The organism is Maricaulis sp., from assembly GCF_048270265.1.
GTDB lineage: Bacteria > Pseudomonadota > Alphaproteobacteria > Caulobacterales > Maricaulaceae > Maricaulis.
This window is the reverse complement of record NZ_JBLWTD010000011.1, coordinates 1-57,671: the sequence shown is the minus strand read 5'-3', so window position 1 is coordinate 57,671 and position 57,671 is coordinate 1. Positions and strand designations below refer to the sequence as shown.

At 64.0% G+C, this 57,671-nt stretch carries 46 protein-coding genes (1 of these 46 running past the window's edge); 16 read left to right on the top strand and 30 right to left on the bottom strand.

The genetic code is table 11. From position 1 onward, the window contains the following. Positions 1-579, top strand: partial view of a hypothetical protein gene (locus ACN0YF_RS07940; protein WP_417493972.1) — the 3' portion only. The gene continues 405 nt to the left of window position 1, outside the view; only the last 579 of its 984 coding nucleotides appear in the window; its start codon lies beyond the left edge, outside the window; its stop codon occupies positions 577-579. Positions 580-610: 31 nt separating this feature from the next. Here the strand turns inward: ACN0YF_RS07940 and ACN0YF_RS07935 are convergent, their stop codons facing one another. From ACN0YF_RS07935 to ACN0YF_RS07920, 4 genes are all read right to left on the bottom strand, one after another. After that, a complete protein-coding gene (locus ACN0YF_RS07935) occupies positions 611-1,315 on the bottom strand; it encodes a nitroreductase family protein (RefSeq protein ID WP_417493971.1) in 705 nt (234 codons plus the stop codon). Beyond that, positions 1,312-2,346, bottom strand: coding sequence for an L-threonine 3-dehydrogenase (gene tdh / locus ACN0YF_RS07930; protein WP_417481634.1), 1,035 nt, complete (start codon positions 2,344-2,346; stop codon positions 1,312-1,314). The genes ACN0YF_RS07935 and tdh overlap by 4 nt, the downstream gene beginning before the upstream one ends. Before the next feature lie 24 nt (positions 2,347-2,370). After that, entirely contained in the window at positions 2,371-3,081 is a 711-nt protein-coding gene (locus ACN0YF_RS07925; RefSeq protein WP_417493970.1) for a hypothetical protein, read from the bottom strand. A 361-nt stretch (positions 3,082-3,442) separates the two neighbouring features. Next, positions 3,443-4,552 (bottom strand): NAD(P)/FAD-dependent oxidoreductase, encoded by a 1,110-nt coding sequence (locus ACN0YF_RS07920; protein ID WP_417493969.1) that lies wholly within the window; start codon positions 4,550-4,552, stop codon positions 3,443-3,445. Between the two features lie 114 nt (positions 4,553-4,666). On the opposite strand from ACN0YF_RS07920, the gene ACN0YF_RS07915 reads away from it, so the two are divergent. Then, on the top strand, positions 4,667-5,839 hold the full coding sequence (locus ACN0YF_RS07915; RefSeq protein WP_417493968.1) for a phage tail sheath family protein: 1,173 nt from the start codon (positions 4,667-4,669) through the stop codon (positions 5,837-5,839). Here ACN0YF_RS07915 and ACN0YF_RS07910 read toward each other — a convergent pair whose 3' ends face one another. From ACN0YF_RS07910 to hutI, 8 genes are all read right to left on the bottom strand, one after another. Further along, positions 5,840-6,289, bottom strand: a complete 450-nt coding sequence (locus ACN0YF_RS07910) for a DUF1330 domain-containing protein (protein WP_417493967.1) — start codon at positions 6,287-6,289, stop codon at positions 5,840-5,842. A gap of 29 nt (positions 6,290-6,318) precedes the next feature. Then, positions 6,319-8,088 (bottom strand): hypothetical protein, encoded by a 1,770-nt coding sequence (locus tag ACN0YF_RS07905; protein WP_417493966.1) that lies wholly within the window; start codon positions 8,086-8,088, stop codon positions 6,319-6,321. 117 nt (positions 8,089-8,205) lie between these two features. Then, a complete protein-coding gene (gene kbl, locus ACN0YF_RS07900; protein WP_417493965.1) occupies positions 8,206-9,411 on the bottom strand; it encodes a glycine C-acetyltransferase in 1,206 nt (401 codons plus the stop codon). Positions 9,412-10,238: 827 nt separating this feature from the next. Then, complete coding sequence (locus tag ACN0YF_RS07895; protein WP_417493964.1) at positions 10,239-10,478, bottom strand: hypothetical protein; 240 nt, start codon at positions 10,476-10,478, stop codon at positions 10,239-10,241. 16 nt (positions 10,479-10,494) lie between these two features. Further along, positions 10,495-12,165 (bottom strand): urocanate hydratase, encoded by a 1,671-nt coding sequence (gene hutU, locus ACN0YF_RS07890; protein WP_417493963.1) that lies wholly within the window; start codon positions 12,163-12,165, stop codon positions 10,495-10,497. Beyond that, entirely contained in the window at positions 12,162-12,971 is an 810-nt protein-coding gene (hutG, locus tag ACN0YF_RS07885; protein WP_417493962.1) for an N-formylglutamate deformylase, read from the bottom strand. Before hutG ends, hutU begins: the two co-directional genes overlap by 4 nt. Further along, on the bottom strand, positions 12,971-14,500 hold the full coding sequence (hutH, locus tag ACN0YF_RS07880; protein WP_417493961.1) for a histidine ammonia-lyase: 1,530 nt from the start codon (positions 14,498-14,500) through the stop codon (positions 12,971-12,973). Before hutH ends, hutG begins: the two co-directional genes overlap by 1 nt. Next, positions 14,491-15,699, bottom strand: coding sequence for an imidazolonepropionase (gene hutI, locus ACN0YF_RS07875; RefSeq protein ID WP_417493960.1), 1,209 nt, complete (start codon positions 15,697-15,699; stop codon positions 14,491-14,493). The genes hutH and hutI overlap by 10 nt, the downstream gene beginning before the upstream one ends. Positions 15,700-15,778: 79 nt before the next feature. Here hutI and ACN0YF_RS07870 point away from each other — a divergent pair, with 79 nt between their 5' ends. Both ACN0YF_RS07870 and hutC read left to right on the top strand, forming a co-directional pair. Further along, positions 15,779-17,149 carry a formimidoylglutamate deiminase gene (locus tag ACN0YF_RS07870; RefSeq protein WP_417493959.1) on the top strand — a complete coding sequence of 457 codons (1,371 nt, stop codon included), beginning with the start codon at positions 15,779-15,781 and terminating at the stop codon, positions 17,147-17,149. Continuing rightward, the gene (gene hutC / locus ACN0YF_RS07865) at positions 17,146-17,886 is read left to right on the top strand and encodes a histidine utilization repressor (protein ID WP_417493958.1); all 741 of its coding nucleotides are present in this window, start codon (positions 17,146-17,148) and stop codon (positions 17,884-17,886) included. The genes ACN0YF_RS07870 and hutC overlap by 4 nt, the downstream gene beginning before the upstream one ends. Here the strand turns inward: hutC and ACN0YF_RS07860 are convergent. Both ACN0YF_RS07860 and ACN0YF_RS07855 read right to left on the bottom strand, forming a co-directional pair. After that, positions 17,816-18,838 carry a hypothetical protein gene (locus ACN0YF_RS07860; RefSeq protein WP_417493957.1) on the bottom strand — a complete coding sequence of 341 codons (1,023 nt, stop codon included), beginning with the start codon at positions 18,836-18,838 and terminating at the stop codon, positions 17,816-17,818. The genes hutC and ACN0YF_RS07860 overlap by 71 nt on opposite strands. Continuing rightward, complete coding sequence (locus ACN0YF_RS07855; RefSeq protein ID WP_417493956.1) at positions 18,831-19,457, bottom strand: hypothetical protein; 627 nt, start codon at positions 19,455-19,457, stop codon at positions 18,831-18,833. The genes ACN0YF_RS07860 and ACN0YF_RS07855 overlap by 8 nt, the downstream gene beginning before the upstream one ends. A 140-nt stretch (positions 19,458-19,597) precedes the next feature. Here ACN0YF_RS07855 and ACN0YF_RS07850 point away from each other — a divergent pair, with 140 nt between their 5' ends. Continuing rightward, the gene (locus ACN0YF_RS07850; RefSeq protein WP_417493955.1) at positions 19,598-21,112 is read left to right on the top strand and encodes an MFS transporter; all 1,515 of its coding nucleotides are present in this window, start codon (positions 19,598-19,600) and stop codon (positions 21,110-21,112) included. A 7-nt stretch (positions 21,113-21,119) separates the two neighbouring features. Here ACN0YF_RS07850 and ACN0YF_RS07845 read toward each other — a convergent pair whose 3' ends face one another. The 9 genes from ACN0YF_RS07845 to ACN0YF_RS07805 all read right to left on the bottom strand — a co-directional run bounded on the left by ACN0YF_RS07845 (position 21,120) and on the right by ACN0YF_RS07805 (position 29,848). Next, positions 21,120-22,322 carry a serine hydrolase domain-containing protein gene (locus ACN0YF_RS07845; protein ID WP_417493954.1) on the bottom strand — a complete coding sequence of 401 codons (1,203 nt, stop codon included), beginning with the start codon at positions 22,320-22,322 and terminating at the stop codon, positions 21,120-21,122. Between the two features lie 105 nt (positions 22,323-22,427). Then, the gene (gene hisIE / locus ACN0YF_RS07840) at positions 22,428-23,048 is read right to left on the bottom strand and encodes a bifunctional phosphoribosyl-AMP cyclohydrolase/phosphoribosyl-ATP diphosphatase HisIE (protein WP_417493953.1); all 621 of its coding nucleotides are present in this window, start codon (positions 23,046-23,048) and stop codon (positions 22,428-22,430) included. After that, positions 23,045-23,812: an imidazole glycerol phosphate synthase subunit HisF gene (gene hisF / locus ACN0YF_RS07835; protein ID WP_417493952.1), complete on the bottom strand. Its 768-nt coding sequence runs from the start codon at positions 23,810-23,812 to the stop codon at positions 23,045-23,047. Before hisF ends, hisIE begins: the two co-directional genes overlap by 4 nt. Then, entirely contained in the window at positions 23,794-24,528 is a 735-nt protein-coding gene (hisA, locus tag ACN0YF_RS07830; RefSeq protein WP_417493951.1) for a 1-(5-phosphoribosyl)-5-[(5-phosphoribosylamino)methylideneamino]imidazole-4-carboxamide isomerase, read from the bottom strand. Before hisA ends, hisF begins: the two co-directional genes overlap by 19 nt. Continuing rightward, the gene (gene hisH / locus ACN0YF_RS07825; protein WP_417493950.1) at positions 24,525-25,124 is read right to left on the bottom strand and encodes an imidazole glycerol phosphate synthase subunit HisH; all 600 of its coding nucleotides are present in this window, start codon (positions 25,122-25,124) and stop codon (positions 24,525-24,527) included. The genes hisA and hisH overlap by 4 nt, the downstream gene beginning before the upstream one ends. Continuing rightward, positions 25,121-27,019: a histidinol dehydrogenase gene (hisD, locus tag ACN0YF_RS07820; protein ID WP_417493949.1), complete on the bottom strand. Its 1,899-nt coding sequence runs from the start codon at positions 27,017-27,019 to the stop codon at positions 25,121-25,123. The genes hisH and hisD overlap by 4 nt, the downstream gene beginning before the upstream one ends. 4 nt (positions 27,020-27,023) lie before the next feature. Continuing rightward, positions 27,024-27,908 (bottom strand): ATP phosphoribosyltransferase, encoded by an 885-nt coding sequence (gene hisG, locus ACN0YF_RS07815; protein ID WP_417494007.1) that lies wholly within the window; start codon positions 27,906-27,908, stop codon positions 27,024-27,026. Next, entirely contained in the window at positions 27,902-28,222 is a 321-nt protein-coding gene (locus tag ACN0YF_RS07810) for a YerC/YecD family TrpR-related protein (RefSeq protein ID WP_417493948.1), read from the bottom strand. Before ACN0YF_RS07810 ends, hisG begins: the two co-directional genes overlap by 7 nt. A gap of 699 nt (positions 28,223-28,921) precedes the next feature. Beyond that, the gene (locus ACN0YF_RS07805; protein ID WP_417493947.1) at positions 28,922-29,848 is read right to left on the bottom strand and encodes a DUF5655 domain-containing protein; all 927 of its coding nucleotides are present in this window, start codon (positions 29,846-29,848) and stop codon (positions 28,922-28,924) included. A 323-nt stretch (positions 29,849-30,171) separates the two neighbouring features. On the opposite strand from ACN0YF_RS07805, the gene ACN0YF_RS07800 reads away from it, so the two are divergent. The 3 genes from ACN0YF_RS07800 (at position 30,172) to ACN0YF_RS07790 (ending at position 33,200) form a co-directional block, all read left to right on the top strand. After that, positions 30,172-30,477 (top strand): ArsR/SmtB family transcription factor, encoded by a 306-nt coding sequence (locus ACN0YF_RS07800; RefSeq protein WP_417493946.1) that lies wholly within the window; start codon positions 30,172-30,174, stop codon positions 30,475-30,477. Positions 30,478-30,580: 103 nt separating this feature from the next. Next, complete coding sequence (locus ACN0YF_RS07795; protein ID WP_417493945.1) at positions 30,581-31,450, top strand: MBL fold metallo-hydrolase; 870 nt, start codon at positions 30,581-30,583, stop codon at positions 31,448-31,450. Further along, on the top strand, positions 31,440-33,200 hold the full coding sequence (locus ACN0YF_RS07790; RefSeq protein ID WP_417493944.1) for a SulP family inorganic anion transporter: 1,761 nt from the start codon (positions 31,440-31,442) through the stop codon (positions 33,198-33,200). The genes ACN0YF_RS07795 and ACN0YF_RS07790 overlap by 11 nt, the downstream gene beginning before the upstream one ends. Here the strand turns inward: ACN0YF_RS07790 and ACN0YF_RS07785 are convergent, their stop codons facing one another. Next, a complete protein-coding gene (locus tag ACN0YF_RS07785) occupies positions 33,201-38,636 on the bottom strand; it encodes a hypothetical protein (RefSeq protein ID WP_417493943.1) in 5,436 nt (1,811 codons plus the stop codon). A gap of 178 nt (positions 38,637-38,814) precedes the next feature. Here ACN0YF_RS07785 and acs point away from each other — a divergent pair, with 178 nt between their 5' ends. Together acs and ACN0YF_RS07775 are read left to right on the top strand one after the other, a co-directional pair. Continuing rightward, the gene (gene acs, locus ACN0YF_RS07780; protein ID WP_417493942.1) at positions 38,815-40,767 is read left to right on the top strand and encodes an acetate--CoA ligase; all 1,953 of its coding nucleotides are present in this window, start codon (positions 38,815-38,817) and stop codon (positions 40,765-40,767) included. Then, positions 40,764-41,285 (top strand): hypothetical protein, encoded by a 522-nt coding sequence (locus tag ACN0YF_RS07775; protein WP_417480813.1) that lies wholly within the window; start codon positions 40,764-40,766, stop codon positions 41,283-41,285. Before acs ends, ACN0YF_RS07775 begins: the two co-directional genes overlap by 4 nt. 82 nt (positions 41,286-41,367) lie before the next feature. Here the strand turns inward: ACN0YF_RS07775 and aceB are convergent, their stop codons facing one another. Then, a complete protein-coding gene (aceB, locus tag ACN0YF_RS07770; RefSeq protein ID WP_417493941.1) occupies positions 41,368-43,008 on the bottom strand; it encodes a malate synthase A in 1,641 nt (546 codons plus the stop codon). An 80-nt stretch (positions 43,009-43,088) separates the two neighbouring features. Then, positions 43,089-44,375: an isocitrate lyase gene (gene aceA, locus ACN0YF_RS07765; protein WP_417493940.1), complete on the bottom strand. Its 1,287-nt coding sequence runs from the start codon at positions 44,373-44,375 to the stop codon at positions 43,089-43,091. A 145-nt stretch (positions 44,376-44,520) separates the two neighbouring features. Here aceA and ACN0YF_RS07760 point away from each other — a divergent pair, with 145 nt between their 5' ends. Together ACN0YF_RS07760 and ACN0YF_RS07755 are read left to right on the top strand one after the other, a co-directional pair. Then, the gene (locus ACN0YF_RS07760) at positions 44,521-45,951 is read left to right on the top strand and encodes a helix-turn-helix domain-containing protein (protein ID WP_417493939.1); all 1,431 of its coding nucleotides are present in this window, start codon (positions 44,521-44,523) and stop codon (positions 45,949-45,951) included. 123 nt (positions 45,952-46,074) lie between these two features. After that, on the top strand, positions 46,075-47,088 hold the full coding sequence (locus ACN0YF_RS07755; RefSeq protein ID WP_417493938.1) for a CinY protein: 1,014 nt from the start codon (positions 46,075-46,077) through the stop codon (positions 47,086-47,088). A gap of 54 nt (positions 47,089-47,142) precedes the next feature. Here the strand turns inward: ACN0YF_RS07755 and ACN0YF_RS07750 are convergent, their stop codons facing one another. The 4 genes from ACN0YF_RS07750 to ACN0YF_RS07735 form a co-directional block, all read right to left on the bottom strand. Beyond that, on the bottom strand, positions 47,143-48,231 hold the full coding sequence (locus tag ACN0YF_RS07750; RefSeq protein WP_417480818.1) for a ferritin-like domain-containing protein: 1,089 nt from the start codon (positions 48,229-48,231) through the stop codon (positions 47,143-47,145). A 119-nt stretch (positions 48,232-48,350) separates the two neighbouring features. Beyond that, positions 48,351-49,319, bottom strand: a complete 969-nt coding sequence (locus tag ACN0YF_RS07745) for a sterol desaturase family protein (RefSeq protein WP_417493937.1) — start codon at positions 49,317-49,319, stop codon at positions 48,351-48,353. Between the two features lie 3 nt (positions 49,320-49,322). Beyond that, complete coding sequence (locus ACN0YF_RS07740) at positions 49,323-49,739, bottom strand: hypothetical protein (protein WP_417493936.1); 417 nt, start codon at positions 49,737-49,739, stop codon at positions 49,323-49,325. 75 nt (positions 49,740-49,814) lie between these two features. Then, entirely contained in the window at positions 49,815-52,535 is a 2,721-nt protein-coding gene (locus ACN0YF_RS07735; protein WP_417480821.1) for a TonB-dependent receptor, read from the bottom strand. A gap of 283 nt (positions 52,536-52,818) precedes the next feature. Between ACN0YF_RS07735 and ACN0YF_RS07730 the strand changes: the two genes are divergently transcribed. From ACN0YF_RS07730 to ACN0YF_RS07715, 4 genes are all read left to right on the top strand, one after another. Further along, on the top strand, positions 52,819-54,060 hold the full coding sequence (locus ACN0YF_RS07730) for a serine hydrolase domain-containing protein (RefSeq protein ID WP_417493935.1): 1,242 nt from the start codon (positions 52,819-52,821) through the stop codon (positions 54,058-54,060). Then, positions 54,053-55,663: a GMC family oxidoreductase gene (locus ACN0YF_RS07725; RefSeq protein WP_417493934.1), complete on the top strand. Its 1,611-nt coding sequence runs from the start codon at positions 54,053-54,055 to the stop codon at positions 55,661-55,663. The genes ACN0YF_RS07730 and ACN0YF_RS07725 overlap by 8 nt, the downstream gene beginning before the upstream one ends. Positions 55,664-55,704: 41 nt before the next feature. Further along, positions 55,705-57,126, top strand: a complete 1,422-nt coding sequence (locus tag ACN0YF_RS07720; protein ID WP_417493933.1) for a coniferyl aldehyde dehydrogenase — start codon at positions 55,705-55,707, stop codon at positions 57,124-57,126. A gap of 158 nt (positions 57,127-57,284) precedes the next feature. Next, the coding region (locus ACN0YF_RS07715) for an SDR family NAD(P)-dependent oxidoreductase (RefSeq protein WP_417493932.1) at positions 57,285-57,671 on the top strand (387 nt) is incomplete at its 3' end.

Below are 57,671 nucleotides of genomic sequence, written 5' to 3'. Positions count from 1 at the left end.
GATGCCGAGGGTCAATTGCCTCAGGACGACACGGATGCGGGCGCGATCCCCTGGAGGGCCGTTCTGGATACCGCCCTGGGCAATTGGAAGCGCGCGCATTTCAACGAGGTCGTGGATGAGGCTGACCTCGATCCGACCGGGATCGCCATCGTCTGGCGGACCTGGTGCCGCGTGGGAGCCGAGAATGACGCCCTGCTCGGTGACTATCTGACAGCCCACGGCTTCCCGACGGAGAGCTCGACGACACGGCAGATTTCAGCCCAGGCCTTCAATATCTACAAGCACACCACCAATGGCTCGCCGACCCAGCAACGCTATGTCGAATTGGCCGGCAACGCCTTCAGGGAAGGTCAGCTGGGCAGCGCCACCTACGCCTTGATCCTCGACACGGATGCGCAAAAGCATGACCGCCCGCTGCCCTACGGCACCTACACGACATGCGTGGACGGGGAGCCTGCCCTCGCCGGAGAGATCGAGGATGAAGCCCGTCTCGACGAACGCCGCGCCGAAATCGGCCTGTGGTCCGTCGCAGAGCAATTGGCGCAAACAGCCCCGATTTGCGCACGGACGCAGCGATAAGGGCGCCCACTTTCCCGAGGGCACGGCGCCCCTAAAGCCAGCTCGATATCTCGCCAACCGATTTCTTGATCAGCGCGTGCTCGGGCACCGTCGCGTCTTCGGCCGGATAGCCGGCGACGATCAGCATGAAGGGCTTTTCATCGGCCGGGCGTTCGCAGATTTCGGTGAGGAATTTCATCGGATTGGGCGTGTGGGTCAGGGTCACCAGACCGGCCTCGTGCAGGGCCGCCAGCATGAAGCCGCAGGCAATCCCGACACTCTCATTGATGTAGTAGTTTTTCTTCGACTGCCCGACTTTTTCCCCGCCACGCTTTTGCGCGAAGACGGCGATCAGCACCGGCGCGGTTTCCAGGAAGGGCTTGGTGCTGTCGGTGCCCAGCGGTGAGAGGGCCTGCAGCCATTCCTCACCGCCCTTGCCTTCATAGAAGGCTTTCTCTTCCTTTTCCGCCGCCTCGCGCAGGGCCTTGCGCCGGGCGGGGTCCTGGATCACCACGAAGTGCCAGGGCTGGTGATTGGCGCCCGAGGGTGCGGTGCCAGCGGCATCAATCGCGTGCTTCACGATTTCCGGATCGACCGGCCGGTCGGCGAAATCACGCACGGTGCGGCGGCGCTTGAGATTCCTCGCGAAGGCGGCCGCGCGGCTCAGCATTTCGGCCGGGCCGTATTCGATATAGTCGGTCAGCGGCACGCGTCTCGCTTCGTCGGGATGTGCCTCACCGGGGCGCTTGTCCGTCATGGCTGTGTCCAATCCAGAATGACCTTGCCCGATTTTCCCGAGCGCATGGCATCGAAACCCTTCTGGAAATCATCGGCCGCATAGCGATGGGTGATCACCCGGCTGACATCCAGCCCGCTCTCGAGCATGGCGATCATCTTGTACCAGGTCTCGAACATCTCACGTCCATAGACACCCTTCAGCGTGATCGCCTTGAGGACCAGGGAGCCGAAATCGACCGGAATGGGTTTCGATGGCAGGCCGAGCATGGCAATCTTGCCGCCCATCACCATCGCATCCAGCATCGCGCCGATCGCCGTCGGCGCGCCGGACATTTCCAGCCCGACATCAAAGCCTTCGGTCATGCCCAGCTCGGCCATCACATCCTGCAGGCTGGTCTCCGCGACATTGACGGTGTGGACCCGCGGCACGACCTGGCTGGCCAGGTGCAGACGATGGGTGTTGATATCGGTCAAAACGACATGGCGCGCGCCGACATGGCGGGCAATCGCGGCGGCCATGATCCCGATCGGGCCGGCGCCGGTGACCAGCACATCCTCGCCGACGAGGTCGAATTGCAGCGCCGTGTGGACGGCATTGCCAAGCGGGTCGAGAATCGCGCCGAGCTCGTCGGAGACTTCCTCCGGCAGCTTGACGACATTGAAGGCCGGCAGGACGAGGTATTCGGCGAAGGCGCCGGGAATATTGACGCCGACGCCTTGCGTGTCGGGGTCGAGATGGAAGCGTCCGGCGCGCGCGGCGCGCGACAGCGTACCGACGACATGGCCCTCGCCGGAAACGCGCTGGCCGATCTCGACGCGCTTCACATTGGCGCCCTTGTCGACAATCTCGCCGGCATATTCATGCCCCACCACCATCGGGGTCGGCACCGTCTTGGCGGCCCAGTCATCCCAGTTGTAAATGTGGATATCGGTGCCGCAGATCGCCGTCTTGTGGATCTTGATCAGCACATCGTCCGGGCCGACCTTGGGCATCGGGACATCCTGCATCCAGATACCTTCTTCCGGCTTTGCCTTGACCAGCGCTTTCATCACGACTCCCTCGACTTTGTGGTGTTAGGCCGCGCTCTGTTCTGACGGCGCGGAATTGCCGCGAAGATACATCACCGCCGCCAGAGGGAAAGTGAGCATGAAGGGAATGAGCAGCGTGCTCATGATTTCGGCGACCTGCCCATTCGATCCGCTCAGCCAGGTGACCGCAATCGCCAGCGCTGCGACCACGCCGGGGATAGCCAGCAGGCGGCGTTTGTCCTGCCACAGCAGCACGCTGAACAGAGCGGCATAGAGCCCGATCAGCCCCCATTTGATCCAGGTATGTCCGTGCAGCGCCGCCAGCAGATTGGCCCTCGGCTCGGCTCCGGCGCCGAGTTCGGCCAGCAGGCGGTTCATGACCGCATTTTCGGCCCAGTCTGCCCCGACCGTCACCAGGGCGACCGCCAGCGCTGCCCAGGCGAGCCAGCGGCCGGGATTGCGCAAGCCCAATGCCAGGAAGAACATGGCCGCCATGCCCGCATAGGCGAGCGGGAAAAAGCGGTCGAGCGACTGCGTGTGGACGAGGAAACCGCGCAGGGCCTCGGCGCCCTCACCCTGCAGGAAAGCCAGATCGGCGGCTGAGCGGGCAAATTCCAGCGCCAGGATCGGTGTGACGAAGCCATCCGCCATCGGCGCTGCGCCCAGATCGGGCGGCGAGCCGAACAGGATCGGAAAGACCAGCGTCGCGACAGCGCCGGCAATCGCCGTGATGAAGGCCAGTTTCGAAATGCGCATCTTGGTTTATCCCCGCCCGATTTAATGGAGCGGATCAGGCCGCAGCCGGTGCGCAAGGTCAAGGGCGCCAGTGTTCCGCCCCATGCGGCCAATCACCCCGCTCACCAACATCGCCAATTTATCCCCGCCCCTCGGAGCGGACCTATAATATGCCCACGTCCGGAACGCGGCGGTGCTCAGCTTCGGATCGGACGGGTGGCGCTGGAAGCGCAAGGGCTGACGGGCCGGAGCTCTTCCTTAATTGGCTTCACCGGGTTGTGGATGATCCGCCAGGACACAGACACTTCACCATCCCATCTCCCCCTGGCGGATTGTCCGCAATGCCCGGGGCCGCAGGCCCGCCGGGCGCATTCGCCTGCCCTCAATCCACCAGCCGCCGCACCACCTCATCACCAATCGCCAGCGATGAAGTCAGGCCCGGGCTTTCAATCCCGAACAGGGCGATCAGGCCGGCAATCCCGTGCGCATTCGCCCCGTCAATGCGGAAATCGGTCTGCGGCTCGCCCGGCCCGTGCAGCTTGGGGCGGATGCCGGCATAGTCGGGCACCAGGGCGTCGTCCTTCAGGCCGGGCCAGAAGCGGCGGATCGTGTCGTAGAAGCTGGCCGCACGCGCCGGGTCGACCGTGTAGTCCGGCGCCTCGACGAAATCGAGATCGGGGCCGAAACGCGCCTGGCCGCCAAGGTCACGGCGGTAATGCGTACCGAGCGCCCCGGGTATGGGCAGAGGATACACAAGGTGCCTGAAAGGTGCCTTGCCGGCACACGTAAAGTACACGCCCTTGCCATAGTGAAGCGCCGGGATTTTCTCCGCGGGGAAGCTGTCGATCGTCGCCGCGGCATGCTGGGCTCCGAGCCCGGCGGCGATGACCAGATAGCGCGTCGTCACCTCCGTCGCCGCCTCGCCGCCGGTGCGCACGACAAAACCGCCGCCCTCCAGCGGGGTTGCGCCGGCAAAGGGCGTATTGACCACGACCGCACCGCCCAGCGCGGCAATTTCGCCTGCCATGTTCGCCATATAGCCATGGGCATCCATCACGCCGCTGGTGGAGGACAGGATGGCGGCCGTGGCCTGCAGCTCCGGCTCCAGTGCCCGCGCCTGCTCGCCACTGAGCCGCTGCAGCCCTTCGACGCCATTGGCCTCGGCCTGGCGGAAGATCGCCTCCAGCCGCGCCGCCTCGTGCGGCTCGGTCGCCACGATCAGCTTGCCGCAGCGCTCATGGGCGATGTGGTATTTGTCCAGATAGGCATAGAGCAATTGCCGTCCGACGACGCAGAGCCGCGCTTTCAGCGAACCGGTCGGATAATAGAGCCCGGCATGGATCACCTCGGAATTGCGCGAGGAAATCCCCTGCCCGATCGCGCCCTGCGCCTCGAGCACCAGGGTCTCATGCCCGCGCAGGGCAAAGGCCCGGCCCGTCGCCAGACCGACGGCACCGGCCCCGATCACGATCGCGTCTGTCTCGAAACCCATGGCGGCGATCTCCCTGCGGCCGTCCAAACGACTCGCCCCATGATCGTCGCGAGACGACGCGGGGTAAATGCGTCATGCTGAATGCGATGATTTGCACCGGACGGGACCGTGACCATGAACAGACGCGAACTTCTCCTTTCGGCCGGCGCCGGAACCCTGTTGCTGGCCACGCCCCAGGCCGGAGCCATGATCCAGCGTCGCCCCCGCCCGCGAGGTCCCGGCGTCTATGTCCAGGAACTGCCAACGGCCAGCCCCATTGCCGGCCTGCCGACCAGCACCGCGCTGTTTATCGGCGCATTCTCGAGCACGCTGGGCACCGGCGCGATCGGCCGGTGCAGCAATACAAACGCGCCGGCGGGCTTCGACCGTGCCCAGGGGCCGGTCGATGATTTCTTCGCCCAGGGCGGCAGCGATCTCGTCCTGGTCCAGGCCGGAGCCGACAAGGATGGCGTGCCCGATCATGCCGCCGCCCTGGCAGGCCTGGCCCGCGACGGTGTCCCCGATTTCAACCTGCTCCTGCTGGTTGGAGCCGCGGAGCATCTGGCCGGAGATCCGGCCCGGCTCTCCCGCCTCTATGCCGGCGGCGCGCGGCTGGCGCGGCAGCATTTCGCCCAGCTCCTCGTGGAAGCACCCGACAATGCGCCGGACTATGCCGTCTGGCGATCCTTGCTCGGCCTCAATGATCCCGACATCGCCGCCTGGGCGCCCTGGCTGACCGACGCCAATGGCGTGCTCACCCCGCCCGGCGCCGCCATTGCCGGCCTGATCGCCCGCACCGATGCCGCCGAGGGCGTCTGGCAGGCTCCGGCCGGGCTGAACGCGACACTGAACGGTTTCACCGCCCGCGACCTGCCCACCAGCCGGCTCGAGGCCATGAACCAGGCGAACATCAACGCCATCCGCCCGCTGCAGGGCGCCGCCACCGTCTGGGGCGCGCGAACCCTGTCGGACAATACCGAATGGCGCTACCTGCCGGTGCGCCGTCTGGTGCGCTGGACCGAGGCCTCCCTGACGGCCGCAACGGCGAACTATCTGTTTGAAACCAGCAACCAGGCCCTGTGGGAAACAATCGAGCGTGATGTGACCGATTTCCTGACCGGGCTCTGGCGTGAGGGCGCCCTCTCCGGTGCCACGCCGCGGGAGGGTTTCTGGGTCCGGTGCGGGCTGGGGCAGACCATGACGGCGACCGATATCCAGACGAACACGGTGCGAGTCCAGGTCGGGCTGGCCGTGCTACGCCCCGCCGAATTCATCGTCTTCGATCTGGAATTCCAGACCGCCAGCTAGCTAGGCGCCTGCTCCCTTGGCGAGACCCGCCAGCAGGGCCGGCGGCATCACCGTCTCGATATTGAGCTGGCCCTTGAGACCGGCTTCGCGATGCACCGCGATCGCCTGCCAGGCCGGCGAGAGCGACATGCGCAAAAGCGCGCCGCGATCGGGATACATGATGATCGCGACCTCATCCCAGAGTTCCTCGACCTGGCCGAGGGCGAGAAAGGTCGTATTGCCCACGAAGACCAGCTTGCCGCCAAACTCCGGCAGGACCTTCATGATCGCCTTGCCATAGATATTATACGCCTCGCGCCCGGTCAGCGTGGTCTCGCGCCCGTCGGCATATTCGGCCCTGTCCCTGAATTTCAGCAGATTGACCATGAAGACCGGCCCGGCAGGACCGGGCTGCATCATCTCCTCGATCTGTTTGGGGTCGGTGGGCAGGACTTCATTGATGACTTGCATGGCGGGCTCCTGGGGGGGGGTGTGGGCAGTCAAGTTTCAGTACCGGTGAGGATTTCGACCAGCCGCGCACCGTCCCCGGCGTACTGGCCGCGGAGCCGCGCATAGCAGGCCGCCCGTTCCTCCCCGTCCTGATCGCTGCCGGTCAGTTCGACAACGGGGACGCCTGCCGCACGCAGGGCCTGGTCGATCCGCTCAAGGCGCTCAAGATGCGGCGGGTTGAGACGCCGGCGCAAACTGAACCGGCGGCCCTCCGCGAACACGATGACATAATCGGCTCGCGCCTGCGGGCCATTATCCTCGTCCTGGTGCAGGCTGCAGCTGGTTTCAACCCGGCTGGCATCGGCATAGGCGCGATTGTGGACGACGAACTCGAAAGGCCCCGATTGCCGCAGCCCGGCTTCGCCCCAGCTTCGGAACCAAAGGGCGTCGACAATCGTCAGCGCCAGAATGACCGGCAGGGAGACGAGCAGGATCCTGTTGGCCGCATTGACGCTGCGCCTCAGCCATCGGTGCAGGAACGCCTCCGGATCGAAGGGCTCTGTCATTGAATACCAGCCCTTGCGGGCGGCGCTGTCCAACGCGCCCAGTGCCTCCTGCAGCATGAGGGCCGGCTGCAGCTCCGCGCGCTTGCGGTTCATCGACGCCCAATAATCCTTGAGACCGGGCAGCAATTGCGTCCCCGCGATGGCCAAAAGCCCGAACGCAAAAAAGCCGGCAATGCCGCCGGCGGCGATCCCGAAGCCTCCGGGCCGCTCCCGGAAGAATTCAATCTGGGGCGGAAACAAGACCCCGTTCATCCATTCGGCCAGCCACCAGCTCGGCACGCTCAACATCGCGGGGCCCAAGAGGAAAATGACCATCAGGACAGGCACGACGATGAGCCCGCCCCACGGCTTGCGCGGACGCCCGGAGAGCCAGTGCATCATCTCCCGCGCCGAGCTTTCGACCCATGCCCGTTTCGCTTGCGGCAGGGCTTCGCGCTTGCCGTTCACCGCGTTGAAGCCAGCCCCGATGGCGATCGTGACCGGCACAATGGTGACCACCAGCGCGATAAAGCCCGCGACATAGATCAGGGTCGTTTTCGCAATGGGCAGCGCGGCTTGCGTGTAGCGCTGGAGGAAGGCGTCGCGGACCGCGGCCAGCGTCGCGCCCATTTGGCGGGGGGAGATCACCTGGTCATTGAACAGGATTGCGCTCATCACGGCGTAGACCGCAAAGATCAGACCCGCCGCGAGGATGAATAATTGCACCACGCAGATGGCCAGAACCGCCAGCCGGACGCCATAGCCCAGAAGCTTTACCAGCCGTTTGAGGAGCGGCGGGGCAGCAGGTTCGACGGCCTCCGGCTCCGGGTGGAGCGTCGCGTCGATCACGGCCTCAGTATCAATCACCGGTTTGGGATCACCGCTGAGCACGAGCCCGACCCAGCTCAGACAAGCTGCAGGGAGGAACAGGCCGGCCAGCCAGGCCCGGTCCCATCTCTGCTGCTCCACCACCTGCCAGATCAGGGCGAGATCGAGAGCGACGGTCAGCCAGACCGCGACATTGGCGGCAGAAACAATATAGACGCACCACCATGCCGGCCCGGCCTTGAACTGCAGGGCAGCGGCGCAGACACCCAGCACCATCACATTGATCGCGAGCAGGACCGCCACCGGTGCTGCGGCATAGGGATGGATGGAGAGAAGTCCGCTGACGGCCGGCAACAGCAGGAGCACCACACCCGAACCAAGCATGGCGATATAGGTGATGAGATTCAGCACCGCGAGGCGGGCCGGTATTCTGGAACTGGAACTCATGCGCAAGCGCCCCCCGGGACTCGACGCAAACCATTGCCCGGAACCCGGCAGGACTCAATCAGCAAAACAGGCGGCCATTGGGCCGGGGCGCATATCCTGGGAACATGCCCCGCCCCGCTAGATAACCCCCAATTCCTTACCCACCTTGGTAAAGGCCGCCACGGCGCGATCAATCATCTCCGGCGTATGGGCGGCGCTCATCTGGGTGCGGATGCGGGCCTTGCCCTTGGGGACGACGGGGAAGAAGAAGCCGGTGACATAGACGCCCTCGCCCATCAGCTTGCGGGCCATGTCCTGGGCCAGTTTGGCGTCGCCGAGCATGACCGGAATGATCGGGTGTTCGCCCTCCAGCAGGTCGAAACCGGCGGCAGACATGCCGGCGCGGAAACGGCGGGCATTGTCGAACAGGCGGGCGCGCAGATCATCGCCCTCGGCGACCATGTCGAAGGCCTTCAGCGAGGCGCCGACAATGGCCGGAGCCAGGGAATTGGAGAAGAGATAGGGCCGCGAGCGCTGGCGCAGCATGTCGATCACCTCCTGCCGCGCGGCGGTAAATCCGCCCATCGCGCCGCCGAGCGCCTTGCCGAGCGTGCCGGTGATGATGTCGATCTGGCCGAACACACCGCAATGCTCCGGCGTGCCGCGGCCGCGCGCGCCCATGAAGCCGTGGGCATGGCAATCATCGACCATGGTCAGGGCCTTGTATTGCTTCGCCAGGGCGACGATCTCGGCGAGCTTGGCGATATAGCCATCCATCGAGAACACGCCATCGGTGACGATCAGGACATGCCGCGCGCCATCGGCCCGCGCCTGTTTCAGCTGCACCTCGAGATCGGCCATGTCGGAATTGGCATAGCGATAGCGCTTCGCCTTGCACAGGCGCACGCCGTCAATGATCGAGGCATGATTGAGCGCGTCGGAAATGATCGCATCCTCAGGCCCGAGCAGGGGCTCGAACACGCCGCCATTGGCGTCAAACGCCGCCGCATAAAGGATGGCGTCCTCACAGCCGGTGAAGTCGGCGATCTTGGCCTCGAGCTGTTTGTGGATGTCCTGGGTGCCGCAGATGAAGCGAACCGAGGCAAGGCCGAAACCATGGCTGTCGAGCGTATCCTTCGCCGCCTGGATCAGCTCGGGCCGATTGGCCAGGCCGAGATAGTTATTGGCGCAAAAATTGATGACGTGATGACTGGAACCGTCTGAATTCACGTCGATTTCGGAGAATTGCTCCGAGGTGATGATGCGCTCGCGCTTGTACAGCCCGTCGGCCTCGATCTGTTTCAGTTCGGCGGCGAGGTCGGTGTAGAAATCGGGGGATGACATGGGCGGCTCCGGTATGGGGATTCGTTGCGGCCTGTTCTAGTGAGCCGACGCGCGAATGTCATCCCACCAGGGAGCGGCAGGTACCTTTGGTTCCTGTCCTTCAGGAACGGCGCCCTGGCCCGGGCCAATCCATTGATCGCTTGTCAGCCAGTGGGCCACCGGGGTTCCATACCGTCAAGGCCGCCTCCGGCGCCGCGTAGCGGGCATGCGCCTTGACGGTATGGAACCCCGGTGACGGAATCTCGGCAAGCGATGAATGGATTATTCCAGCCTCAAGGGCTGCTTGTCTCAAGGCGCAACGTCTCGCGAGAATACAGGGGCACCACCCGACTTATCCGCCCCCACCCTGGCTGCGCCATAATCGGGCGCGCATCGCTCTTTGACATTGTTGGCCCATGAAGACTGCCCGCGTCAGGATTGCCGCTGACCGGAGCAATGAATGACAGTCGGTGACAGGCTGCCATGCCCCTGCCATCGCGAAATCGCCAGCCTGCAGGCGGCTCCACGCCTCCTCGCGCGACGATGGCAGACTGGCAGACAGTGCTCACCATTTCACATAATTCAGTTCATCGCCGTTGAGGAAAAGCGCCCTTGCAGACACCAGGGCATTGATCGCTTGTCAGCCGGCAGGCCAGCGGAGTTCAGCCTGAAGAGCTGTTTGTACTGAGACACAGCGTCTCGCGAGGGACGTGTACCTCTGGTACGCGTCCCATGGGAAAACTGCCTTCAGGCGAAAGCGCCCGTCGATAGCGGCAACGGGAGTCTGCCCCGGGGACGCGTACCAGAGGTACACGTCCCTCGCCGCCGCATCCAGACGGATACCTACCTCACAGACCGCCGCCCCGTCTGGTGACAACTACCCCGGCCAGCGCGGACACGGCCGCCAGCAAGGCGATCCAGACATAGATGAAACTCGTATCGTGATGGACAACACCGTCAACGAAGCAGCGGCCGTTCTCGTCGAAGCAGGCGCGGTTGCTCCAGTAAACCGTCACGAAGAGCCAGCCGAAAGCGATCGCCAACACGACGGACGTCAGAGTCCATATCCAGGCGAGAAATCGGATCATTGCGGCCCGAACGCCCCTACTCCACGCTCGGCAGATCCAGCCCCTGCACAGCTGCGCATTCCCTGGCGATCTCATAGCCCGCATCGGCATGGCGCATCACGCCCGTCGCCGGATCATTCCACAAGACCCGTCCGACGCGCACCCCGGCCTCGTCCGTGCCGTCGGCGAGGACGACCTGGCCGGAATGGATGGAATAGCCCATGCCGACCCCGCCGCCATGATGCAGCGAGACCCAGGTGGCGCCGGAGGCGGTGTTGAGCATGGCGTTGAGGATCGGCCAGTCGGCGACGGCGTCGGAGCCGTCCTGCATGGCTTCGGTTTCGCGATTGGGACTGGCCACTGAACCGCTGTCGAGATGATCACGGCCGATCACCACGGGGGCACTCAGCTCACCGCTACGCACCATCTCGTTGAAGGCCAGACCCAACCGGTGACGCTCGCCCAGGCCGACCCAGCAGATCCGTGCCGGCAGGCCCTGGAACTGGATGCGCTCGCGGGCCATGTCGAGCCAGCGGTGGAGATGCGGATTGTCGGGGATGAGTTCCTTCACCTTGGCGTCGGTCTTGTAGATATCCTCGGGATCTCCCGACAGGGCGACCCAGCGGAAGGGCCCGACGCCGCGGCAGAAGAGCGGGCGGATATAGGCCGGCACGAAACCGGGGAAATCGAACGCCTTAGTGACGCCCTCGTCGAAGGCCATCTGGCGGATATTATTGCCGTAATCGACCGTGGGAATGCCCGCCTTGTGAAAGGCCAGCATCGCCTCGACCTGGATCGCCATCGATGCCTTGGCGGCTTTCGAGACGGCGTCAGGATCGGAAACCCGCATGGATTCCCACTTGTCCAGACTCCAGCCAAGCGGAAGATATCCATTGACCGGATCATGCGCCGAGGTCTGGTCGGTGACGATATCGGGACGGACGCCGCGCTTGACGAGTTCGGGAAAAATCTCCGCCGCATTGCCAAGCAGCCCGACCGAGACGGCCTCACCCGCCTTGCAGGCTTCGTCAATCATTTCCAGAGCCTGGTCGAGATCGCTGGCCTGTTTGTCGAGATAGCCGGTCTTCAGACGCATCTCGATCCGGCTCGGCTGGCATTCGACCGCCAGCATGGAAGCGCCTGCCATGGTTGCCGCGAGCGGCTGGGCACCGCCCATGCCGCCAAGCCCGCCGGTGAGGATCCATTTGCCGGTCAGATCGCCGCCATAATGCTGGCGGCCCGCCTCGACAAAGGTCTCGTAAGTGCCCTGCACAATGCCCTGGCTGCCGATATAGATCCAGGAACCGGCCGTCATCTGGCCGTACATCATCAGACCCTTTTTATCGAGCTCGCGGAAATGCTCCCAGGTCGCCCAGTGCGGTACCAGATTGGAATTGGCGATCAGCACGCGCGGCGCACTGGAATGGGTCTGGAAGACACCGACCGGCTTGCCGGACTGGACCAGCAGGGTCTCATCATCTTTCAGGCGCTTCAGGGTGGAGACGATGCGGTCAAAGCTCTCCCAGTCGCGGGCAGCACGGCCGATGCCGCCATAGACGACCAGCTCTTCCGGTTTCTCGGCGACTTCAGGGTCGAGATTATTCATCAGCATGCGCAAGGGCGCTTCTGTGGCCCAGCTCAGAGCGTCGAGTTCATTGCCGCGCTTGGCACGGATCACGCGCGCATTGTCGAGCCGGGTCGAGGTCATCTCACTTCTCCTGAATACATGATTTCCGCGGCCCGCAGGGCGGCCGCCATGGTGTCCTTCAACGCCTGGCGCAACACGGCCGCCTTGGTCTCGTCGAAGGCCTTGGTGTCCATGTCGAGATAGGCCGATTGAGCCAGTTCCATCTGTACGGCGTGGACATTCTGGTTGGGTCGGCCATAGGCGCGGGTGATGAAGCCGCCGCGGAAACGGCCATTGACGATCGAGGCGTATTCCTCGTGATCCATCATCGCCTTCAGCGCCGCGCGCTCGATCGTCGGATCGCAGCTTTCGCCGCCCACCGTGCCGAGATTGAGATCCGGCAGAATGCCCTCAAACAGCCGCGGAACCTCATCCGCGATCGAATGCGCATCCCACAGCAGGGCAAAGCCATGCTCCATCCGGGTCTCGACCAGAAGTTCGGTCAGGGCCTTGTGATAAGGGTCGTGATAATCGGTACGCCGCGCTTCCAGCTCGTCCTCGTCGGGCTCCTGGCCCTCGCGATAGACCGGCGATCCGTCAAACAGGGTCAGCGGCACCAGGCCGGTCGTCGCCTGGCCGGGATAGAGCGAGGTATTGTTCGGGGGGCGATTGAGATCAACGACATAGCGCGAATAGTTCGCGCGGATGGTCGCAGCGCCCAACTCATCGAGGAAGTCGTAGAGCTGCGGCACATCCCAGTCCGTATCCGGCAGGCTCGCCGCCTCGGGCGTCAGCCGTTCGGCCAGGCCATCACTCAGGGCGAGCCCGGAATGCGGCATTGAAACCACCAGCGGGCTGGTGCCGGCTGCAAGCGTATACACGTCCATTATACCACCCCGGGCAAATCACCGGCTTCCGCGACCAGATAACCATTGGCGACCAGGTCGCGCGCCGCGGCAATATCTGTCGCAAAATAGCGGTCATCGCCATAGGGAGCCACATGCCGCCGCAAGATCGCCTTGGCCGCCTCCAGCGGGTCCGAGGACAGGTCCGGCGCATGGAAATCGGTCCCCTGCGCGGCGCAGAGCACCTCAATACCGACAATGGCGTGGAGATTTTCCGCCATTTTCAGCGCACGCACCGCCCCATGCGTCGCCATCGAGACATGGTCTTCCTGGTTGGCGCTGGTCGGAATGGAATCGACGCTGGCCGGATAGGCTTTCTGCTTGTTCTCCGAGACCAGGGCGGCCGCCGTGACATGCGCGATCATGAAGCCGGAATTGATGCCCGGATTGGGGGTCAGGAAAGCCGGCAGGCCGCTGACGGCCGGGTCGGTCAAAAGCGCGATGCGGCGCTCGCAGATCGAGCCGATCTCGCAGGCCGCCATGGCCAGCTGGTCGGCGGCAAAGGCGACCGGCTCGGCGTGGAAATTGCCACCGGAGATCGCCTCACCTGTATCGGTGAAGATCAGCGGATTGTCGGTGACCGCATTGGCCTCGATCTCGAGCGTGCGGCCGGCCTGGCGCAGAAGATCGAGCACAGCGCCCATCACCTGCGGCTGGCAACGCAGGCAATACGGGTCCTGGATCTTCTCGCACACCGCATGGCTGGCGAGGATTTCGCTGCCCTCGGCCAGACCGCGCAGCGCGGCGGCGACATCGATCTGGCCCTGATGGCCGCGCAATTCGTGGATCCGTGGATCAAACGGCGCGACCGAGCCCTTGGCCGCGTCCAGGCTCATCGCCCCGGAGACCAGCGCGCCCTTGAAACCGGCCTCGATGCCGAACAGGGCAGCGAGCGCCAGCGCCGTCGAGGTCTGGGTGCCGTTGAGCAGGGCCAGGCCTTCCTTGGGGCCCAGCTTGACCGGTTCGAGCCCGGCGCGTTTGAGCGCCTCGGCAGCGGGCAGACGCTCGCCACGCCAGAAGGCCTCGCCATGACCGATCAGCGCCGCGCTCATATGCGCCAGCGGTGCCAGATCGCCCGAGGCGCCAACAGAGCCCTGGGCCGGGATCACCGGCAGCACGTCATGGGTGAGCAGGTCTTCCAGTGATTTCAGCGTCGACCAGCGCAGACCCGACGCGCCGCGTCCGAGACTGGCAATCTTCAGCGCCAGGATCAGCCGCACGACATTCGCCGGCAACGCCTCGCCTATCCCTGCGGCGTGCGAGAGCACCAGGCGTTCCTGCAACACGGCCAGCTCGTCATTGGCGATACGGGTCTGGGCCAGCTTGCCGAAACCGGTATTGAGACCATAGACGGCGCGGCCCGAGGCGATCAGCGCTTCCACGGTAGTCGCGGCGGCATCGACGCCGGCGCGCGCCGCCGTGTCGATCGTGGCGGCAGCGCCATTATAGATCGCCTGCCAGTCAGCGAGCACCATCCGGCCCGGTTTGATGATGATCGCGCTCACAGCCATTCTCCTCCGAGGATACGGCCATGCAGCGGCCGCAATCCGATCCATTGAATAATCTCTGCCGGACGTTCCACATCCCAGATCGCCAGATCGGCGCGCTTGCCCTGTTCCAGCGTCCCGATTTCAGCCTGCAAACTCAGCGCCCTCGCCCCCTCACGGGTGACGCCGGCCAGCGCCTCCTCGACCGTCAGGCCAAACAGATTGCAGGCCATATTGGCCGCCGTCAGCAGGGACACCATCGGCGAAGTGCCCGGATTGGCATCGGTGGCCACGGCCATCGCCACGCCGGCCTCGCGCAGGGCCGCAATAGGCGGCTTTTGCGTCTCGCCGATGCCGTAAAAGGCGCCCGGCAGGATCACGGCCACCGTGCCGGCCTTCGCCATGGCGGCGATGCCCTCGGCATTGGTGAATTCGAGATGGTCCGCCGACAGGCCGTCAAATTCGGCGACGAGTTTCGCGCCACCCGTGTCGGAAAGCTGGTCGGCATGCAGTTTCACCGGCAGGCCAGCCGCCTTGGCGGCGATAAACAGGCGCCGGATTTCCTCCGGCGAGAAGGCGATGGTCTCGCAATAGGCATCGACCGCATCGGCCAGCCCCTCGCGCGCAGCTTCGCGGATCAAGGGGATGCAGACCTGGTCGATATAGGCACCGGACCGGCCTTCATATTCGACCGGTATCGAATGCGCCGCCAGCAGCGTGGTCGAAACGCGCAGGCCGGACACCAGTCCAAGCGAACGCGCGGCCCTGAGCATGGCCAGCTCGCTCTCGAAGGTGAGGCCATAGCCGGACTTGATCTCGATCGTGCCGACACCTTCCGCCGAGAGCGCATCGAGCCGCGACAGCGCCCCGCCGGCCAGCTCGGCCGCGCCCGCCTTGCGCGTCGCCTCGACCGTCTTGCGGATACCGCCGCCGGAGCGGGAAATCTCGGCATAGCTCTCGCCGGCCAGGCGGCGCTCGAACTCGTCGGACCGGTCACCGGCGAAGACCAGATGCGTGTGGCAATCGACTAGGGCGGGCGTCACCCAGCGGCCTTCGAGATTATCGGTTTCAAGGGCTGTTTCCGGCACCTCGGCCATCGGCCCGATCCAGGCGATACGGCCATCGCGAATCCCGATCGCGGCATCGAGCAAGGCGCCATATGGAACGGCACCGGGCACCATGGTGGCGAGGCGTGCATGGGTCAGCAATCGGTCGAAACGCATTGAATGGCCCTTCAATTCCGCGTATTTGTCTATACAATTAAATCGCGTGCCTGAGTCTGTCCAGCCGGGAGGCCTGCCAATGTCCGAATTTCACTTTGCCGAGATTCTTCTGCCCGATGGCTGGGCGCGCAATGTCGAGATCACGGTCGATGCGAACGGCCGCATCGCCAGTATCAGCCCTGACACACCGCCCGGTCCCGATGCCACCCGCCTCGGTGTCGCGGTCCCCGGCATGGCCAATGTCCACTCCCACGCCTTTCAGCGCGGCATGGCCGGCCTGTCGGAACGGCGCGGTCCGGGTGAGGACAGTTTCTGGTCCTGGCGCCAGATCATGTATGCCTTCAACGACAATCTGACCCCCGACCATGTCGAGGCGATGGCGGCGCTGGTCTATTGCGAAATGCTCGAGACCGGTTTCACCTCGGTCGGGGAGTTCCACTACCTCCACCATGACGAGCACGGCCAGCCCTATGGCGATATCGGCGAGATGGCCGGGCGCATCTGCGCTGCCGCCGGCGCAACGGGGATCGCGCTGACCCTGCTGCCCGTGCTCTATCGCCATTCCAATTTCGGCGAGATGCCGCCCAGCCACGGCCAGCGCCGCTTCATCAACACGCTCGACCATTTCGACGATATCCTCGCCTCCGCCAAGCGCCATATGGCGAAGATCGATAATGCGGTGCTCGGCATCGCACCCCACTCACTGCGCGCCGTCTCGGCCGCCGAGATCGCCGCCATTTTGCCAATGTGCGAGGCGGGCCCGGTGCATATCCACGCCGCCGAACAGCAAAAAGAGGTCGATGACTGCCTCGCCGCGACCGGCCAACGTCCGGTCGAATATCTGTTCGATACGCAGAGCGTCGATGAACGCTGGTGCCTGATCCACGCCACCCACATGACGCCGGCCGAGACCGCCAGGCTCGCCGCCTCCGGCGCGGTCGCAGGGCTTTGCCCGCTGACAGAGGCCAATCTCGGCGATGGTTTATTCAATGCCAGCGCCTACCTGGCCGATCACGGCCGTATCGGCATCGGCTCCGACAGCCATATCCGCATCGATCTGGCCGAGGATATCCGCCTGCTGGAATACGGCCAGCGGCTGCAGGCCCAGCGGCGCAATGTCCTCGCCCGGCCCGGCGGCTCTACCGGCCGGCGCCTGTTCGATGCGGCGCTGGCGGGCAGTAACCAGGCGCTGCAACAGCCCTCGGGGCGGATCGAGCCCGGGCAGCGCGCCGACTTCGTCATCCTCGACGAGCATCACCCGACCCTCGTCGGGCGCGCCGAGGATGCGCGGCTGGACAGCTGGCTGTTCTGCGGCGACAGCCGTCTGGTGCGCGAGGTTTATGTCGGCGGCCAGTGCGTCGTGCGCGAGGGCCGTGCCCTCACCCGTGACCGCATCGAGACCGCCTACCGCACCGCCATGCTCGATATCCGGCAGGCCATCGATCAATGAGTGACTGGGCCGGCGATCTCAGGCTTGACGGCACGGGCCCGGTCTATGACCAGATTCGCCGCGCCATCCTGGCCAATATCCGCTCCGGCATCTGGCCACCGCGCCACCGCATCCCGGCCGAGGCCGATCTCGCCCGGCATTTCGGCACCGCGCGGATGACCGTCAATCGCGCCCTGCGTGAGCTGACCGAAGACGGGTTGATCGTGCGCCGCCGCCGGGCCGGCAGTTTCGTCGCCCTGCCCACCTCGCCTTCGGCAATGCTGGAGATCGTCGACATGTCGGCGGCCATACCGGCGCGCGGCCAGGATTATGGCTATCAATGCCTGACCAATGAGCGGGTCGCCGCCAGCGCCGAGCGGGCCGGTCGCCTGCGCGTCAAACCCGGCACACCGCTGCAGCATCTGGTCTGCCGCCATACCGCCGATGGCGATGTTGTCGAACTGGAGGAGCGCTGGATCAATCTGGCGCTATTGCCCGAAGCGGCCGAACAGGATTTCAACGCGACGGCGCCCGGCGCCTGGCTGCTGGCAGCGACGCCCTGGACTGCGGCGGAACACACCGTCTCGGCGATCAATGCCGATGCGCGGCTGGCCTCCCGGCTCGATATCGATACCGGCGACGCCTGCCTGGTGCTCGAGCGTCGGACCTTCCAGGGCGACGCCGTCGTCACCCTCGCCCGTCTGACCCATCCGGGTGATCGCCATGTGATGACGGAGCGCTTCGCGCCGGCGGGTTAGCGCCTCGCCCTTCGCCGCGTTCGAAACGCCTGAGGCAGTCGAGCACAATCTCCAGCGTCTCCTCCCATTGTGGCCGCCCGCCATGGCGCGCTCCGCCGAAATAGCCGCGCGGACCGTTATGGGTAACGCCCGACAGCCTGATGCGGTTGAGCCGGCCGGAACGGCGCACCATCGCCCATTCCGAACCCGCCGCCAGACCCCATCGCGCCGGAAAGGCGATGGCACCGGCGGCCTCGACCTGGTCGGCACTGCCGGCGAGATGATCGATCCGCGCCAGCCGGTTGAGCCCCGGCGTCGAGGCGATGACACCGCCAATCGAGATCAGCTGGATCGGACCATCGAAGATATCCGCCAGATCCTCCGCCGCGCCGGCCGCCATCTGCGCCCCGCCGCTCAGGCCGATCAACGTCAGCCGGGAATCGCGGTGCGGCCGCCAACCCGCCGCGCGCAGCCGTTCCTGGATCAGGCCGGCCAGGGCGAGATTGAAGACCGGGCCGTAGCGCCGGTCGGCGGAGACCAGCACCTGGAAGAAATTGCGCGCATTGACGAGATTGGCCAGCAAGGGCCGGCGCTGGTCCGGTGGAGCGGCATCAATCGCGCGCCATAGCCAGCTGAACAGGCGCGGCCCGTGCAGGAGCGGAATCCCCGAAGCGGCGTAGGGAAAGACCGTATCGACCAGCACGGCCTCCGGCACGCCTTCGCACAGGGCGTCAAGAAAGCGCTGCTCGCGCCGGGAGTTGGACGTACCGCTGATACGATCAATCCCGCCGAGATAGACAATGAAATGGCGCGGAGCACCAGCGGCCTCCCCCTCCGGCTCGGCAGGCGTCTCACGCTCCAGCGCCGGTTGCCGCGCCCACCAGCGCAGCGTTTCCAGCGGCGCGAGGGTGCTGGCCAGGATGAAGGCGATCAGGCCGCTCAGCAGCAGCCAGGCGAGCGCGTCCTCAAGCATGCCCGCCTCCCGGCGTCACCAGACGCAGACGCCGCAGGAGCGGTTCGGTGAGCCGCCCGCCGTAATGGCGCACTGCGGCGCTCACCAGCCAGCCAGCAGCGGCGCAGGCGATCACCAGGCCCAGCGGCCCGCCAATCACCACCCAGAATCCCCAGCCAATACAGACAAAGGTCCAGCCATCGAGCGCGCGGTCGAGCAATTCGCCGTAATAGGGCGCCAGCGTCAGCACGCTCAGCAGGCGCGGCGCATAACCCAGCGCGATGGTGCCGGCGAGGACGGCCTCGGAGACCGGTTGATCACCGGCGAGGCCCAGCAGGAAATGCGCGCTGATGCCCCAGACCACGACGCCGAGCAGATAGACCAGGCCCGTCAGGGCCAGACTGGCCAGCATGCGCCAGCGCCCGACCTTCTGGGCGGCAAGCACATAGGCCTTGCCCAGCATTTCCGATGCACCGGCAATCAGCGGCACGATCAGGGCGGCCAGCGCGATACGCGGCTCCGCCGCGAGCGTCTCGAACGCGCTGCGCTGCATCAGCGCCGCGTCGAGGGCGAGCGAGAGGGCGTGCGCCATGTCGTTGAAAATCGTCATGATCCGGCTCGGTCCCGCAGCGCGTTCCATGTGATCCAACGACAATTCGGCGGCGCTGGCAATTCGGCAAACCGCCGCGGCGCGCCTGTCAATTCGGGTGCGCGGGGCAGATCTTGGTGATATGCGGCCTTTATCCGCTTGCCGGAATTCACAGCGCCAAGGACCCGCCGATGTTCCCGACATCGCAGCTCACCGATGCAGACCGCGATGCCGGACTGAAATGGTATGTGCGCAACGGCATGTTCTTCAAGATCATGGAGACGCTCTCGATCGGCGTTTTCCTCACCGCCTATGCGCTGAGCCTGGGCGCCTCCAATCTGGTGATCGGGGTCCTCGCGGCCATTCCCTCTCTCACCCAGCTGGCGCAATTGCCGGCCGTCTATCTGGTCGAGCGCATCGCCAGCCGACGCCTCATGGCCGTATCGCTGACCCTGGCGAGCCGGCTCTTCCTGCTCGTCGCCGCCGGGGCCGCCCTGGTCCATCCCGGCCCGCTCGCCCTGCTGCTGCTCGTGGTGGCCTTTGCCATCCGCTATATTTTCGGGGCCATTGCGGGGTGTGCCTGGAACAGCTGGGTACGTGATTTCCTGCCACCGGAACGCCGCGGCGTGTTCTCGGCCCGGCGCCTGACCTGGATGACAATCATGGCGGCGATCGCAGCTCTCGCCGGCGGCGTCTTCGTCGACCACTGGGCCGCGCTGACCGGCCTGCCCGTGCTCTACGCCTATTCGGCCCTGCTGATCCTGGCGACGATCAGCGGTGTGCTGGAAAGCCTCGCCATGGCGCAGATCCCCGAGCCGACGCCCCTGCCCCTGACCGAGACCGCCGACCAGAAGTCCGGCCTGTTCTCGCCGTTGAAGGAAAAGAATTTCCGCCGCCTGGTCGCCTTCCTGTTCTCGTGGAATTTCGCCAGCAATCTCGCCGCCCCCTTCTTTGCGGTGCAGATGCTCCGTCAGCTCGGCCTCGACCTGACAACGGTGATGGTGCTCACCGCACTGAGCCAGGGCGCCAATGCGCTGGTGACCGGCACGTTCGGCTCGCTGGCCGACCGTTATTCCAACAAGCGCGTGCTGCAATTTGCGGCGCCGCTCTTCATCGCCTGCATCTTCGCCTGGACCTTCACCAGCCTGCCGGAGCGGCATTATTTCACCATGCCCCTGCTGGTGGTGATCCATATCCTGACCGGTGTCGCGACCGCCGGCGTCACCCTCGCCTCGGGCAATATGGCCAATGCGCTTTCGCCCTCCACGGGCGCGACACGCCATCTCGCCCTGTGCGCCGCCTTTACCGCGATTGCCGCTGGTACGGCGCCGATCATTGGCGGTCTCTATGCCGACGTGCTGGCCAATTACGAATTCTCGCTGACGGTGAACTGGAGTGCGCCGGGCGGCGATACCGCCATCCACGCCTTCGACGTCACGCGCTGGGACTTCTACTTCCTCGCCGCCACCGTGATCGGCCTGTGGTCATTGACCCGGCTCGACCAGATCGAGGAGCCCTCCCAGGGCGGGCATGTGCGCATGCGCCAGGAACTGATGATGGGCGTCTGGCGCGGCGTCCAGACAGCCTCGAGCATCGCCGGCCTGAAAGCCGTCAGCGATCTGCCTATCGCGCTGATCACCGAACGCCTGTCGCGCCAAAAAAAGCCGCGCCCCGGCAAGGCCAAGGTCGAGCCGCCGGAGGCTTAGCCACTCCCTACTCCGCCACCGCCGCCATCAGCCGCTCGATAAAGCCATTGCGCTCACCGCTATCGATCCAGCGCACCACGGCGACGATATCGTGTTCCGGGTCGATATAGATCATGTTGGTGCCGGCGCCGAGATAGGCGAAGCTGCTGGCCGGCGCTGACGGCACGGCGATTGCGGCGCCTTCGACATCGGGGCGATTGAGGAAGAAGTTCATATAGCCGTAAAACGGCGCGACATCGGTGGGTGTCAGCGAGCGCTCATACCAGGCTTCGGAGAGCAATTGCGTGCCGTCCCAATTGCCGCGATTAAGGCCCAGAAGGCCGAAACGGGCCTGGTCATAGGCGGAGAGCATCATGCCGCCGCCCCAATGGCCACCGCCGGAAACCGACCAGTAAAGCTCCTCGTCTTCCTCCAGCTCGACCCAGCTATTCTTGTAGCCCTGCCACTCCCAGGAGCCGGACGAACCGATCGGCGTCATGATGCGCTCGTCGAGCACTTGCGCCAGCGGTTCATGCCAGACATGCAGGGCCGCCAGGGCCAGCGCATTGACGCGGACATCATTGTATTCCCAGGCCGCACCGGGCACCGGCGGGCCGGCGACCAGGTCGCTGGCGGGATTGTCGCGCGACGGGCGATCGGCCCAGTCCGGCTTGTCCCACAGAGTGCCAGACCAGCCCGAGGTCTGGCGCAGCATCTGGTCCCAGGTGATGGGCGTATTGTGCTCGGTGTGGAAGAGCGGATCCTCGACCAGATCGGAGACCGGCGCGGACACATCCTCGATCAGACCGTCATCAACGGCGAGGCCGACGACATGGCTCAGAAAGCTCTTGGAGACCGAAAATGTCATGTCGACGCGCTCGAGATCGCCCCATTCGGCGACGATATAGCCATTGCGGATGATGATGCCGGCCGGGCCGCCGCGCGGGCGCAATTCACCGATCGGGCTGGAATGAGGCTCATAGGCCCAGGTCAGCGGCACCATGACTTCCAGGTCACGCGCATCAATGCCCTCGCCCCAAGCCTCCGGGGCACGGGTTTCATGGGTGACGGCGAAATCGATGGCGGCTTCAAGCGCCGGCACGTCAAAGCCAAGCGTGGCCGGATCGCGGCGCTCCCAATCGGCGTCGCCAGCGGCAGGAAAATAATCCTGCGCCTGGCTGCAGGCGGTCAGGGCAAGGCCGGCGAGGCCGGCGAGCAGCAGGTGTTTCATGGAATCCCCCAAAACGGTGCGCGGCGATCCGGTCGCCCACATTGATGGACCCAGCCTAGACCGTTGCGCCTCAGCGCAACAGCCATCATCGAAACGTGAGGCGGCTTATTGCGCCGCGCGCACGGCGTGACGCTTGCGCAGCACGGCAACGACATCGTCCAGGCTGAGATCGCGCGATTCCAGCAGGACCAGCAGGTGGAACATCAGATCAGCCGATTCCTCGGCCACGGCAGCGCGGCTCTCCGAGACGGCAGCCAGGGCAACTTCCACGCCCTCCTCGCCGACCTTCTGGGCCGGGCGTTTCGGCGCCCTGGCCATCAGATTGCCGACATAGGAGCCCTTGGGCTTGTCCTTCTTGCGCTTCTTGATGATCGCGCGCAGATGGGCCAGGAAACCCAGGCCCGGGCCCGGATCATCGCCGAAACAGCTGACCGTGCCGTTATGGCAGGCGGCGCCCTTCGGCTTGACCTCGACCAGCAGCGTGTCCTGGTCGCAATCGAGCGTGATATTGACCAGTTTGAAACTGAGCCCGGAGGTTTCGCCCTTTTTCCAAAGGGATTGCCGTGAGCGGCTGAAAAAATGGACTTTTTTCGTTTCCTGCGTCAGCTGCAAAGCCTCGGCATTCATATAGCCCAGCATCAGGACCTGGCGGGTCGCCGCGTCCTGGATGATGGCGGGAACCAGCCCGTCACCCTTGGCCCAGTCCAGGGAATTCGTGTCGATCATGTCCTTACCCTGATACCCGCTTGGCCGAGACAGGCTTTCAATTCGCCGATCCCGAGGACCTGTTTGTGAAACACGCTGGCGGCCAGCGCACCGTCGACATTGGCGGCATTGAAGACGGATTTGAAGTCTTCTTTGCTGCCCGCACCGCCTGAAGCAATCAAAGCTGTGGAACACACGGCCCGCGCCGCTGCAAGCTGTTCGATATCATAGCCCTCGCGCACCCCGTCCTGGTCCATGCAATTGAGCACGACCTCGCCGGCCCCGCGATCAATCCCCTCGGCAATCCACTCCAGCGTCCGGCGCCGCGAGAGCTGCGTCTTGTCGGGATCGCCGGTGTATTGGTGCACCTGCCACTCGCCCTCGATACGGCGGCTGTCGACGCCGAGCACAACACACTGGCAGCCAAACTCCGCCGCCAGCGCGTCGATCAGGCCGGGGTTTTCCAGCGCCGGTGAATTGACCGAGATCTTGTCGGCCCCGGCAAACAGGCGCGCCCGCGCATCATCGACCGAGCGGATACCACCGGCGACAGAGAAGGGAATATCCAGCTCGCGAGCCACAGCCGTGACCCAGGCGGGCTCAACCGTCTGCCCGCGCGTGCTGGCGGCGATGTCGTAGAAGACCAGCTCGTCAGCGCCCTCTGCCGCATAGCGGCGGGCGAGGTCGACAATCCCGCCGACATCCTCGTGATCGCGAAAGCGCACGCCCTTGACCACGCGGCCATCGCGCACATCGAGGCAGGGAATTATCCGTTTTGCGAGCATGCCAGCGCCTCTTTCAGCGTGAAAATACCCTCGTAGAGCGCCTTGCCGGTGATCGCCCCGGCCATGCCCAGTTCGCGCACCGCCTCCAGATCCGCCAGCGAGGAGACGCCGCCCGACGCCTGCCAGCCGATCTGCGGGTGGCGTTCGAGCAGATCGGCATAGAGCGCCAGATTGGGACCCGACAGATCGCCATCGCGGCTGATATCGGTGACCAGGGCGTGTTTGAGCCCCGAACCGTCATAGGCGGCGATCACTTCGGGCAAGGTGGTCATCATCATATCGGTCCAGCCCTGCAGGGCCGGCCGGTAGCTGCCGCCGAGGCGTTTGACGTCCAGCGCCAGCGTGATGCTCTGGGAACCATATTGATTAATCCACTCGCGCACTTGCGGCGCATCAGTCACGGCGAGCGAGCCAATGATGACGCGCTCGACCCCGATCGCCAGCAGGCTTTCGATATCCACCGCCGAGCGCACCCCGCCACCGGTCTGCACCCGCAGCCCGGTCTGGCAGATCTCGCGAATGGTCTCGGTCTGGCGCCGGGCACCATCGCGGGCACCGGCGAGATCGACGACATGGACCCAGCTCGCCCCGGCCTCGCCAAAGGCTTCAGCGACGGCGACCGGGTCATCGCCATAATCGGTGACGGCATCGAAGGCGCCCTTGTGCAGGCGCACGACGCGGCCCTCGAGCAGGTCGATGGCGGGATAGAGGATCATGGCCTGGCTCCGGCGAAATTCATCAGGATACGGGCCCCGGCAGCGCCGGAGCGTTCGGGGTGAAACTGGCAGCCGGCGACATGGTCCTTGCGGACCAGGGCGGAGACCGGCGTGCCGTAGTCGCAAATGGCGCGTGTCGCCGGACCCGGCGGGGCGTAATAGCCGTGCACGAAATAGGCATGACTGCCCGGCGCGATGCCCGCCAGAAGCGGCTCGTTCGGGTCGAGCTCTTCCAGTTCGTTCCAGCCCATATGCGGCCAGACCAGACCTTCGGCCCACGGCAGGCGCACAACATCACCAGCGATCAGGCCGAGCCCGTCGACGCCGCCCTCCTCGGATCGGTTGAACAGGAGCTGCATGCCCAGGCAGATGCCGAGCAAGGGCCGGTCATCGCCGCGGAGCAGATCGCTCCAGCCACGATCAGTCAGGCGCGCCATGGCCGGTGCGGCCGAGCCGACGCCGGGCAGGATCAGGCGGTCGCAATCGCCCAGTCCGGACGGTTTCGCCGCCGCGACATGGTCCAGGCCCGCCCGCTCAAGCGCAAAACGCACCGAGGCGAGATTGGCGCAGCCGGTATCGATGACGCCGATCTTCATTCGAGGAATTCCTTGGTCGAAGGCAGACGCTCGCTCTCGATCCGCACCGCCTGGCGCAGCGCCCGGCCGAAGGCCTTGAACGAGCCCTCGACCATGTGGTGGGCATTCTCGCCCTCGACCCGGACATGGATCGCCGCCTTCATGGATTCCGCCAGGGAGCGGAAAGCGTGCGGCACCATCTCGACCGGGAATTCACCGACGCGCTCGCCCGGGATCGCGCCTTCAAACTTGGCGAAGGGACGCCCCGACAGATCGATCCAGACCCCGGCGCGCGTCTCGTCCATCGGCAGTTCAAAGCCGAAACGGGCAATGCCGCGCTTGTCACCAAGCGCCTCGTGCAAGGCTTCGCCGAGCGTCAGGCAAACATCCTCGATCGTGTGGTGGGCATCGATCTCCAGATCACCGGTCGCGTCGATGGTGACGGCGATGCCGGCATGGCGGGCGATCTGGTCGAGCATGTGGTCGAAATAGCCGATCCCGGTCGAGATTTTGCTCGGCCCGTCGCGGTCGAGATCGACGACGACGGTGATATCCGTCTCCTTGGTCTTGCGGCGCTTGGCACTGGTACGCAGACGCGGTCCGGACACATCATCCGGCCAGGCCTCGGCCCATTCGCGCCGCAGCCGCATCGCTGTCTCGTGCCCGGCCAACCTCTCAAGGGCCGCCAGACGCTCGACCGTCGGTGCCATCGCCGCCGCGCCGGCCTTGCCGGCGCGCAATATGGTGGTGGTCTTCTGGAAGGCCTCGACCGTGACGCCGCCATGGGCCCGCGCCGCACCGCCCGTGGGCAGGGTGTGATTGGGTCCGGCGGCATAATCGCCCGCCGCTTCCGGCGCCCAGGCCCCGACAAAGATCGAACCGGCATGGCGCACGCGGCTCACCAGGGCCTCCGCCTCGCCGAGCTGCAGGATCAGGTGTTCCGGGGCATAGGCATTGGCGATTTCGGCCGCCTCATCGAGGCTGTCGCACAGGATGGCCCGCGAGTGGCGCATCGCCTGACGGGCGATATCGGCGCGCGGCAGGGCTGAGAGCTGCGCCTCGACTTCAGCGGCAATCCGCGCGCGCGTCGCGGCATCGAAACAGACCAGCATGACCTGCGCCGACGCATCGTGCTCGGCCTGGCTCAGAAGATCACTGGCGACGAATGCGGCATCGGCATTGGCATCGGCGATCACCATAACCTCGCTCGGCCCGGCGGGCAGATCCACGGCGGGGCCGCCCGGCAGGCTGGCGACATAGGCCTTGGCAGCGGCGACATACGCATTGCCCGGCCCGAAAATCTTGTCAGCGCGCGGCAAACCGGCTGCCCCCGTGGCAAGCGCCGCAATCGCCTGCGCCCCGCCGATGGCATAGACCGCATCCAGTCCGAGCAGGCTTGCAGCGGCGAGCAGGACCGGATCAACCCCGTCAGGCCCTGCGGGCGGTGCCACCACAACTATACGCGGCACGCCGGCGAGCTGGGCCGGGATGGCGAGCATGATCAGGGTCGAGACCAGCGGCGCGCTGCCCGCAGGCACGTAGAGCGCTGCAACATCGACGGGCGTGGCACGGCGCGAGGCCGTCACGCCGGGCCAGGTCTCGACGCTGTAGCTGCCATAGCCCTGGCGGACATGGAAACGGCGCACGGCGTCGGCGGCGGCGAGGATGGCTTCGGCATCGGCCTCGTCCAGACCGGCGCGGGCAGCGGCGATGGCGGCAGCATCGACGCGGAAGTCCGCCGGGGCGTAAGCATCGAGACGCTCGGCATAATCGCGCACGGCCGCCTCACCGCCGGCATAAATCGCATCGACGATTTCCCGCGCGGCGGCACCGGCCGTATCGGTAGACTCCGGGCGTTGCAGCATGGCGCGGCGCGCGGCCGCGTCGGCGGCGGACCAGTTTTGGGGTTCAAGCATCATCTCAGGCCAGCATTTTCTCGATCGGCAGCACCAGGATGGCGCGGGCGCCCTCCTTCTCCAGCGCTTCCAGGGTTTCCCAGAAGACGCGCTCGCGGCAGACCGCATGCAGCGCCACGACATCATCGCGGCCGGCGACCTGGGCAATGGTCGGCGCGTCGGCACCGGGCAGCAGGGCGCGGATCGCGTCGAGCCGGTCTTTCGGCGCATTGAGCATGATGTATTTGGTCTGCGAGGAGGCAATCACGCCCTCGGCGCGGCGCATCAGGATGCGGGCAATGCTGTCCGTTTCCGCATCGCGGACGCCCTTGCGGCGGATCAGGACGGCCTCGCTCTCGAACACGGTCTCGATCGCTTTCAGCCCATTGGCCTGCAGCGTTGCGCCCGAGGAGACCAGGTCGCAGATCGCATCGGCAATGTGCAGGCGCGGCGCGACTTCGACCGAACCGCGCATTTCGACGATCTCGACCTCGATACCACGCTCGGCGAGATAGGCCCTGGTGATGCCGGGATAGGAGGTGGCAATCGCCTTGCCCTGCAAGTCCTCAAGCGTACGGATCTCACCCTCGACCGGCACCGCGAGTTTGAGGCGGCAGGTGGCGAAACCGAGCCGCAGGGCGATCTCGAGCTCGGCGGTGCGGCCACCGGCAAGTTGTTCCTCGCGCAGCACATTTTCGCCGACAATGCCGTAATCACAGGCCCCGCTGGCGACGAAATTCGGGATATCGTCATCGCGCACCAGCATCAGGTCGACGGGCATGTTTTCGGCCCGCTGGTGCAGCTTGTCGCGGCCATAGGCGAAGCGAAGGCCGCAGCGCTTCAACAGATCCATACCGCCTTCGGAGAGACGGCCCTTGCTTTGAACGGCGATGCGCAAACGGGTCACGATTGGGTTTCCTTGAGGCGTTCGAGAATGAGGCGGTAGCCCTGCCAGGGCTCCTGGGTGAGAAAGCGTGAGACGCGGGTGACGGTGGTCGTGCTGGCCCCGGTCATCTCGCTGATTTCGCGGTAGGAATGACCACCCTCGGCGAGCAGGCCGGCGACCCGCCAGCGCTCGGTCAGCGTCTTCATCTCGCCCGGGGTGAGCAGGTCGCGCAGGAAGCGCTCGCCCTCCGCATCGGTGCGGATGGCGCGCAGCGCAGCACAGAGCGGACCCAGGTCCGGCTGGTCATTACGGCGGTCGTCAGTCATGTCGTCACTCATGGATCACTCTCCCGGGCGCCGGTATAGCGTGTTAGCGCGCTAACACAATGGGGCAAATGCAGGGGTGTGACGGGGTGTGACGTTAGCTATCCGCTGGTGTGTCGCCCGGTCCCGGCCAAGTGCCCCGGGTGTGCGCGTCCTGTGCCCCTCGTTGCGCCCCTTCGCTAAGGGTGGAGCCGGCGAGGACCGCCTGCCCTGCCAGGCCAGGCAGACCGCTTCGCCGCTGGAGGTCTGTCGCGCCGGCCGGAATGGGGCGCTTGAGGGAGGTGGCGGTCAGGCTGCGTGTCTGGCAAGGCATTGACCGGCGCATTTTAGCATGTGGATGGAAGCCGGGGACAAGGGCGCTGGAACGAGGGACAGGGACCTCTGGTACCTGTCCCAGGGCAGACTCCCGTTTTCCCCGGGACGCGTACCAGAGGTACACGTCCCTCTTCGATGACCGGTGGGTGCAACCGGGAAAATCGGCGCGCCTCACCCTTCCGCGTCCCGCCTGCCCCGGCTCGCGCCGGGCAGAGCCATCCCTGAAATCCTTGCCAAGCAAGGCGCCAGACTGGAGTTGAGCTGTCAAGGGTCTCGACCGCGCAGCGGCGCCTGCGGCGCCCTTGACAGCTCAACTCCAGTCTGGCCGGATCCCGGCATGGTTTTCAGGGTGGGGTGTGGGCCGGTGGGCGCTGGCGGGGAAGCGTGGGAAATCGCCCCTCACCCATTCTCATAGCTAAGATCGAGAAGCGGCTTGGCTCTCTCAAAATCGGCAGCAGAGTTGATGACGATTTCCAGATCTCCCGTCCCAAAATGGCCGATCTTCCGGACGTCCCGAGTGAAGCCCTTTTCAAGCTGGATCGTGTCCGGATCAACCTTCACATAAACCAGCAGATTACGGGTTCGAGTATGCACCTCGACGCAGGCAAAGTTCTTGATGCGTTTGAAGGCAAAGTACTTTTTGAGGGCCTTGACTTGAACATCATCACCGAGATTGGTCAGGTACTCCTTCAAGGCATCAAAACGATCCGTCAGTTCCTGGTCAGCCTGCGCCAAATAGTCCGAGACTGTCTTGTCGGCGGCTCGTGAACCGCTGGAAACGGAGGACATCACCTGGGCTGCTGCAGCACCATTGGTTGGCGCGGAGACGGCATTCACTTGTTCCAGCATCAACAAGTCATCACCGAACCTCATATATCGTATCAGTTCGATATTGTGGTTCATCTGTTTGATGGCGTGCTCATCATACTTGCTGAAATCGCCGGCGATGCAGATCAGCCTAGGCGCCGACCATTCGACGGCCTGCGCGGCTTCAGCGCCCAGGTTTTTTAACACCAACATTTCAAAGTCGCCGCGATGGGTAACGAGCCAATCGAGGTAGAAGAGGCCCTGATTGATGACATTCGCATTCGTTGCGCGCTTGTATTCGATGATCACGGGGCATCCATTTTCGTCGATGCCTAGCGTGTCCATGCGCCCACCATGTTCGCGACCGGTCGAAAACTCCGACGCCAGAAAGCGAACACCCAGGAACGTCTCCAGATTGCGTTCGATCAACGCCTGCAGCGATTTCTCCAGAGCAGCGGCCTTACCGTGGATCTCGGCGACGCGATCAGCGTGTAGGCGGAAGAGTTTCAAATCACTCATGCAACTACGGTCTCCGCGAAAACTGGAAAGCTATGGAAGTTGTATAGAACCCAAATGCACATCATTCCAGCTAAGGTTATCCTCGCTGGACGAGGCCTCATCGGAAGTTGCGCCAGCTGGACCAGGATCCGAATCCCAGCCTTGTGCTTAGAGCAGTCGACACCAGACGGCTGGGCCGGACCGCCCCGTCGGCTCTCCTTTTCCCCGGGACGCGTACCAGAGGTACACGTCCCTCTGCGATGACCGGTGAGTGCCCCCTCGCCTTCCGCCACGCGCATCCCTATATCTCCATCATCTCATAGCTACAGAGCCTCGCACCCAGGATGGACTATACCCAGATGCAGCCGGTCGCCGAGACCGTGGCCGATATCATGAAGACGCTGGCGCATCCCAAGCGGCTGCTGGCGCTGTGTGCGCTGGTGGACCAGGAGCGCTCGGTCGGCGAGCTGGCGGCGGCGCTGGGGGTGCGGGACCAGGCGATGTCGCAGCAATTGGCGATCCTGCGCAACAAGGGGCTGGTGGCGACGCGGCGCGAGAACCAGACGATTTACTACCGCCTCGCCAGCGCCGAGATTCGCACCCTTATGGAATCTCTCTACAAGACCTATTGTCCGCCCGCCCCGGCCTGACCGGCCGGGATGACCAATCGCATTTGCGTACTTGCAGAGTTTCGCAAGAACCATATATCCATTGCAGACACGCCGCAGCCATTCGCGTCCCAGGAGCCCATCGATGAAGCAGAAACCCGAAGTCAAATCCTTCTTCGACCCGGACACGTTCACGGTCAGCTATGTCGTCTGGGATCCGGCGACGAAGCGCGCCGCGGTGATCGATTCCGTACTCAATTACTGCCCTGCCTCCGGGCGCACGACAACAAAGTCGGCCGATGCGGTGATCGAGTTTGTCCGCGCCGAGGGGCTGACGGTGGACTGGGTGCTGGAAACCCATGTCCATGCCGATCATCTCTCCGCCGCGCCCTATATCAAGGACCATCTCGGCGGCAAGATCGGCATCGGCAATCATGTCAGCCAGGTGCAGGACGTGTTTGGCGAGATCTTCGATGCCGGGCCGGATTTTGCCCATGACGGCTCGCAATTCGACCACCTCTTCGAGGATGGCGAGCGTTTCAAGATCGGCGAAATCGAGGCCGAGGCGATCTGGACGCCGGGCCATACGCCGGCCTGTCAGGTCTATCATATCGGCGATGCCGGCTTTGTCGGAGACACGCTCTTCATGCCCGATTTCGGCACCGCCCGCTGCGACTTCCCCGGCGGCGATGCGGCGACGCTCTACCGCTCGATCCAGAAGATCTATGCCCTGCCCGACGAGACGCGCCTTTTCATGTGCCATGACTATATGGCGCCGGGCCGCGAGCATTATGCCTGGGAGACGACGGTCGGCGAACAAAAGGCCAGCAATATCCATATCAAGGCCGGCACGTCAGAGGCGGACTTCGTCAAGATGCGCACCGAGCGCGATGCGACGCTGTCCATGCCGACGCTGATCCTGCCCTCGGTGCAGGTCAATATGCGCGCCGGCCATCTGCCCGAGCCGGCGGAAAACGGCCGCCGCTATCTGAAAATCCCGCTCAATGCAGTCTGAGCTGTTCAAACGCGCCAAACGGGTGCTGCCCGGCCTGCAATGGCTGGAGGGCTATAGCCGCCGCACCTTTGGCGAGGATGCGCTGGCCAGCCTGATCACCGCGATCCTGCTGATCCCGCAAAGCCTGGCCTATGCGCTTCTGGCCGGCCTGCCGGCCCAGGCGGGGCTGTATGCCTCGATCGCGCCGCTGGTCGCCTACGCCCTGTTCGGCTCGAGCCGGGTGCTCGCCGTCGGGCCCGTCGCCGTCGTGTCGCTGATGACGGCTGCCGCCATCGGCAATCTCGGCCTGACCGATCCGGCCGAGCAAATGGCCGCCGCCGGAGCACTGGCCCTGCTCTCGAGCTTCTTCCTGCTCCTGTTCGGCCTGTTCAAGCTGGGCAGCGTCTCCAATTTCCTCAGCCGGCCGGTGGTGGGCGCCTTTGTCACCGCCTCGACCATTTTGATCATTGCCAGCCAGGCCAAGCATATTCTCGGCATCAGCTCCCACGGCTCGACCCTGCCGGAAATCCTGTTGTCGATGAGCGGACAGCTGGGTGCCATCAATCTGGTGGCGCTGGTGATCGGGGCTGGCAGCATAGCCTTCCTGGTCGCAGCGCGCACCGTCCTGCCGCGCATGCTGACAGCGCTGAAGCTGGGCGAGGACCTGGCCGGCGGCATTGCCCGCGCCGCACCGGCCGGCCTTGTTGTTCTGGCCACCACCATCGCCTGGAGCCTGCATCTCGACAACGGTGCCGATCTGGCCGTGGTCGGCGCCCTGCCGAGCGGCCTGCCGCCGATGCAATTGCCCATCGTCAGCCTCGATATCTGGCGCGCCCTGATCGGGCCGGCAGCCCTGATCTCGCTGATCGGCTTTGTCGAAAGCGTCTCGGTCGGCCAGTCGCTGGCCGCGCGCCGGCGCGAAAGCGTCAATCCGGACCGCGAACTCTTCGGCCTCGGCGCCGCCAATGCCGCCGCCGCCCTGACCGGCGGCTATCCGGTGACCGGCGGTTTTGCCCGCTCGGTGGTCAATGAAGCGGCCGGCGCCCAGACACCGCTGGCCGGCGTGTTCACCGCCGCCATCATCCTGCTGGTCGCGGTTTTCCTGACGCCCCTCTTCCACTTCCTGCCCAAGGCCACCCTGGCCGCGACCATCCTGGTGGCGGTGGCCAAGCTGGCCGATTTCGGCGGGCTGTGGAAGGCGTGGAAATACGCGCCGGCTGATGGCGCGGCGGCCTTCCTGACCCTGTTTGGCGTGCTCTTCCTTGGCGTCGAGATCGGCCTCACCCTCGGCGTGGTGCTCTCGGTCGGCGCAGCCTTGCAACGCACGATGCAGCCGCACTGGACCCGCGTCGGCCAGGTGCCCGGCACGCATCATTTCCGCAATCCGAACCGGCATGAGGTGATCGTCTCACCGCATGTCTACGCCCTGCGCGTCGACGGGGCGCTGTATTTCGCCAATGCGCGCTTTCTCGAGGAACTGGTTGCCGACATCATCGCCGAGAATGAGGGCATCACCGATTTCGTGCTGATGTTCCCGGCGGTCAATTTCGTTGATGCCAGTGCGCTGGAAAGCCTGCGCGCGATCAATCACCGCCTGATGGATGCCGGCGTCAAACTGCATTTGTCCGAAGTGATCGGTCCGGTCAGCGACCGGCTCGGTGCCGCCGGTTTCCTGGAAGAGCTCTCCGGCGAGGTCTTCCTGTCGCAATATGCCGCCATGCGCACCCTCGACCCGGAGACAACGCTCCGGGCCGAAGGTCTGCAGGCCTGATCAGAAGCGCCAGGCGAAGCGACCATAGACGCGGCTGGAGTCTTCGCCGTCCATCCAGCGTCCCTCGACACCGATCTGGGCACTGACACCCACCAGCGGGCTGGTCAGGTCGATATAGCCACTGGCCACACCGCCGGTATCATTGCTGCGCGGGCCAAAGGCTTCATAGGGCGCGGTTCCGCCCGGGAAGCTGGCGGCAACGCTGGCCGTGTCCTCGCCATTGGCGTGAACCACACCGGCGGTCCCGCCGAAGCTCCAGAGCAGACCCGACTGGCTCGGCTCGAAGCTGTGATCGAAGAAGCCGCGCAATTCCCAGTCCTCGACGCGGAAGCTGTCCCCGACAATGTCGAGATCAAACCCGTCCGCGCCGCGCTGGGCGTAATTGCCGATCTCGGCATAGGCATAGGTGCCCGACATCGCGAAACCGGCCTGGCTGACGCCGCTGACCAGGGTCAGGCGAGCATCGAGACGGGCAAAGCTGACCGAACCGCCGGTCTCGCCGATCGATGTGCCAAACGGCGTGTGGCGGCGGGCCTCGATATCGGTGTCGACATAACCGGCCAGACCCGCAAGGGTGAAGCGTCCGGCCTGCATGCGGGCGTAGATGCCGCCGGCCACCGAGTCGATCTCGCCATGGCCGCGCACGCCATTCGCGACATCAACATCGCCGGTGCCGGAGGCCAGGAAGATACCGCCGGCGAACTGGTCGCCAAAGGTGTATTCCGCACCGCTGGAGACCTGCGAGAAGGTCTCGTCGACGCCGGCCGCATTGCCATCGCCACTCAGGGCAGCCCCGGATCCGGAAACATTGGTCCAGATCATCACACCGCCATCGCTCGTCCGCTGGCCACAGGCCCCGGCATTCGGCCCGATCGCACAATTGGCGACCGTCTGGGCCAGCGAGGTGCCGATCCGGGCGCTTTGCCGGGTCAGTGCTGCAGAGGTTTCCGGCGCAAAGGCTTCAAGGATCGGCGCCGATGCGGCACCGGCATTGAGCGCCAGGATGACGTCATCGGCCGCGCTGGCGCCGAGATTCCAGCGATCCTCCAGGCCAAGCGCGGCCTGGCTCTGATTGAGCGTGGCCGGCGCGAGGGCAGAGGCGAAACTGTTCTGCGTGAAGGAGAGCAGAACGTTCGAGCCGACCATGTTGAGCGTCGGCGTAAACAGCACGCCGCCGCTATTGAGCAGATTGACCCCGCCCGTGACGCTCGCGGCGGAGAACAGGGTGAAGGCCTGGCGCGCCGCCATCGCGGCGCTGAGATCGCCGGTGATGAGCAGATCACCACCGAGGGTCGCCGCACCGCTGACGATGACCTGGTCGTGATCAAGCCCGTGGAAGTTGAACACCATGGTCGAGCTGGATGGCGCGATGAAGGCGGCGGACTCCGGTGAAATTCCGGCACCGTCACCCGGAAGGGTGACGCTGTCGCCAGCATTCAGCGCGATGTAATCGCCCAGCACGGTGAGTGTGCCGATCGTGCCGGTGCCGCCGGGATTGACGACGCCGCCATTATAGAGATCGCCGGTGATGGTGGTGTCGAGGCCGAGAATGCTGCCGAAATTGAAGACATCGCCATCGACCATCCCGCCATCGCTGTGCAGGTCGGCGAAGGAGACCAGGGCACCGGTGAAGGTGAAGTCCACCAGGTCCAGCGAATCCCCGCGTGACAGCATCAGCTCCGCAGCATAGTCGCGGCCAAGGCTGATATCGCCTTCATAGGCCCAGATTTCCTCGAAGTTTTCGATCACCATGTCGAGGGTCTGGGTGCCGTAGGCCGCGAAGCGGTCATCGCCGGCACCGCCGTCAACGGTGCCGGTTATCGTGCCGGTGCCGTAGGCGGCAAAGACATCATCGCCGTCGCCCAGCGCGGCCGCGACGCCGCCTGCGCCGGTCAGGGTACCGGCATTGACGAGCAGGTCATCGCCAGCGCCCAGATTGACGCCGGTAAAGCCGGAGATCACGCCGTCCTCGTCATTCTCCAGGGTGACATCGGCGCTGCCGGAAGCCTCGATCCCGGCCCCCGTTTCGTCACCCTCTTCGAGCAGGGCGGTGATCGTGCCGCTATTGTAGATGGAGCTGACATCAGCACCGAACTGCACCGCGGTGCCAGTGCCGGTTATGGTGCCGATATTGTTGAAGCTGGCGACCGTTTCGTTGATCTCGACGGCAGTCCGGCCGGCAATGATATTGCCCGCATTCCCGAATTCGACTTCGATCCCTGCGGGGACAATGCTGCCGACAGGTCCGAGCGGTTCGGCGAGCGGGCCAACGGGCCGGCCCAGGAAAATGCCGGCACCGGTTTCTGCCAGGATGTCGCCAAGGTTCAGGAATACATAGTCCGAATACCCGTTCGAGAGCCGGACGCCGTCGGCGGCCGCGGAAATCAGGCCGTAATTGAGGAAGCCCGCTCCCGCCATGTTATTGATATAAACGCCATCGCCGACGCTGATGATCCGCCCGTCTTCGTAATTGACAAACACGCTGTCCGGGAGCCCGCCCTGGGCGAAACTCCCGGCCAGCGGCGCATCCGGCTCGCGGCCGAGGCTGGCGATATAGATCGCATTGGAGGTCGTGTCATTGGTCGTTTCGAGCAGACCTTCATTGACGAAGCTGCCCTCCAGCGAGCCAATTCCCGCCACAAAGCTCGCGCCGCGAATTGCGCCCAGATTGATGAAGTCGCCACTGAGCCGGTCGAGCTGTACGGCATAGCCGTCGTCGTAGAGCGGCCAGTCATCGCCCACACCGCCATAGCCGCGCACGGCCTCGATCAGTCCCTCATTGATGAAATCGCCCGACAGGTCCATGCCGACGACCCCGAGCAGACCACCGATGATGTCACCGCTATTGGTGAAATCACCGGCCCGGTTCAGCGAGAGCCCGGCCCAGCTGCCGTCAATCGTGCCGCTATTGTCGAACTGGAGGACATCCGCATCAAGAATGACACCGAGTTCCCCGCCAGCGATCGTGCCTGAATTGCCGAAAATGATGCCGCCCGGAACTGCCGGAATTGAATGCGGCCCCGGCGCCTGTGCCAGCCCGTCGGCGCCCATAGCGCCTGCGCCACCGATCCAGACACCGCCACCCGTTTCGCCAACGAGAATGTCGCCGGTATTGATGAAGCTGGCGCCATCAGCCAGGGCGTTGATGATCACACCACCACCGTCGGCCTCGATCAGGCCGGCATTGTAGAAACCCTCTCCGTCGAGCCGGTCAATCACGATCGCGTCCGATCCGCCAAGGATCACGCCGTCTTCGTCATTGAAGAAATCACCGCCGAGAGTGGCAATCCGTACAGCGTTGGAGGCGATACCCTCACCGCCCACCGCGGCGATGAGGCCCTGATTGATGAAATCACCGTCAATCTCGCCCGCATTCACCCCCATCCTGGCGCCGACAATTTCGCCGGTATTGGTGAAATCACCGGTGACGACGCCTACGGCCTGAACGCCGTAATCCTGAGCGAAGAAACTCGGATCGAGACCATGTCCCTCACCCAAGGCGTAGATCAGGCCGGAATTGTTGAAGCTGGAGACCTCGACATCCTGGGCAAAATAGACGGCCGGGCCATCGCCACTGCTGATCAGGCCCTGATTGGTGAAATCGACCGTTGTGATGGTCGGCGCATAAGCCGAAGAAGGCCCGCCCGCTTGCGCCTCGGGCGCATATGAGTACCGGTTGCCGATCGTGACACCGAAGCCCTCGCTGGAGTCGATGTCGCCGGTATTGATGAAGCTGAACGCCAGCCCCGTTGCGGGATCGTCGGCGAGGACCGCGCCCTCCGGCGGGAGGACCGCCCCCCCACGGATAGTGACAGCGTCGTCAACCGAGGAAATCGTGCCCGCATTGCGGAATGTAAAGCCCGAAGACGCGAACAAAACATTCACGCCGCCGCCGCCGCTCAGAATCAGGCCGGAATTGGTGAAGCGCGCGCCCCGCATATCATCCATCCGGATGCCGAGCTGCCGGCCGTAGATATACCCGCTCCCGGTGTTTTCGAAATCGCCGCCGAGCGTGCCCGCAACGCTCAAGCCAACACCGGAATCAGTGCCAGATGCGCTGAAGATGTTGCCGGAATTGACCAGATCGCCCGTCACCGAGCCGCTCCAGCCAACAAAAAGACCGACCTGCGTGCCACCGATCGTGCCCGAATTCGTCAGATCGCCATCCAGCTGCGCATTGGCATAAAGCCCGGTAGCAGAGTTGGGATAACTGCCGTAAATCGTCCCGGAATTGACGAAATCGCCCTGAAGGTTCGTGAGAAGGCCGACCCCGACATAGCCGCCGCGGATCACGCCGGAATTGTTGAACGCCGCGCCGGTGGTGTCCCGGCCCATGGCTTCGCTGGCCTCCAGGTAGACGCCCCAGCCATAGCCATTCTCGTCGGTATCGCCATGGATGGTGCCTGTATTTTCGAAGCCGCCGGCGATACCGGTACCGATAATCCAGACGCCGTCGCCACCACCGCTGATCGTACCCGTATTGAGGAAATCCCCGGCCAGTACATCGATCTCGACGCCACCACCATAACCGTCCTCGTCGATATCTCCGGTGATTGTTCCGTGATTGATGAAGTCGCCGCCGCCGGCCAGCAGGATCACAGCGGTACTGCCACCCTCGATCACACCACCGACCTCATTCACGAAATCACCCGTGAGTGTGAGGATGGCGCCATAGCCAGACTGCCCGCGCACGACACCGGAATTGGTAAAGCCGCCAAGGCTGACGAGATTGGTGCGGATGCCATCAGTGCTGCCGTCAATGGTGCCGGTATTCACCAGCGACCCGGCACTATCGGCACCTTCAAACAACAGGCCTGTGGGGCGATATGAGTCGTAGGACGATGGCGCGGCGGTGCTGGTGATCGTGCCGGAATTGGTGAAAACCCCATCCAAGCCGCCGAGCACTTCGAAGCCGTAGCGGCCACCGGTAATCGCACCACTATTGAGGATGTCGCCCGTCACCAGGCCACGCAATTCGACGCCCGTGCCGGAGCTTCCCGCGTTGGTCACCGAACCGCTATTGGTGAAGGCGCCGAGGGTGATTTCGCTGTCGACAATCACGGCACCGTTCTGCGAGATTGTGGAATAGATATCCCCGGCATTGGTCAGGAAGGAGAGGTAGGCCGGTGCGTCGCTGCCGATACCCAGGCCGCTGAAAAATCCGCCCGAGGAGTCCGTCGGCGAGCCGATCGAGCCATAATTGGTGACCGAGAACAGGGGGGAAAGCGAGACCCGCTCCCAATTATCCCACAGAAACAGATTGAGATCGGGACCGGCATCGTGAAGGAAAAGGTCCGGTGCCGGCGTGCCTGAGCCAAAGCAATTCCGGATATCCCCGTTATCAAAGCAATTGACAGTCTGCGCATGGGCCGCGCCCGTCAGGGCAAGCAGAGCCGACGACACGAGAAGCGCGCCGCGAAGCGAATTACGATACATATGAATCCCCAATCTATCACTTAAGCATATTGGCCGCGCCGACAGCGTGCCAAGTGCGTGGCTGGCAGTAAATCCGACGGCAAACCATTCACATCCAAGGTAGTTTCGGCCATTATCGCACCGCGCACTATGCGCTAAAATGCCTCATCACCCGCGACACAACTTGGAGTCCGCGCCCATGCCGTCCCAGGATCAAGCCGTCTACCCCGTCCCCGCTGCGCTCAAGCGCTCGACCCTGGTGACGGCCGAACGCTATGCCGAGATGTACCGTCAATCGGTCGAAGACCCTGACGCCTTCTGGCGCCAGGAAGCGGCGCGGCTGGACTGGATGAAGCCCTTCACCCAGGTCGAGGACACCTCCTGGGACAAGGATGACCTGCATATCCGCTGGTTCGCCGACGGCACGCTCAATGCCAGCGCCAATTGCATCGACCGGCATCTGCCCGAGCGGGCCAATGACACCGCCATCATCTGGGAGGGCGATGATCCGGCCGCGAGCAGCAAGATCACCTATGGCGAGCTGCACGACCATGTCTGCCGCCTTGCCAACGGGCTCAAATCACTCGGCGTCAAGAAGGGCGACCGCGTCACGATCTATATGCCGATGATCCCGGAAGCGGCCTATGCCATGCTGGCCTGCGCGCGCATCGGCGCGGTGCATTCGGTGGTGTTTGGCGGTTTCTCGCCGGAAGCGCTGGCGGGACGGATCAATGATTGCGCCAGCGATATCGTCATCACCGCCGATGAAGGCATTCGCGGCGGCAAGCCGACACCGCTGAAGGCCAATGTCGACCGCGCCATGCATCATGCGCCCGGCATCAAACAGGTCATCGTCGTCAAGCGCACCGGCGGCAAGATGAACTGGGATCCGGCCCGTGATGTCTGGTATCACGACCTGATCGCGCGCCAGCCGGCGACCTGCCCGCCCGAGCCGATGAATGCCGAGGATCCGCTCTTCATTCTCTACACCTCCGGCTCGACCGGCCAGCCCAAGGGCGTGCTGCACACCACGGGCGGCTATATGGTCTGGGCGGCGATGACGCATGAATATGTGTTCGATTACAAACGCGGCGAGATCTACTGGTGCACCGCCGATGTCGGCTGGGTCACCGGCCACACCTATATTCTCTACGGACCGCTCGCCAATGGCGCCACGACGCTGATGTTCGAAGGCATCCCGACCTGGCCCGGACCGGATCGTTTCTGGCAGGTGATCGACAAGCACCGGGTCAATATCTTCTACACCGCCCCGACCGCCATCCGCGCCCTGATGCGCGAGGGCGACGGGCCGGTACAGGGCTCCTCGCGGGCCTCATTGCGCCTGCTCGGCTCGGTTGGCGAACCGATCAATCCGGAGGCCTGGACCTGGTATCACCGCGTGGTCGGTGATGGCCGCTGTCCGATCGTCGATACCTGGTGGCAAACGGAGACCGGCGGCGTGATGATCTCCCCCCTGCCCGGCGCCACCGACCTCAAGCCCGGCTCGGCGACCAAGCCCGTCTTCGGCATCGTGCCGGCGCTGGTCAGCAGTGAGGGCGCGCCCCTGCCCGACACCGGCGCGGCCGAGGGCAATCTGATCATCGAGCGCTCCTGGCCGGGCCAGGCGCGCACGATCTATGGCGATCACCAGCGCTTCATCGACACCTATTTCTCGACCTATCCCGGCGCCTATTTCACCGGCGATGGCGCGCGCCGCGACGCCGATGGCTATTGGTGGATCACCGGCCGCGTCGATGACGTGCTCAATGTCTCCGGCCACCGGCTCGGCACGGCCGAGATCGAAAGCGCCCTGGTCGCCCATACCGATGTCGCCGAGGCCGCCGTGGTTGGCTATCCGCACGATATCAAGGGCCAGGGCATTTACTGCTATGTGACCCTGAATTCCGGCATCGTGCCGAACGAAGACTCGGCCAAGATGCTGCGCCAGTGGGTACGCCAGGAGATTGGCCCCATCGCGACACCGGACCTGGTCCAGTTTGCCCCGGGCCTGCCGAAGACCCGCTCCGGCAAGATCATGCGGCGCATTCTGCGCAAAATCGCGGAGAACGAGTTTGGCAATCTCGGCGACACGTCTACACTCGCAGACCCGAGCGTTGTTGAAGATCTGATCGAGAACCGGAAAAACCGATGAAGCGTGTTGTTGTCCTTGCCGTCGCCGCCAGCAGCCTGCTGGCCGCCTGCGCCACCGAAACCGTGCCCGCCTGCCGCGCGCCGCAAGCCCATGAGATGGCCGCCTTCGCCGCCATCATCAGCCATAATGAAACCAATGTGAGCCAGAGCCTGGCGCCGAACGCGCTGCGCAATGCCTTCATCCGGCGTGACCCGCTGGTGCGGGCCTGGGTCTGGGGTGCTCCGGGCGAGACCAATGGCACGCTGGTCGGCATGCTGTCGCAGCCGCCCCTGTGCATTATTGACGATCCACGCGTCGCCGCGACGGAAACCGTGCGCCAGGTCCTGGTCTATCCGCAGGCCAATTTCAGCCGCGTCGCCCCGCCGGCCGCGACGCCACTGGCCGATGCACCGCCGCCCTATGGCACGGCGATGCGCGATTTCCTCAGCTGCCGCTTCGAGCAGACCGCTGATGGCTGGAAACTGGCCGATATGTGCGGCTACCGCATGCCGGGTTCGGGCGGGTTGACCGGCCTGTAAGACCGCCATTGCGCACCATGCAAAAGACCGGCTCCGCATTGCGCAGCCGGTCTTTTTTATGATTGCGTCGAAGACGGTAAACTCAGTCTTCGAACTCTTTCAGTCGCATGGACTTCTTGAGCCCTTCCGTCAGCACGTCATAGGCCGGCAGGGTGAGGAATTCGACGAATTCCTCCGACAGGACGAGATCGTGCAGGATGGTGGCCGCCTGGCGGATCTGGTTCTGCACCTCTTCCCGGCCCGCAACCTCGGCCTGGAGCGCCGTGCAGGTCGACTCGATCTGCGCCGCCAGCCCGGCGTCGGTGAGTGCCGTGCCTTCGCGGGTGGATTTGCCGAAGCGGCGCCACTGCCAGAGCTGGGCCCGGGCAATCTCGGCCGTCGCCGCATCTTCCATCAGATTGCGGATCGGCACGGCGCCGCGTCCGCCCAGCCAGGCCGCGACATAGCGGATGGCGACATCGATATTGTCGGCAACACCGGCATCACTGATCTCGCCCTCGGGGGCCTTGAGCAGATCCTGGGTCGTCACCGGCATGGCGAACTCGTCGACAAAGTCGAGCTGGTTGGCGCCCGGCATGTGCTCATCGAACACGTTCATGGCCACCGGAACCAGATCGGGGTGAGCGACCCAGGTGCCGTCATGGCCGTTCTTGACCTCACGCAGCTTGTCCTGACGCACCTGTTCCAGCGCCGCATCATTGGCCGCTTCATCACCCCTGACCGGGATAAAGGCCGACATGCCGCCCATCGCATGGGCGCCGCGGCGATGGCACACGGTGACAACGCGCCTGGAATAGGCCGCCATGAAGGGCGTCTTCATCGTCACCGCGGAACGGTCCGGCAGGACATGTTCGGGGCGCGCCTGCAGGCGTTTGATATAGCTGAAGATATAGTCCCAGCGGCCGCAATTGAGGGCGACGATATTGCCGCGCAGCTCGTACAGGATCTCGTCGAGTTCGAAACTGGCCGGCAGGGTCTCGATCAGCACGGTGGCGCGGATCGTGCCGCGTTCCAGACCGAGTTCGTCCTCGGCATGCTGGAAGACCAGGCTCCACAGCCGTGCCTCGAAACGGGATTCGATCTTGGGCAGGTAGAAATACGGCCCCGTCCCACGCTCTTTCAGGGCGGCGTGGTTATTGAACAGATAGAGGCCGAAATCGAAGAAGGATCCGGAAATGGCCTGACCGTTGACCCGGACATGACGTTCTTCGAGATGCAAGCCGCGCGGGCGCACAATCAGCACCGCTGCGTCTTCATTGATCTGGTAGCGCTTGCCGTTTTTCTCGTCGACATAATCGATCTCGCGGCGCACGGCGTCGCGCAGATTGATCTGGCCCTCGATAAGGTTGGACCAGACCGGCGAGGTCGCGTCCTCGAAATCGGCCATGAAGCATTTGGCACCGGAATTGAGCGCATTGACGACCATCTTGCGGTCAACGGGACCGGTGATCTCGACGCGGCGGTCTTGCAGATCGGCCGGCGCCGGGCGGACTTTCCACTCGCTGGCGCGGATATCGGCGGTCTCGTGCGGGAACATCAGCAAGGCACCGACATTCAGCTCGGCCTGGCGCTCGGCGCGATGGCGCAGCAGCGACTGGCGGCGCTTCTCGAAGCGGCGATGCAGGCCAGCCAGAAAGTCCAGCGCCTCATGGCTGAGAATATCGCGGTAACCCGGCTCGAGATGGCCCAGGATTTCAACGCCGCTCGGTGTAATCTGTGTCATGGCTGTCTCCAGTCGGCAAAAGAGATGCGGGGTGCGCGGATGGTCTGCGCACCCCGCCTGGGTTCAGAGGGCCCGAAGGCCTATTCGGCAGCTTCGAACTGCGACGACTCGGTCGACTCGCCCATGGCGGTTGTCGAGGAGGTGCCGCCGGTCAGGGCCAGGGAGACCTGGTCGAAATAGCCGGTGCCGACTTCGCGCTGGTGACGCGTGGCGGTGTAGCCATCGGCTTCCGAGCCGAACTCGGCCTGTTGCAGTTCCGAATAGGCCGCCATGCCGCGATCCTTGTAGCCGCGGGCCAGCTCGAACATGGAATGGTTCAGGCTGTGGAAACCGGCCAGGGTCACGAACTGGAACTTGTAGCCCATGGCGCCGAGTTCGCGCTGGTATTTGGCGATCGTGTCCTTGTCCAGATTGGCTTCCCAGTTGAAGCTTGGCGAACAATTGTAAGCCATCATCTTGCCAGGATATTTCTTCTGCACGGCTTCGGCGAAGCGGCGGGCCTCGTCGAGATTCGGCTTGGAGGTTTCCCACCACAGCAGGTCGGCATATTTGCCGTATTCGATCGAACGCGCGATGCAATGATCGACGCCGACGCCGTCCTTGATGCGATAGAAGCCTTCCGGCGTGCGGCCGGCATCGAAATCGATGAAGGGATGATCACGCTCATCGATATCGGAGGTGAGCAGCTTGGCGCTTTCCGCATCGGTACGGGCAACGGTGATGGTCGACACGCCCATGACATCGGCCGCGAGACGCGCAGCGATCAGATTGCGCTCATGCGCCTGGGTCGGGATCAGGACCTTGCCGCCCAAGTGGCCGCATTTCTTTTCCGAAGCCAGCTGGTCTTCAAAGTGAACGCCGGCAGCGCCCGCCTCGATATAGGCCTTCATGATCTCGAAGCAGTTGAGCGGTCCGCCAAAGCCGGCTTCGGCATCGGCGACGATTGGCGCAAACCAGTCGCGCGTCACATTGCCTTCGGAGAATTCGACCTGGTCGGCACGCTGCAGGGTGCGGTTGATCTTGCGCGCCAGCTCGGGACCGGAATTGGCCGGGTAGAGCGACTGGTCAGGATACATGGCACCGGCGACATTGGCGTCGGCAGCAACCTGCCAGCCGGACAGATAGATCGCCTTCAGGCCGGCGCGGACCTGTTGCATCGCCTGATTGCCGGACATGGCACCGAGGGCGTTGATATAGGGCTCGGTCTTGAGCAGGCTCCAGAGCTTTTCGGCTCCGCGTTCAGCCAGCGTGTTGCGGACCTGGACAGAGCCGCGCAGCTTGAGGACGTCCTCGACGCCATAACCGCGCTCGATACCGTCAAAACGGTCAGCAGCGGCACCGGGAACCAAATCTTTGAAGCTTGTCATCTTTGTCACCATAACTGTGGGAGTTGAATTGCCCTCATGGTGTCAAACGGCAGGATGCCTGTCGAGAAAGCCTTCCATATAAAGCGGACACGATGTATACTAATTACATTGTCATAGTGTCATCTTGTCAATTTTGGTACAAAACATGAGCGAAACCCAGCCTCTCGAAAAGATCTTTGCGGGCGCCCGTCTGCGCCGCCTGCGGCGTGAGCGCGGCCTCACCCAGGCCGAGGCCGCCGCCGCGCTGGGCCTGTCGCCAAGCTATCTCAACCTGCTGGAACGCAATCAACGCCCGGTCACGGCGCGCGTGCTGCTGTCGCTGGCCGATGCCTTCGATGTCGATGTCCGCGCCTTCGCCCAGGAGTCCGACAAGCAATTGCTGTCCGATCTGCGCGAGGCGGCGGCCGATCCGCTCCTCGCGGGCATGGAGCTTGACCGCATCGAGCTCAATGAGCTCGCCGATGGTCACCCCCGCGTCGCGGAAGCCTTTGCCCGCCTGTATCAGTCCTATCGCGAGACCAGCGCGGCGACGGCCGATCTGGCCAGCCGCATGAGCGGCCCGGGCTCGGCCCATGGCGGTCCGGGCGCCGTGCTGGAAAGCGTGCGCGATGCGCTCGATGCGCGCCAGAACCATTTCCCCGAGCTGGAGGACGCCGCGGAAACGCTGATCGAGCAGACCGGCATCAAGCCGCGCTTCTGCGAGAGCGCCCTCACCCGGCATTTGCTGGAACGCCACGGCTTCGCCGTGCGCATTCTCGACGAGACCATCATGGCGGGCGCCCGCCGCCGGCTCGATTTCCATGGCCGCCGCCTGCTCCTCTCCGAAGCGCTGGCGCCAGGCTCGCGCTCCTTCAACATGGCCGTCGTGCTCGCCTCTCTGGAGCTCGGCGACACGCTCGACGCCCTGTGCGACCAGGCCAACCTGCCCTCCGACGAGGCCCGCCGGCTCTACCGCATCGGCCTCGCCAATTATTTCGCCGGCGCCGTGCACATGCCCTATGCCAAGGTGCTGAAGGTCGCCGAGGAGACGCGTTATGATGTCGACCGGCTGCAACGCCGCTTCGAAGTCAGTTTCGAGCAGATCTGCCATCGCCTCACCACGCTGCAACGCCCGGGCGCGCGCGGCCTGCCCTTCTTCATGATCCGGGTCGACCAGGCCGGCAATGTCTCGAAACGCTTTGGCGGCGGCATCATGCCCTTTGCCCGCTCCGGCGGCGGCTGTCCGAAATGGAATCTCTATGACGCGCTGGGCCAGCCGGAACGGCTGCTGGTGCAGGCCTTCGAACTGCCCGACGGCAAGCGCAATCTCTCCATCGCCCGCGGCCAGGTCAGCCCGGCCCCGATCGGGCAGCGCCCAGTGATCCACGCTATCGCCCTGGGTTGCGACTGGGCCCATGCCGACAAGATCGTCCATGCTGACGGTTTCGAAGGCAGCCGCGTTCAGCCGGTCGGGATTGCCTGCCGGCTGTGCGAACGCGAGGACTGCGCCCAGCGCGCCTTCCCGCCGCTCAACCGCAAGCTCCACATGGACCTGCATCAGTTGCGCGCCTCGCCCTATTCCTTCGGGGAAGACTGAACCAACCATTGGTTGAAATCGGACAAATTCACGCTTTCCCGTGACTTTTCCGCGAGATACATGGAAGGTACCGCTCTGTTGGCTGGCGGGTGATGCTGCGGCTTCGCAAAGCAAGGACACCCCATGGAACCCGCCCGACCTCATAGCCGCGCCGCCTTCCTGCTCGCCACGACACTGGCCATTGCCAGCCTCGCCCCGATCGCGAGCTGGGGCTATGGCACGGTGCGCGGCATGGGCCAGAATGCCGAACACGGACGGATCACGCGCCATGCTCTGGCCTGCGACAATGGCCGCTCGGGCGATGCGTGCTTCCAGCCCGATACGCTCGACAGCCTGGCCGGCGAAGAAGGCTCCTTCGGCGCCGTGGGCGCGCCGGATCGCGGCCGCGGCATGCTGACCTCCCATGCCCATTGCAGCGCCGGCGATTATTTCGACGTGGCGGGCTATCCGCGCAGCGCCGCCGAAGCCGAGGCCTCGCTGACCGAATGCCGGACCGAGATGATGTCCAATCTGGACCATGCCGTGCTTGATGCCGCCGCCCTGCTTGATGAGGATGGCGATATCCGCGGCAGCCAGATCCCCAGCTATATCGATTGCGTCTATGCCGGTAGCGAGCATGGCCGCGCCAAGTGCAATATCCTCGCCCATCTCGGCCTGATCCTGCATGCCAGCCAGGACTTCTATTCCCATTCCAACTGGGTCGACCGGCCCGATTCGGGCCTGCCCGTCGGCGTCGAGAACCCTCCGGGGCTGGGCCATACGGGCCGCTCACCCTGGCTCGACCTGCGCGTCGCCAATCCAGCCTTCCCGGCCGGCCTGATTTCGGGCTGTTTCGACAATGAGTCCTTCATTGGCGAGGAGCGTGGCTGCTTCTATGGCGATGAGGGCGAGCACCGTGTGCGCCACCTCAACCTGGCCAAGGATACCGGTGTGATCGACCCGCAGATCGGCGCTGGCAGCAGCGAACGCGGCGCCCTGGGCGATAATTTCCGTCGCAGCGTCGAGGCGGCGATCGAGGACAGCGCCGACAAGTGGGCGACCCTGCGCGAACGTCTCATCGCGACCTATGGTGCGGAAGATGGCGGGATGATGATTTGCGCCATCACGCGGGATAATCCGACGCGCGATTGCGACTAGGGAATGATTGCCGCTGGCACCGGCCCGGGGCCGGGCCAGCGGCACCATCACTGATTATTCGGCGTGCCCGGCGACAGCCTGGACGTAGGCGGTGCGAACATCCTTGTTCTGCTCGTCAAACTCGGCGGCGATCTTCTCGTCCTGGGATGAGAGCTCATCGAGATTGAGTTCGGAGAAGTGCATCACGCCCATATCGACATAGGCCTTCTGGATGCGTGGGCCCCAAAGACCGATATCCTTGACGATCGGCACGATGCGCTGGAACAGGAAGGTCCGGAACAGCTGCATTGTGGCCGATTGCTCGACGTATTTGACGCATTCATCGACGGGCAGGCCCATCACTTCGAACACTTCGCGCGCCTGGAAGCGGTCGCGCATCAGATAGCAGGCCTCGACGAGGAATTCCTCGCGCTCATCGCGCTCGGCATCTGTCAGGGTCGGATAGTAATCGCGCAGCGACAGACGGCCGAAGGCAACATGGCGCGCCTCGTCTTCCATCACATAGGCGTTGACCATGCGGGCCAGCGGGTTCTGGGCGACATCACGGATCGTACCGAAGGCGGCCAGCGCCAGACCTTCAATGACGACCTGCATCGCCAGATAGGTCATGTCCCAGCGGCTGTCGCGCAGGGCCTGGTCGATCAGCTGCTGCAGCGGCGCGGTCATCGGATAGGCGACGCCGAACTTGGTCAGAAGGTTCTTGTAGGCCTCGACATGGCGCGCCTCGTCCATCACCTGGGTGGAGGCATAGAATTTGGCGTCGAGATCGGGAACCTGCTGCACGATCTTGGCGGCACAGATCAGCGCTGCCTGTTCGCCCTGCATGAATTGCGAGATGTTCCAGGCTTGGGAGTGGCGGCGGAATTCGCGCTTCTCGGCCTTGTTCATCTTGTCCCACATCGGGGAGCCGAAAATCGCATTGGCCTCTTCGGGCATTTGCATGGGATTTTCGAAATCGAGTTCCTGCGTCCAGTCGATGCGGTTTACCGCATCCCACTGCATGTCCTTGCCCTTCTGGTAGAGGTGCATGAGCGTCGTGCGACCCTCATCATACTCCCAGTCAAACAGGGTCGTGAAATCCTGTGGCACGGACCACGACTTGTCGATATTCGGAATCGGATAGAGATCGCGAAGCGTTCCCATGGCGTTGAACCTCCCCAGGTATGGCCAGACTTGTTTTGGTGAACAGCGTTCACTTCCCCAACATCGATCAAATTCCGGAGGAAAGCAAGAGCCTCGTCGAATTTGTAATGACCGGGCGCCTACTCCGCCGCGACCTGCGGAGCCGGATCAGCCGCGACCTCCTCACCAGAGGCCGCCTCGCCGCCCACACGGGCCTGCCAGCGCGCCTTGATCTGTTTCGAGGTCCCGCGCGAACCGTCCGGCGACCAGCCTGGCGGGGCGAGCAGATACATCATTGCATCGCGGGGTGATTTGGCATGGCGCATGTCCTTGAACAGGGACACCCACTCGTGGATCGCAATCTTGAACGGGTTGTGGGTGCCGATATTGTGGATGATGCCATAGCGGCACGGCTCGTCATCGAGCTCGGGCTGAAAGGTTCCGAACATCCTGTCCCAGATGATGAAAACACCGGCGAAATTGCGGTCGAGATAGACCGGATTGGTGGCGTGATGCACGCGGTGGTGCGAGGGCGTATTCATCACCGCCTCGAACCAGGCCGGCATTTTCTTGATCGCTTCGGTGTGGAACCAGAATTGATAGATCAGGTTGAAGCCCGACACGATACCGATCACGAGCGGATGGAAGCCGAGCAGGATCATCACCGATCCGAGCCAGAGGAATTTCAGCGTCAGCGGGCTGAGCCAGGACTGCCGCAGCGCCGTGGTCAGATTATAGTGCTGCGAGGAGTGGTGGACGATGTGATCGGCCCAGAACCAGCGCACGGTGTGACCGAGGCGGTGGAACCAGTAATACATGAAGTCGTCCAGCACGAAGGCGACGGGCCAGACCCACCAGGGAAAGCCGATGTCGAAAATCCGGAACTGGTAGACGAACATCGCCCAGGCCGTCAGGATGCCGCCGAACAGCACGGCCGAGATCGAATTGCCGAATCCCATGGCGAGGCTGGAAAAGCTGTCACGCGGCTCGAAACGCGCCGATCCGGTCATCTTGGCGTGAACCATCTCGATGCAGACGAGGATCACGAACAGCGGGATCGCGTAATAGACAGGGTTAAAGCTCTGCACAAATTCCGGCACGTTTTCCATAATTCACTCCTGCATCGCATTGAGCTTGTCGGCCCACAGACGGGCCTCGGCCGCATCAGCAAGGCCCATTGTGTAAGGCGGAAAGCTGAAATCATTGAGTCGAATGGTGAGGCGGGCGTCTTCCGACAGCCGGGCCGCTCGCACCAGGCCAGGCCCGACATAGCGAATGACGAATTCATCGCCCTTCGCGGTCAGCAGGCCGATCCGCCGGCCGCCGGCTTCCTCGACCAGGGCCGCACTGCCGTCCTCGGCCAGCACACCCTCACCGGCCCGGAAGCCGATCGCGTCGGTATCGAGCCGCTCGATCGCCTCGTCGAGGCTCGAGAGCCGCGCCGGCTCGCCGAGGCGCAGAAAAACATTCAGGGCGACCATCGCGGATATACCCACGAATGATCCCAACATGACCCAGACAAACGGCATCAACGGCTCCACCAAAGAATAAGGGCGAAGGCTATACAGCCTTCGCCCCCATTCAAAGTGAAAATTGAACGCTGTTTACCCGCGGATACGCAGCGTGATGCCGTAGGTCCGTGGATCGCCAGGATAAGCATTGACGCTCGTCCCGAGATAACCGACCGACGGGAAGGCACCCTTGACGTAATCCTGTTCAAACAGGTTACGGCCCCAGACCTGGAGACCCCAGCTGCCATCCTCGGCACCGAGGCCGAAGCTGCCATTGAACATCGCGAAGCCTTCCTGGTTCGCGAAGGTCCGTGGATCCTGCGAAGTGGTGAGACCGAAGCTCGAGATATTCGTGGCTTCACCGCGAACGAAGGCTTCCATGCTGTCGCCAACGTTCCAGGTATAGGTACCGGTCAGCGAGCCAACGAACTCGGAATTGCCGCGGTCACGACCCGAGAGGTCGTTGTACAGCGCCGTCACGCCGGCCGTATTGGTCCGCTCGGCACCGATTTCACACAGGGCGAAATTCGGATCGCCGGCTTCCCAGACGCCAACACCGTTAAACGCGTCCGGGCAAGGGGCGTATTGGTAGTCGCCATACTTGCTTTCGAACAGGTAGGTGAAGCCGCCGGTGAAGACGAGGCCCGGGGTTGGAGCCCAGGTGCCTTCGAATTCAAGACCGGAGACCTGGATCGAGCCGGCATTCTCGAGAGCAAAGCCATTGCCAACGAAGTTGTTGGTCTGGAAGCCTTCGATTTCCTGATCGAACAGGGCGACGGCATAGACGAAGTGGTTATCCCACAGCGTACCCTTCATGCCGACTTCGAACGAGCTGGAGGTCTCTTCCTCGAACTCGAACACGCCGGTGAAGGCTGCGTTGGTCGAGACGTTGAACCCGCCTGGCTTGAAGCCCGTGGCATAGCTCGCATAGACATTCAGCGTGTCTGACACGTCGTAGGACAGGATGATATTGCCCGAGAAGTTGGTGTCATTACGCGAGGTCGGGAAATCGCTCGCATTGACCGGCTCCCAGTTCTGGAAGGCCGAGAAGCCGAGCAGCGGGTTGTAACCCGTGCCAGCCAGATAGCCTGGCAGCGGCGAGGTCGGGTCGATCGGGATCGGTGCGCCACCCAGTGGGTTCGGGTAATGCGTCACACCCTGACCGAGCAGGACGACCGGCACCAGATAGGCACAGGCATCGCCACCGATGACAGGGTAGAGGCCCGGATCACAGAAGCCCGGCGCCACCAGACGCAGATCCTGCGCCAGGTCGACGAAGCTGAAGGCCGACATTGGATCGGGTTGATCGATGACCGTGGTCATCGACTTGTCTTCGTTGGAATAACGGCCACCGAGGGTGACGGTGAAGTCATCCGTCACATGGAAGTCAAGCTGACCGAAGAAGGACCAGGCCTCGGTGTCGTACTGATAGTCTTCCGAGATCAGACCATGGCTGGTGGCAATGAAGCCCTCGGCCGGGGTCGTCGGCAGGGCAGCACTGCCCGAAGCGAGCGGCACGAAGCCACCAACACCGGCAGCCTGGTTCATGTCGAGGAAGAATTCGAGCAGCGAGATGCCGCCGGTACCGGCTGGCAGGCCCATCGATGCGACCAGAGCGGCAACGCTTGGCGCGGACGCCGCATCAAAGAAGTTCCGGGCATCGGCGCCGTAAGGCGTCGAGTTCCGGAAGCGCAGGTTATTGTCGTAATAGAACCCGCCCATCATCCAGTCGACAGTGTTGTCGCCGGTCGAGGTCAGACGGAATTCCTGGGTGAAGCTGTCATACTGGTTCTGGATATGACGGGCGCTGATCAGGTCGAGATCCGAGAAGTCGGCGTCGAAGTTCTGGTCTTCGTCATAGTTCCGGATCGCGGTGATGGAGGTGAAGGTGATGTTGTCGAAATCATGGTCGAGCTGGAACGAGACGCCCGAGGTATCCAGGACAGTGTTCAGATCGCCATCGATTGCGATGCGGCCGCCATGCGGATTGGCCGGGACAGCCGTACCACCGAGACCGACAAGCGCGCCCTGATCGATCGGATCATAATAGGCGAACGGAGCGGCGCAGCAGTTCTCGTCGATCGTGCCGTAATCACCGATGATGCGGATTTCGGTATTGTCGCCCGGGTTCCACAGCAGCTGGGCCCGATAGCTCTGGCGGTCGCGGTTATTGATGTCGCGGCCGTCTTCGGCGGTGATGTAGCCATCATTGGAGTGCGTGGTGGCGTCGAGACGGAAGGCCATCGAGTCAGACAGAGGACCGGTCACGGTGCCGCGCAGGACGCGCGCGCCGAAATTGCCGATCGTCACTTCACCGGTATAGCCGAAGTCGTATTCCGGCTTCTGGGTGATGATGGAGACAACACCGGCCGGCGTGTTGCGGCCGAACAGGGTCGACTGGGGACCACGGATGACTTCGACACGCTCGACCGACAGCAGGTCATTGATCGCCGAGCCGGAGCGCGGACGATAGACGCCATCGATGAAAATGCCGACCGAAGGCTCAAGGCCCGGGTTGAAGCTCGAAGTACCGATGCCGCGCAGGTTGAACTCGGTGTTCGTCGAGGTCGCGAACTCGGAAACCCGCAGGGACGGCACCAGCATTTGCAGGTCAGCCGCATCGCGAATCTGTGATTGCTCGATTTGCGCGCCCGTGACAACGGCGACCGAAACCGGCGTGTCCTGAAGCGTTTGCTCGCGCTTTTGCGCAGTGACGGTGATGGTCTCAACCTGCGCCAGAGCGCCGGAGACACCAATCAGTCCGCTGAGAATTGCCGTCGTGCCCATGACGACGGCTTTTGAGAACATTTTCATCTGAACTTCTTCTCCCCTTGTGACGCGGTTTTTTTTAACCAACCGATCCGCGTATCTACCGACATTTGAGCATCATGGCTGCAGGCTGTCAGCCCGTTTTTCCCGCTGAGGCAAAAAAGTGTCGCAGCTGATGCAAGCATACCGCACTTAGCAATTTTCAGGCCGGGGCCTGCGAGCCTCTTTCTTCCTGCCCGGACTCTGCTAGGCTGCAAAGTGAACAGCGTTCAATTTTCTGACTCTGGGGAGAGAAATGAAAAGAATTTTCATAGGCTTGGGTGCGATTTTGGCCACCCTTATCCTGGTCGCCGCGGGCTGGTATTTCCGCCCCTGGTCCGAGTATTCACCGGCTGAAATCCAGGCTGCCACCAAACCGGAGCATCTCGCGGAGACATTTCGCGATATGGACGATGTTTTCCCCTACAGGGTGATTTCTGCTCAGGAAAACGCGAATCCCCTGCCCCGCGATGTGCGCAATGATGCCGTCTCCTTCCGGTTCGGCGGCCAGGAACGGACCGTCGATGAGTGGCAGGCCGCCTCGGATTCCACCGGGCTCATCGTGATGCATGATGGTGTCGTGGTGCATGAGACCTATCTGCTCGGCTCCACGCCCGAGACCCGCCACACCAGCTGGTCCGTCGGCAAGAGCTTCGTCGCAACCCTGATCGCAATGGCGATGCAGGACGGCCATATCGCCAATCTCGACCAGACCGCGGAAATGTTCGCCCCGCAATTTGCCGGCACCGATTACGGGGCCACCACGCTGCGTCACCTCCTGATGATGTCCGCCGGCATGGATTTCGAGGAAGACTACAACGCGCCCGGTTCCGATATCCGCCGCCTCTTCCTGGGTGCCAACATCTACGGCCAGAACATCGACGAGCTCGTCGGCTCGGTGGAGCGTGACCGCCCGGCCGGCGAGGACCTGCATTATGTCAGCGCCAATACCCACGTCCTCTCCGCCGTCATTCGCGGCATCTATAACGCTCCGCTCGCGGAAGTGGTCGAGACCAAGATCTGGCGCCCGCTCGGCATGACGGGCGACGCCTCCTGGAACCAGAATATCCAGGGCGATAACGGCATGGCGATCGGCTATTGCTGTCTCAATGCCCGCCTTGAGGACTATGCCCGCATGGGCCAGTTCTACCTGCAGGACGGCGTCTGGGACGGCGAGCGCCTGCTGCCCGAAGGCTGGGTGACCATGGCGACACGCCCCAATGCCCCCTTCCAGGAAGCCGGCCCCGCCTCGGTCTACCCGCATCGTGGCTATGGCCTGCACTTCTGGGTGCCCGAGGATCATGACGGCGAGTACTTCATGGCCGGCGTCTATGGCCAGTATGTCTGGGTCGATGAGCGCCGCAATATCGTGATCGCCCGCACCGCCGCCGACACTGCCTGGACCGGGCGTACCGCGGAATCGATTGCCGCCATGCGTGCCCTTTCGGCACATTATGGCGACCCGGTCATCGAAGCCGCCCTCGATACGCCCCCGGCCGGGGCCGAGACGACGGAGACGGGCGATGAGTGAGACCAGTTACGACTACATCATCTGTGGCGCCGGTTCGGCCGGCTGCACGGTGGCCGAACGCCTGTCGCGCGATCCGTCGGTCTCGGTCTGTGTGCTCGAGGCGGGCGGATCGGACGACAGCCCGATCATCCGCACGCCGATGCTGCTCCAGTTCGCCGTCACCGGCGAGGATTTCAACTGGGGCTACTGGACCGAGGAACAAAAGCACCTCAACGACCGCAAACTGCTCTGGCCGCGCGGCAAGACGCTCGGCGGCTCCTCCTCGATCAATGCCATGCACTACATGCGCGGCGCCCACGAGAATTATGACGAGTGGGAGAGCGCCTATGGCGCCGAGGGCTGGAACTGGAAAAACGCCCTGCCCGCCTTCAAGGAAGTGGAACACCAGACCCGCGGCGCCGATGAATGGCACGGTACGGACGGCCCGCTCTGGGTCCAGGACATCGCGCCGCTCAACCCGCTGACCCAGGCCTATTTCAAGGCTGGCGACGAGCTGCAATACAAGCGCAATCCCGATTTCAACGGCGCCAGCCAGGAAGGGTTCGGGCCCTACCAGGTGACCCAGAAGGGCCGCAAACGCTGTTCCGCCGCCGATGCCTTCCTGCGTCCGGCGCTGGAGCGGGACAATTGCTCCGTCACCACCAAGGCCATGGTGCGCCGCGTGATTATCGAGGACGGCCGCGCCACCGGCGTCGAGGTCGATATCGACGGCGTCACCACCGTGCTGACCGCGCGCAAGGAAGTCATCCTCTCCGGCGGCGCGATCAATTCACCGCAGACCCTGCTGCTCTCGGGCATCGGGCCGGCCGATGAATTGCGCGAGCTGGGCATCAGCGTCGAATCCGACCTGCCCGGCGTCGGCAAGAACCTGCAGGACCATCTCGACATCACGGCCCAGCTCTGGACCAAGTCCTCGACCTCGATCGGCAATTCGCTGCGCTCCATCCCGAACCATATGTATATGGTGGCGCGCTGGGCCCTGGCCGGCGATGGCCCCTTCACCGTCAATCCGGTGCAGGGCGGTGCCTTCATCAAGTCGGCCTATGCCGGCGATCTGCCCGATCTGCAACTGGTCTTCATCCCGGCGATCTCCAATCCGCACGGGGTGGAAAAGGCCTGGGGACATGGCGTCACCCTGCATGCCTGCCAGCTCTATCCCAAAAGCCGCGGCTCGATCACGCTCAAATCGACCGACCCTTATGAGCATCCGGCGATCCAGCCAAACTATCTCGAGGAAGAGTTTGATCTCGACGTTCTTGCCGACGCGCTCGGCAAGGTGCGTGACATCCTCGCGGCACCGGCTTTCGACTATGACCGCAAGGAAGAGCGCTATCCCGGAGCGGAGATCACGACCCTGTCGGGCCTCAAGGACGATGTCCGCAATCGCGCCGAAACCCTGTATCATCCCACCTCGACCTGCGCGATGGGATCGGGTGAAATGGCCGTGACCGACAATCGCTGCCGGGTGAAGGGCGTAGCCGGGCTTCGCGTCGTCGATGCCTCTGTGATGCCGCGCCTGGTCGGCGGCAATACCAATGCGCCGACGATCATGATCGCCACACGGGCGGCCGCCATGATCGCCGAGGACAACCACACGGCCTGAACCGGTTTCAGACCTGCCATATCGAAACAAGGAATGCCGCCATGAGCGAAGCCGAAGCCAAACAGATCGAACGCATGAAATCCCTGCTCGCCGCCCAGCAGGAAGCCTTCCGCCATGAACGCCACCGGCCGCTGGACCTGCGCAAGGCCGATCTGGCGCGCATCGCCGATCTGTGCCGCAAGAACAGCGACGCCATCTGCGAGGCCATCAGCCGCGACTTCGGCAACCGGGCCAAGCAGGAAAGCGTAATCGGCGAGATCGCCTTCGTCATCCAGGATGCCGATCACACATCGAAACATCTCGCCAAATGGTCCAAGAGCCGCAAGGTCGGCGTGCCGATGACCATGGCGCCGGGAAAGGCGACCGTGCGCCGCGAACCCAAGGGCGTGGTCGGGATTGTCTCGCCATGGAACTACCCCTTCCAGCTGGCGATGGCGCCGCTGGTTGCCGCGCTGGGCGCCGGCTGCCGGGCCATGATCAAGCCGTCCGAACTCACCCCGGCGACCTCGGAGCTGATGAAACGGCTGATCGAAGAGGCTTTCGAGGAAGACCATGTCTGCGTCATCACCGGCGGTCCAGCGGTTGGCCAGGCCTTCAGCTCGCTGAAATTCGACCATCTCTTCTATACCGGCTCGACCCAGGTCGGACGTCTCGTCGCCATGGCGGCAGCGGAAAACCTGGTGCCGGTGACGCTCGAGCTCGGCGGCAAGTCACCCGCCATCGTCACCCCGGGCTATCCGCAGGTCAGCGCGGCGAAATCAATCGGCTGGGGCAAGTTCTTCAATGCCGGCCAGACCTGCGTCGCGCCCGACTATGTGATGGTGCCCAAGGGCGAGGAGAAATCCATGGGTGAGGCGATCATCAAGATCGCCGAACATGAATTCCCCGAAGCCGCCAGCGATGATGCCTATACGGCCATCGTTTCCGACCGGCATTATGAGCGCCTCACCGGCATGATCGAGGAAGCCCGCGCCGGCGGGGCCGAGATCCTGCAGGCCAGGCACGATGCCCAGGCCGCCCAGGCGGCGCGCAAGATCCCGCCGACGGTGATCCTCAACCCGCCTGCCGATTCGAAACTGATGACCGAAGAGATCTTCGGTCCGCTCCTGCCGGTGGTCGGCTATAGCGAGATCGATGCCGCGACCAATTACGTCGCCGACCGTGATCATCCGCTGGCGCTCTACGTCTATTCGACCGACAAGGAGATGGCGGCGCGCATTCTCGACCAGAGCCAGTCGGGCGGTGTCGGTATCAATACCAACCTCCTCCACCTCTCCATCCCCGACCTGCCCTTTGGCGGTATCGGGTCATCAGGCCAGGGCGCCTATCATGGCGAGGCGGGCTTCCTGACCTTCACCCATGAGCGCTCGGTCTTCGCCACCGGCAAATGGCATCCATCGCGCCTGCTCGCCCCGCCCTACGGGAAGTTCTATGAGACCGTAGCGAAGAAGCAGATGAGCTGAGGCTTCAGTGAGGGACAGGTAGCCGCGCTACCTGTCCCCAGGACAAATGCAGTCTTCCCCGGCACGCGAACCAAGACGACATATCCCTCTCCTGATTGGCGGCACCCGCGATTCCCGGTAACACGGCCGCCTTCCTCACCGCTCTACAGGATCACCCCATGCACCTCCCCCTTTCCGGCAAGCGCGCCCTGATCACCGGCTCCAGCCATGGCGTTGGCCTGGCGGCAGCGAAACTGTTTGCCGAACAGGGCGCGGAAGTGGTGCTGCACGGCAATTCCAATATGAGCGATGCCGACATGGCGGTGCGCGAGATCGGGCCGCGGGCGCTCGGGGCGGTGCAGGCCGACCTGTCGATGCCCGGCGCCGGTCGCGATCTGGTCGAGGCGGCCCAGCATCTCGCCGGCGGCAGGCTCGACACCATTATCAATAATGCCGGCATTCACTGGGCCACGCCCTTCGAGGCGACCGACGCCGAGTGGGAAGCCGGCTGGGCCGGGATCCTCCAGGTCAATCTGATGGCCGTGGCCGATATCTGCCGCGCCGCC

Coding starts and splice junctions, on each gene's coding strand:
- ACN0YF_RS07935 (WP_417493971.1), bottom strand. CDS start 1,315: ATGACGGACAAGCGCCCCGGTGAGGCACATCCCGACGAAGCGAGACGC.
- tdh (WP_417481634.1), bottom strand. CDS start 2,346: ATGAAAGCGCTGGTCAAGGCAAAGCCGGAAGAAGGTATCTGGATGCAG.
- ACN0YF_RS07925 (WP_417493970.1), bottom strand. CDS start 3,081: ATGCGCATTTCGAAACTGGCCTTCATCACGGCGATTGCCGGCGCTGTC.
- ACN0YF_RS07920 (WP_417493969.1), bottom strand. CDS start 4,552: ATGGGTTTCGAGACAGACGCGATCGTGATCGGGGCCGGTGCCGTCGGT.
- ACN0YF_RS07915 (WP_417493968.1), top strand. CDS start 4,667: ATGAACAGACGCGAACTTCTCCTTTCGGCCGGCGCCGGAACCCTGTTG.
- ACN0YF_RS07910 (WP_417493967.1), bottom strand. CDS start 6,289: ATGCAAGTCATCAATGAAGTCCTGCCCACCGACCCCAAACAGATCGAG.
- ACN0YF_RS07905 (WP_417493966.1), bottom strand. CDS start 8,088: ATGAGTTCCAGTTCCAGAATACCGGCCCGCCTCGCGGTGCTGAATCTC.
- kbl (WP_417493965.1), bottom strand. CDS start 9,411: ATGTCATCCCCCGATTTCTACACCGACCTCGCCGCCGAACTGAAACAG.
- ACN0YF_RS07895 (WP_417493964.1), bottom strand. CDS start 10,478: ATGATCCGATTTCTCGCCTGGATATGGACTCTGACGTCCGTCGTGTTG.
- hutU (WP_417493963.1), bottom strand. CDS start 12,165: ATGACCTCGACCCGGCTCGACAATGCGCGCGTGATCCGTGCCAAGCGC.
- hutG (WP_417493962.1), bottom strand. CDS start 12,971: ATGGACGTGTATACGCTTGCAGCCGGCACCAGCCCGCTGGTGGTTTCA.
- hutH (WP_417493961.1), bottom strand. CDS start 14,500: ATGGCTGTGAGCGCGATCATCATCAAACCGGGCCGGATGGTGCTCGCT.
- hutI (WP_417493960.1), bottom strand. CDS start 15,699: ATGCGTTTCGACCGATTGCTGACCCATGCACGCCTCGCCACCATGGTG.
- ACN0YF_RS07870 (WP_417493959.1), top strand. CDS start 15,779: ATGTCCGAATTTCACTTTGCCGAGATTCTTCTGCCCGATGGCTGGGCG.
- hutC (WP_417493958.1), top strand. CDS start 17,146: ATGAGTGACTGGGCCGGCGATCTCAGGCTTGACGGCACGGGCCCGGTC.
- ACN0YF_RS07860 (WP_417493957.1), bottom strand. CDS start 18,838: ATGCTTGAGGACGCGCTCGCCTGGCTGCTGCTGAGCGGCCTGATCGCC.
- ACN0YF_RS07855 (WP_417493956.1), bottom strand. CDS start 19,457: ATGGAACGCGCTGCGGGACCGAGCCGGATCATGACGATTTTCAACGAC.
- ACN0YF_RS07850 (WP_417493955.1), top strand. CDS start 19,598: ATGTTCCCGACATCGCAGCTCACCGATGCAGACCGCGATGCCGGACTG.
- ACN0YF_RS07845 (WP_417493954.1), bottom strand. CDS start 22,322: ATGAAACACCTGCTGCTCGCCGGCCTCGCCGGCCTTGCCCTGACCGCC.
- hisIE (WP_417493953.1), bottom strand. CDS start 23,048: ATGATCGACACGAATTCCCTGGACTGGGCCAAGGGTGACGGGCTGGTT.
- hisF (WP_417493952.1), bottom strand. CDS start 23,812: ATGCTCGCAAAACGGATAATTCCCTGCCTCGATGTGCGCGATGGCCGC.
- hisA (WP_417493951.1), bottom strand. CDS start 24,528: ATGATCCTCTATCCCGCCATCGACCTGCTCGAGGGCCGCGTCGTGCGC.
- hisH (WP_417493950.1), bottom strand. CDS start 25,124: ATGAAGATCGGCGTCATCGATACCGGCTGCGCCAATCTCGCCTCGGTG.
- hisD (WP_417493949.1), bottom strand. CDS start 27,019: ATGCTTGAACCCCAAAACTGGTCCGCCGCCGACGCGGCCGCGCGCCGC.
- ACN0YF_RS07810 (WP_417493948.1), bottom strand. CDS start 28,222: ATGAGTGACGACATGACTGACGACCGCCGTAATGACCAGCCGGACCTG.
- ACN0YF_RS07805 (WP_417493947.1), bottom strand. CDS start 29,848: ATGAGTGATTTGAAACTCTTCCGCCTACACGCTGATCGCGTCGCCGAG.
- ACN0YF_RS07800 (WP_417493946.1), top strand. CDS start 30,172: ATGGACTATACCCAGATGCAGCCGGTCGCCGAGACCGTGGCCGATATC.
- ACN0YF_RS07795 (WP_417493945.1), top strand. CDS start 30,581: ATGAAGCAGAAACCCGAAGTCAAATCCTTCTTCGACCCGGACACGTTC.
- ACN0YF_RS07790 (WP_417493944.1), top strand. CDS start 31,440: ATGCAGTCTGAGCTGTTCAAACGCGCCAAACGGGTGCTGCCCGGCCTG.
- ACN0YF_RS07785 (WP_417493943.1), bottom strand. CDS start 38,636: ATGTATCGTAATTCGCTTCGCGGCGCGCTTCTCGTGTCGTCGGCTCTG.
- acs (WP_417493942.1), top strand. CDS start 38,815: ATGCCGTCCCAGGATCAAGCCGTCTACCCCGTCCCCGCTGCGCTCAAG.
- ACN0YF_RS07775 (WP_417480813.1), top strand. CDS start 40,764: ATGAAGCGTGTTGTTGTCCTTGCCGTCGCCGCCAGCAGCCTGCTGGCC.
- aceB (WP_417493941.1), bottom strand. CDS start 43,008: ATGACACAGATTACACCGAGCGGCGTTGAAATCCTGGGCCATCTCGAG.
- aceA (WP_417493940.1), bottom strand. CDS start 44,375: ATGACAAGCTTCAAAGATTTGGTTCCCGGTGCCGCTGCTGACCGTTTT.
- ACN0YF_RS07760 (WP_417493939.1), top strand. CDS start 44,521: ATGAGCGAAACCCAGCCTCTCGAAAAGATCTTTGCGGGCGCCCGTCTG.
- ACN0YF_RS07755 (WP_417493938.1), top strand. CDS start 46,075: ATGGAACCCGCCCGACCTCATAGCCGCGCCGCCTTCCTGCTCGCCACG.
- ACN0YF_RS07750 (WP_417480818.1), bottom strand. CDS start 48,231: ATGGGAACGCTTCGCGATCTCTATCCGATTCCGAATATCGACAAGTCG.
- ACN0YF_RS07745 (WP_417493937.1), bottom strand. CDS start 49,319: ATGGAAAACGTGCCGGAATTTGTGCAGAGCTTTAACCCTGTCTATTAC.
- ACN0YF_RS07740 (WP_417493936.1), bottom strand. CDS start 49,739: ATGCCGTTTGTCTGGGTCATGTTGGGATCATTCGTGGGTATATCCGCG.
- ACN0YF_RS07735 (WP_417480821.1), bottom strand. CDS start 52,535: ATGAAAATGTTCTCAAAAGCCGTCGTCATGGGCACGACGGCAATTCTC.
- ACN0YF_RS07725 (WP_417493934.1), top strand. CDS start 54,053: ATGAGTGAGACCAGTTACGACTACATCATCTGTGGCGCCGGTTCGGCC.
- ACN0YF_RS07720 (WP_417493933.1), top strand. CDS start 55,705: ATGAGCGAAGCCGAAGCCAAACAGATCGAACGCATGAAATCCCTGCTC.